The organism is Sulfitobacter dubius (assembly GCF_027214245.1).
GTDB classification, from domain to species: domain Bacteria; phylum Pseudomonadota; class Alphaproteobacteria; order Rhodobacterales; family Rhodobacteraceae; genus Sulfitobacter; species Sulfitobacter dubius_A.
The window spans coordinates 54592-112262 of sequence record NZ_JAPWHM010000004.1; the positions used below are offsets into that span (position 1 = coordinate 54592).

A 57671-nucleotide genomic window follows, 5' to 3' on the forward strand; every position below is an offset into this window, starting at 1 on the left:
CACCCCAAAGACCCGGCGCAAAGCCTCGTGGCGACGGCGATAGCTGTCGGTGTCGGGGTAAAGCCGGTCCACTTCCGCATAGGCCGCGCCGACCATGGGCAGTTTGGCAATCTCGGCTTCGGTGAACAGGCCTGCCCGCAGACCGTCGTGCAGGTCGTGGTTGTTATAGGCGATATCATCCGAAAGCGCGGCCACCTGCGCTTCGGCGCTGGCATGGGTGTGCAGTTCCAGATCATGGCGCGCATTATAGTCAGCCAGCGCATGGGGCACGTCGCCCGTGACCGGCCCATTGTGCTTGGCAATGCCTTCCAGCGTGTCCCACGTCAGGTTTAGCCCGTCGAATTCGGCATAGTGCCGCTCCAGCGTGGTAACGATCTTGATCGCCTGCGCGTTGTGGTCAAACCCTCCGTAGGGCGACATCAACTTGTGCAGCGCATCCTCGCCGGTGTGGCCAAAGGGCGTATGGCCCAGATCATGCGCCAGCGCCACGGCCTCGGTTAGCTCGCCGTTCAGGCGCAACGCCCCTGCGATGGTGCGCGCCACCTGTGCCACTTCAATCGAATGGGTCAGCCGCGTGCGGAAATAATCGCCCTCATGCTCCACAAAGACCTGAGTCTTATGTTTGAGCCGCCGGAAGGCGGAGGCGTGGATGATCCGGTCTCGGTCCCGCTGATAGCAGGAGCGAAACGTGCTTTCCTCTTCGGGCACAAGCCGTCCCTTGGCAGTGTCCGGGTCCGAGGCGAATTCTGCGCGCATTGCGGCTGGTCCTTCTTGCGGTCCTTGTGACCTGTCCTTGTGGTTTCTATATGTTAAGGGAACGCGAAAGAAAACCGATGCATCGGAGCCCGCAGATGAACCTGCCCCCCAAAGTCACCCCCCGCGCCTTTGAACGCCTCGCCGAGATCGGGGCCGCCGACGAAGGCAAAGCCCTGCGCATCGCTGTCGAAGGCGGCGGCTGTTCGGGGTTTCAGTATGACATCGCACTGGACGAACCTGCCGAGGATGACCTCGTTCTGGAAGGCAGTGGTCAGAAGGTGGTGGTCGATAGCGTGTCCCTGCCGTTTTTGGCCGATGCGGTGATCGACTTCACCGAAGAGCTGATCGGCGCGCGGTTCACGATTGAAAACCCCAATGCCACTGCGGCCTGCGGCTGCGGCACGTCCTTTTCGATGTGAGCACATCCGGGCGCGTTCAGGCGCGCGCTCGTGCGAACCCCTCGAAAAACTGTTCGAAATGCGGGCCAGAGCGTTCGGCTGCGAGCAAGATCGCATGGCTGTCAGGTCCGAGATAAGACAGAACATGGGGGCGCATATACCCCCAATCCGCGCGGCGCCGCGCCCCCATATCATTCAGGCAAGCCGCCAGCGGACGCAGCGCACCCTGCCCGCTGCGGGCCGCGTGAAAGCGCAGCGCGCCTTGCGGCATGGTTTGGGCCTGCGACGGACGGTCTGCGATTTTCATGGCCCAGCCGGTGACAATAAATTCGTGATAATCGTCATGCATGGGCGCATCGGGCTCGGCTTGAACGCGCAGGGCGCGGTGGTAGGCCGCGATGGCATCTTCCCACAGTGGGCTTGGGTAATTGCCGCTGAAACGCAGCGCGGCGCAGACCTCGGCCAGCAGATCCATGTCCTGATCCAGAAAGGCCAGCAGCCCGGTGAAATGCAGGCTCTTTAGTGTCCCGTCTGGCAGTTCGGGAATCTGGCGGCCATAATCCGACAAGTAGAAAATGATATGTGTCAGCTCATAAGCCGCCTTTCGATTGGGCATGGCAAAGGTGACACTGCGCGAGACGAAGTCGCGCAGCCGCTGGCCAAGCGCCCCGTCACCGACCTGCGGCCCGACACCCCGACGGCGCAGCAGACGGCGGGCCTCGGCGCGTTGCAGGTCTGACAGTTCTGCGCCTTCCAGATCCGCCCGCGCAACCCTGCCGCAGAGCGCCGCGCCGTGTTGCTTTGGCAGGCCGATGGCTTCGAGGTCGAGGCAGATCGACAGGATAAAACGGTAGTATTGTGGGAAATCGCGCAGCAGATCGCGGCACCCTGCGTGGAAGGCGGCGAGCGGCTCTAGCGCCTCGGCGTCCAGCGCGGCCCCCGTGCTTGCCAGCACCCCCAGCAGTTCGGCGTTTTCCTTGAGCCAAAAAACATCCCCCTGAGCGCGACGCTCCTTCGCAAAGCTGCGGATCAAGCGGGCGGTTTGAGTGGCCAGGTCACAGCAGTCGGCAGGTCTCAGCAGAACAACATTAGTCATGATAGCGCCTCCAGATGGGAAACAGCGGGCGACGGGGCCGCCCGCTTGAACCAGTTTCAGGCATCAAAGCGCAGCACCTGCGCCTCGGTCGGTGCAAGGCCGGTTGTGAAAAGACCGACCCCTGCCCCCTGCGCGATGCTGCCGCTGTCGTGGTGCAAACCGGTGGTGAACATCGCGGTCCCCTCGCCCATCAGCATGTCACCGCCTCTGCGGTTAAGACCGGTGGTGAAAAGGCCAACCCCCGCGCCGAGCATCATCGGCTTGTCCTGTGTTTCTGGCGCTGCTACGGGGGTAAAGCTACGTGCGGAAATAGCGGTCATCGTGGTGTCCTTTCAAAGGGCTTTGCAATTTAGAGATGTAGTCCAGTTACTGATGCACTTTAAAAGTGTTTCGCCAAGGATTTTCCGCCTAAGTTATTGTACTGGTTAAGTTATCCACATTAGCGTCGCGCCACAGTTTCGACCAATTGTTCGACTTTCCGTCCTTCGCATGGTGCGAACTAAAAACTTTCCACAGGGCTGTTGCAGAACAATGGAACGCGGGAGATCTCCGCGGCTCCACCTATACTAGAACTTGCCGCCTAAGAATCACCCTAAGCGCGCAGCCCTCCCCCTTGCTCCGCCACCGCATTTGCGCGATAGCAGACCCACGTCGAAAGAGGGCCGGATATGAAAATCGCGAGTTTTAACATCAACGGTATCAAAGCCCGCGCCGCGGCCTTGCCCGAGTGGCTCGACGAGGCGCAGCCGGACGTGGTTGTGCTGCAAGAGATCAAGTCGGTCGACGAGGCCTTCCCTCGCGACATGCTCGAAGAGCGCGGTTATAACGTCGAGACCCACGGGCAAAAATCCTTCAACGGTGTGGCGATCCTGTCGAAACGCCCGCTTGAGGATGTGAGCCGCGGCCTGCCCGGCGATGACGAAGACGATCAGGCCCGCTGGATCGAGGCCACGGTCGTCGGTGACGATATGGCGCTGCGGGTCTGCGGGCTTTACCTGCCCAATGGCAACCCGGTGCCGGGGCCAAAGTATGACTATAAACTCGCTTGGATGGCGCGGCTACAAGCCCGTGCCGAGACGCTACTGGCCGAAGAAACACCCTTCCTCATGGCGGGCGATTACAACATCATCCCGCAGGCCGAAGACGCCGCCAAACCCGACAGTTGGCGCGAAGATGCCCTGTTCCGCCCCGAGTCCCGCGCCGCATGGCGTCGGCTTGTGAACCTCGGGCTTACGGATGCTTTTCGGGCGCGCACCCAAGGGCCGGGGCATTATTCGTTCTGGGATTATCAGGCCGGGGCCTGGAATCGCAACAACGGCATCCGCATTGACCACTTCCTATTATCCCCCACCGTGGCGGACCGGCTGCGCGATTGCCAGATTGACCGCGATGTGCGCGGGCGTGACAAACCGTCGGACCATGTGCCGATCTGGGTCGAACTGGATATCTAAGCCTCAGGCCTGAAGCTCGGCATCCCAATAGAGAAAATCCATCCAGCTTTCATGCAGATGGCCGGGCGGGAATTTGCGCCCCATGTTGCGCAGCTCTTCGGCGGCGGGTTGGCGCGGCGGTTTGCGCAAAGCCAGCCCCGTGCGGTGCAAGGGCCGCGAGCCTTTGCGCAGGTTGCAGGGGCTACAGGCCGCTACAACATTTTGCCAACTCGTCACCCCACCGGCCGCGCGGGGCACCACATGGTCAAAGGTCAGATCCCCCTTCGCGCCGCAATATTGGCAGCGGAATTCATCCCTCAGAAATAAATTAAAGCGCGTGAAGGCCACGCGCTTTTGAGGTTTGACATAGTCTTTGAGGACGACAACGGAAGGGATCCTGATCACCGTAGAGGGGCTGCGCACCACCTCGTCATATTCGGCGACGATCTCGACCCGGTCGAGCCATTTGGCCTTTACCGCTTCTTGCCATGGCCACAGCGACAGCGGATAATAAGACAATGGCCGATAATCCGCGTTGAGCACCAGCGCGGGGTGGTGTTTGAGCGCCGCCGGGTGGCGGGTAAATTCGGTCCTGAAATCGCCGTCCATCTGGTCGCGTCCTCTGCCCGTTTTAGTCACTATATCTCGCGGTTTCTCTCTGGCAAGACAAAGGTGAACCACTAGATGTCGCCGGTTTTGCCCAAAGATTACGACAGAGGCGTGACAGATGGGCAGAGTTTGTTAACCTTGTGGCATGATGAAAAGCCCCCTGCCCGATGCGCCCGCCCCGCAGTCCCTGCTCGAAGCCGCCGTTTACGTCGGTGATTTGGATGCAGCGCGGAAGTTTTACCGCGACATTCTGGGGCTGAAACTGTTTCAAGAGGTGCCGGGGCGGCATATGTTCTTTGCGCTCGGCCCCTCGGTCTTGCTGGTCTTCAACCCCACGGCAACAAGCCAGCCGCCCGGCAATCCGAAGATGCCGGTGCCACCCCATGGGGCGCGGGGGCCGGGGCATGTCTGCTTTGCAATGGAACGGGATGAGATCGCCGCGATGGAGACGCGGCTGCAGGCCGCCGGGATCGAGAAAGACACCAGCTTTGACTGGCCCAACGGGGCGCGCTCACTGTATGTGCGCGACCCGGCTGGCAATTCGGTCGAATTCGCAGAGCCGTCGCTCTGGGATGAGACGAAGGGTTAAAGCCCCAGTTTGTCGCGCATAAAGGCCAGCGCCACGCTCAGGCCATCTGGCGCGATGCCGTGGCCGGTGCCCTTCATCACATGGGCGTAAACGTCCTGCCACCCCGCCTCTTGCAGCGCTTCGGCGGCCTGCGGCAGGGATTGCGGCGGCACCACATCGTCGGCATCCCCATGCACCAACAGCACCGGCGGCTTGACGCGCGCCTCTTCGGCCAGCGCCTCGGGGTTCAGCAGGCGGCCCGAAAAGGCCACGATGCCCGCCACCGCATCCTCGCGGCGCGGGGCCACATGCAGCGACATCATCGTACCTTGGGAGAAGCCGAACAGCACGACCTGCTCAGGCAGCACGTCTTCGTCCACCATCAGCGCGTCGAGGAAGGCGTCGAGGTCTTCGACCGCACTCATCATGCCGCGCATCGATTCCTCTTCGGACGATCCGTCGATCCACGGAATCGGGAACCACTGGAACCCCATCGGCGCACCGGCGCAGGCTTCGGGTGCATCTGGAGCAACGAAGAGCGTATCGGGCAGATGCTCGCTCAGCGGATCGGCGAGGCCCAGCAGGTCAGCCCCATTGGCCCCATAACCATGCAGGAACACCACAACCGACCGTGTGGTGCCAGAGACCGGCTCGCAGCGCTCCGCGTTCAAAACCCGTGTCATGATAATCCTTCCTTTTGTTTCAACACCCGGTAGTAGGCAAAGAGCAAGCGCGCCGCAACCGACCGCCAAGGTGACCAAGTGGCGGCCATGGCGGAGAGGTCTCTTGGCGTCGGGCGTGCGGGCAGATCAAACAGCCCCCGCACGGCTTCTTGCAGCGCAAGATCGCCACTGGGAAAGATGTCGCGACGGCCCATGCAGAACATCACATAGACCTGCGCGGTCCACGGCCCGATGCCCGGCATGGCGACCAACGTGGCAATGGCGTCGTCATCGGACAGGCAGTGAAGTGCGTCAAAGTCGAAATCACGTTCCGCCAAGGCCAACACATAGCGCGCTTTGGGGTGGCTCAGCCCTGCAGCGCGCAGACCTTCGTCGCCCGCGTGCAGGACGTTTTCAGGGCGGTCCAACCCCGCCTCCACCAGCCGCGCATAAATCGCCCGGGCAGATGCCACGCTCACCTGCTGCCCCACGATGATGTCGAGAAGGCCCGCGAAACCCGGTGGGCGCAGACGTAGTGGCAGCGGACCGGTGCGTGAAAGCGCCATGGCAAAACGCGGCTCGGCCTCGGCCAGCCAAGCGGCTCCCTCGGCCACATCGGCGTCACAGGTGATCGGGGGCGCAAGGCTCACAGCTGCGCCACCCAGTCCATCATCGCGTCAAGGTCGTTCAGGCAGCGCGCCCCCTCTGGCAGGCGCGGCTTTTCAATGAGGATCACCGGCAGGCCAAGGGCAAGTGCGGCGTCGACCTTGGGACGGCTGGCCTGCCCGCCGAGGTTGCGGCAGATCAACAGGTCGACGCCAAGGTCACGGAACAATGCCGTTTCGCTCTCCACGGTGAATGGCGGATCACCAAAGATCAGGTCGACAAAGTCATAGGGTGCGGGCCGGTCATGGCGGCTGGTCTGGCGCAGCATGAGGCGCGCACCCTCAAAGGGCAGGAACGCGGGCAGGCTCGCCCAGCCGGTCGCGGCAAAGACGCGGGCTCCGGGCGGCACCGCACGGGCGGCTGTCGTCACATCGGGTACCGATTGCAGCAGCGGGTTGTCCAAAGGCCAGACAGGCCGGGAAAAGCTGACGAAGGGTTTGCCCATGGCCGTGGCGGCGGCAAAACCTGAGTGGCTTAGCCCCGCATCGAACCCATGGCTGAGATCGAGCACCGCATCAAAGCCCGCCATATCGCGCCGCAGGGCCGCTGCATCCGTGGCATCGCGCATCTCAAACGCCATCGGCATCGGATTGCTCCCGCGCGGCGGTTCCGTCAGCCACGCGGTGACCCTGTTCCCGGCCTCAGCCAAGGCGACGCCAAGCTGCCGCGCCTCGGCAGTGCCAGCGAGCAGAAGAAGGTTCAGCGAAGGACGGTTTGGGGCGGTCATCGGCGCAATCATCGGCGAGCTTGCCGCCGGGCGCAAGCGGGATCGGAGGCGCAAAAACCGATGCCGGGCTTGCCCTTACGCATCGGCAGGGCTACGCCTTGGCGGGAAGTGAGGAATTCAGACATGATCGACGACAGACGCGCCCGGCGCAACGTAGCGGTGCTGGTGGCGGCACAGGCCTTTCTCGGCGCGCAGATGCCGATGATTTTCCTCGTTGGAGGCCTTGCCGGTCAGTCACTGGCGACCAATGTCTGTCTTGCGACACTGCCGATTTCGATGATCGTTTTGGGCTCCATGCTCTCGGCGACGCCGGTGTCGGCCATCATGCAACGCTATGGCCGCCGGGCGGGGTTCTTTCTGGGCGCAGCGGGGGGCGCTCTGGGCGGCGCGGTCGCGGCCTACGGGCTCTATCTGGCGTCTTTCCCAGTCTTTCTGGTCGGCTCCTTACTCACCGGCGTCTACATGTCTGCCCAAGGGTTTTACCGTTTCGCCGCCGCCGATACCGCGTCGGATGACTTCCGCCCCAAGGCGATCTCTTACGTCATGGCCGGGGGGCTGGTCTCTGCGATCATCGGGCCGCAGCTGGCCACGGCGACCTCGGGCAGCCTCGTGGTTCCCTTTCTTGGCACCTATCTGGCGGTGGTGGCGGTAAACCTTATCGGCGCGCTGCTGTTTCTTTTCATCGACATCCCCAAGCCGCCAGTCCCCGCCCATGACGCGCCCAAGGGCCGTAGCCGTTGGGAACTTTTGACCACGCCGCGCATCGCCGTCGCGGTGATCTGCGCCATGGTGTCCTATGCGCTGATGAACCTCGTGATGACCTCAACCCCGCTTGCCGTCATCGGCTGCGGCTATAGCCAAGACAACGCGGGCTATGTGGTCACCGGCCATGTGTTGGCGATGTTCGCGCCGTCGTTCTTTACCGGTCATCTGATCAACCGTTTCGGGGTCGAGCGGATCATGGGCCTTGGCATTGCGATCCTTGCCGCCGCTGGCCTGGTGGCGCTTCAGGGGGTGGAGTTAGGCAACTTCTTTGTCGCGCTGATCCTTTTGGGGCTGGGCTGGAACTTTGGCTTCATCGGGGCCACCACCATGCTCGCGGGCGCGCATGAGCCGCATGAGCGCGGACGGATGCAGGGCCTGAACGATCTGCTGGTGTTCGGCGGCGTGACCGTCGCCTCGCTCGCCTCGGGCGGTTTGATGAACTGTTCGGGTGGCACGGCGCAAGAAGGCTGGGCAGCGGTGAACCTCGCCATGGTGCCCTTCTTGGTGCTGGCCGGTGGCTCGCTGATCTGGTTGGTGCTGCGCAGCCGCAAGGAAACGCAGCTGAGCTAAGCGCCTACCAGCGCGACACCATGGCCCGCAGCGCGAAATGGCGGCGCGGGTCAGGCAAGCCTACTTCGGAGACCCTTTGCGGGTCTGCCACAGCCGCGTGCAAAACAGGTCCGGCATGGGCGGCAGGCAACAATGCGGCCCGCGCCGCCTTTGGGATCTGCCCCCGTTTGGCCCGCGCCGATTTCAGGCGGTCCAGTGCTCCCTTGGCAAGAGCCGAAACCCCTTCCGCCGTGCCATCGAGCAGCGGCACACGGCCCGCCTCCTCCAAACTCGGAATCGCACAGAACCATGCGGCGATGCCAGTGGCATAGGCCGCATCCCGCACCACCGCTTCCTCCGTCGCGCCAAGGCGGCGCGCGGCGACCCACATCAGATGGCCTGCGGTCTGGTCGATGTAGCGCTCGAAGTGGCCAGCATCCTCAAAGGGGTCTTTGTAGATATCCCACCGCCGCGCGGCGACGAGTTCATCGAGTAGTTCCGCATCTTCACGCGCGATGGCGCGGGCCAGCGGCGTGGTGACTTCGTGACGCCTGACGGGACCGCCCTTGGCAATCTCCTCCAGCGCGTCGCGCCACCATTGCAGGCGCATCTCGGCGATCATCGCCTCTTGGGTGACCCAAGGCGCACGGGCAACCTCGACGTTGAAGGCATAGAGCGGGAAGAGCAGCTTGCGCGCCTGAAGGGGCGCCGCCATGGCCGCGCGAAAGCGCCATGGGTCAGCGCGCTCTACCATGGCGGCGCAGGCGTTCAGGTCGGCGTCGAAGGTCATGCGGGGCGTGCCACCGTCAACAGATAGCCAAATTCGTCCCGGTGCGCGCGCCAGCAGGCGATTTCCGCCTCTGTTGCATCAAGCACCTTTGCCAATGCGTCATCCGCGCCGGGGCGCAGCTTTTCGATGCGGGCCTCCAGCGGGGTATAGTAATTCTCCCACGCCTCCTCCGATAGAACGCGGGTTGCCACGACCTCATAGCCCGCCGCGCGCACCCGGTCGGCAATGCCATCGGCGTCGCTCATCGCTGGATAGTCGGCCCATTGCCCGCGGGCCTCCTCTGAAGGGGTATCGGTCAGCCAGCAGGGTTCGGAGAATGCCACCACACCACCCGCGCGCAGGGATTTGCGCCAGCGGCTCAGCGCCTCTGTCACGCCAAGGAAGTAGACCGCACCGGCGCACCAGATCAGGTCGTATTCATTGGCGATGGCAGCCATATCCGCGCGCAGCAGGGTGACATTGCTATCCGCAACAAAACGCCCTCGGGCGGTGTCGACGAAATGCGCGGTTTTATCGAGTGCGGTGACATGCCCCTGCGGGATCGCTGCGCGCAGGGCGCCGATGTCGCTGCCGGGGCCGCAGGCCACATCCGCGATCTCGGCCCTTGCGGGCAGGTCGACCTGCTCCACGGCCCAGCTCACATCCGCAGGCTCCCCCGGCCCTTCGCGCGGCAGATCACGGTGCAGGGTGAAAAAGGCGGTCATATCGTCTGTCATTGGGCGCGGTCCCGGATCAATTTCCAACGTATCGCATCTAGCAGGGCCTCGAAGGAGGCGTCGAGTATGTTGGCGCTGACGCCCACCGTGGACCAGCGCCGCCCCTGCCCGTCTTCGCTGTCGATGATGACGCGGGTGGTGGCTTCGGTGCCGCCTTGGGTGATCCGGACTTTGAAGTCAACCAGACGCATGTCATCCAGAAGGCTGCTGTATTTCCCTAAGTCTTTTACCAGCGCCTTGGACAGCGCGTTGACCGGGCCACGGTCCGCGCCGTCCTCGTCCAGCGATTCCGAGACTGAGAGCCGTTTTTCTCCGTCGACATCGACCACCACGACCGCTTCGGAAAGGCTAACCATCCGGCCTTCGGCATTGCGGCGGCGTTCGACCGTAACGCGGTAGCGCTCCACCTCGAACAGATGCGGCAACTGGTCCATCACGTCGCGGGCAAGAAGCTCGAAGCTCGCCTGAGCGGTGTCATAGGCATAGCCCTGCGCCTCACGGTCCTTGACCACCTCCAAAATCCGGCCAAGCGCCGGATCGCCCTTGGCCACGGCCAGCCCGGCATCGCTCAGCCGTTTGCGCAGATTGGATTGCCCGGCTTGGTTCGACATTGGAATGACGCGGGTATTACCGACCAGAGCGGGGTCGATATGTTCATAGGTGCTGGGGTCTTTGGCAATGGCGCTGGCATGGAGCCCGGCCTTATGCGCGAAAGCCGACGACCCCACAAAGCCCGCCTGTTTCATCGGCACGCGGTTGAGGATCTCGTCGAGCATTCGACTGGTCCGCGTCAGCCCTTTTAGCGCGGCGCCGGTCACGCCAATCTCGAACTGGCTGGCGTATGGGTCTTTCAGCAGCAGGATCGGGATCAGCGCAGTCAGATTGGCGTTGCCGCACCGCTCACCCAGCCCGTTCAGCGTACCTTGGATTTGGCGCGCGCCCGCGTCGACGGCGGCCAGCGTGCAGGCCACGGCGTTTTCGGTGTCGTCATGGGTGTGAATGCCCAGCCGGTCACCGGGGATGCCTGCGGCGATCACATCGCGGGTGATGCGGCCGATCTCTTCCGGCAGCGTGCCGCCATTGGTGTCGCAAAGCACGATCCAGCGCGCACCCGCGTCATAAGCCGCGCGGATCGCCTCAAGCGCGTAGTCGGGGTTGGCCTTATAGCCGTCAAAGAAATGTTCGGCATCAAACAGCGCCTCGCGCCCTTGGGCGACCAGATGGGCGACGGATTTGGCGATGTTGTCGGTGTTTTCCGCCAGCGTGATGCCAAGGGCGGTTTTGACGTGGAAGTCATGGGTCTTGCCGACGATACAGACCGACTGCGTTCCGGCGTTCAATACGGCGGCCAAAACGTCGTCATTTTCTGCCGACATGCCCGCGCGTTTAGTCATGCCAAAAGCGGTGAGCCGTGCCGAGGTGGGCGGTGCCGCGTCGAAGAAGGCGCTGTCGGTCGGGTTCGCACCGGGCCAACCGCCTTCGATGTAATCTACGCCGAGGGCGTCGAGTGCTTCGGCGATCTGGCGTTTCTCGTCAGTGGAGAATTGAACGCCTTGAGTCTGCTGCCCGTCGCGCAGCGTGGTGTCATAAAGCCAGAGACGTTCGCGCGTCACAACAGCCCCTCCAGCTGCGCCCGATCAAAGCCGGGCGGTGGGGTCAGTTTCACGCCGTCCTTGCTCATCTGGACTTCGATCCCGACAGAGGTGAGCGCGGTTTTGATCCGATCGACCTGCGCAAAATCTTTGGTCTCCATCGCGGTAGCACGGGCATCACTCAGAAAGGCTTCGATGTCGCTGAGGTCCAGCGCCTTCACCGCCGCCCAATCGGGGATCAACTCATCCATCAGCCCCAAAAGCGAGAGCGCGCCGCGCAGACCCGCCGTATCGCCCGCATTCGACAGACGGTGGCATTCGGTCAACGCACCGTGGGTGTTGAGGTCATCCGCCAAGAGCGTGACGAGGTCCGAAGAAGGCGCTGCGGCCTCAGCCTCCGCCGCCTGAAGATACCATTTGCGAAGGGTCTTCTCAGCCTCCTCGCGCTTCTTCTCGGTCCAGTCCATCGGCTTGCGGTAATGGGTCGAGAGCATGACGAAGCGGATCACCTCGCCCTGCACGCCTTGGTCCAGCAGATCGCGGACGGTAAAGAAATTGCCCAAGGACTTGGACATCTTCTTGCCCTCGACCTGCAACATCTCATTGTGCAGCCAGTAGTTGGCAAAGCCGTGGCCCGCGCATTTGGATTGGGCGATCTCATTCTCGTGGTGCGGGAACTGCAGGTCGATGCCACCGCCGTGGATGTCGAACCGCTCCCCCAGCAGGTCATGCGCCATGGCGGAGCATTCGATATGCCAGCCCGGACGGCCCTGCCCCCAAGGCGACTCCCAACCGGGCGTGGCCTCATCCGAAGGTTTCCAGAGTACGAAATCCATCGGGTCTTCTTTGTAAGGCGCGACTTCAACCCGCGCGCCTGCGATCATATCGTCGACCGACCGTCCCGAAAGCGCGCCATATTCGGCATATTTGCGCACCCGGAACAGCACATGGCCTTCGGCCTCATAGGCGTAGCCCTCATCGATCAAGCTGCGGATCATCGCGACCATCTGGGGGATATACTGTGTCGCGCGAGGCATGTGGTCGGGCTCCAAGGCGCCCACCGCGGCCATGTCGTCGAGATACCACTGGGTCGTCTCGGCTGTGATCTCGCCAATGCTGCGCCCGCTGTCGGCGGCGCGTGCGTTGATCTTGTCATCGACATCGGTGAAGTTGCGCACGTAAGTAACGTGTTCGGGGCCATAGACGTGCCGCAGCAGCCGGAAGAGCACATCAAACACGATCACGGGCCGCGCGTTGCCCAGATGCGCCCGGTCATAGACCGTGGGGCCGCAGACATACATCCGCACATTCCGCGCATCAATCGGCGTGAAATCCTCTTTCTTCCGGGTGGCGGTGTTGTGCAGCTTGATCGTCAGGTCACGGGTCATGGGCAGGCGTCCTTGCGCGGGTGTGACGCGGGCTTGGCATAGTTTTGTCAGAATGGGAATGACGTGAACAGCGGCCCGCGAGGATGTCTCAGCGGGTAATGCAGCAAATAATGAGCGTTGCGGTGTTCATGACAAGCTTGTAGCAAGCCCGCCGCCCTGCGCCAAGCCCCTTGTCCGGTTAAGTTTTATGCGCGCAGGGCGTGGCCATGACATTCAAATGACAGCCTGCTTGAGGCGGCACTGCCCCTCTTTGCCAGATGACATGCCCGCCACGCGGCCTGTCCGCACAAAAAAGGCCGGCCTCCTTTCGGAAGCCGACCCCTATCCAAGCGAGTTACCCCGCCAAGACAGATTAGAAGCGCATGGAACCACGCAGGGAGATGGTTGTCGCGTCCAGATCGTCGCCTGTGCCGCCTACGTCATCGAATTTGTGCTGCAGCACTTCGCCGCCGACGGTGTAACGGTCTGTGACTTTATATGTGACGCCCAGACCGGCGAAGGGGCCAGTTTCATCACCAACGTCGGTGTCGGCGCGGGCTGCACCAGCTGTTGCATAAACCAGCGTGTTGCCGAAGTCGTAACCGGCTTTCAGTTTGGCGCGTGCAACGGAATCCGCGGCGACGCCTGTGTTGCCCAGGTCGATGTCGGTTTTGTCATAGTCGAGTTCACCACCCAGTACGAACTTGCCGAAGTCATAGTCGTAACCGGCGTGGAAACCGTAGGACGTGTCGTCACCGTCAAGGGTGCCGCTGTCGCTGTCGATGTCGGTTTGACCAACCTGAAGACCGGTGTAGAAGCCTGTCCAGTCGCCATCAACGGCCACGGGTGTCGGCGCAGGTGTGAAAACCGGTGCTTCAACTGTGGTGTCTTCCAGCGAACCGGCTGCTGCTGCACCCGCGAAGGCGCTGGATGCGATCAGGGCGATGCTGGCGATTGTTGTCGTGCGTTTCATGTTCTGCTCCTTAAATACAGGTGACCTGCGATCCTCGCCGCAGGGTCACTCACGCAACGCCTCATCTAGTATTGGGTTTCAGGTTTTTCACATCACAGATTTGCGATGCGCTGATTGTCGCACATTTGCAACATACCCTCGGCCAACCGCCGCTTAAGTTATGTATCAAGTTTGTTTCTGGCTTGGGGCTTAGCGCTAATTATATAGCTACATCAGATACTTGCTGCCGCAATACGGATAATTAAGCCCCAGCCACGGTCTCCTAAACGCAAAAAGCCTGCGTGGATCGGCCCTGCACCGACGGTAGGATTGCAAGCAGGATCCGTCTTTCACAGCCACCACCTCAAAAACCACACTGAAATCATTCCTCGACGCCTGACACCGACCAAGGCTTGCTGTCAAAGGTGAACGGGTTATTTGCCTCTATTGTCAGCAAGAAGGAGCAGACCCCACCCCATGTCTTGGATCACCACCCATCTAGAGATCGTCATCATCGTGATCCTGACGCTGCTGGCGGCAATCGTGATTTTGCAACAGCGCCGCACGCCGCAATCGACGGCGGCTTGGCTTTTGTTCATCATCGCACTGCCATGGGTGGCGGTGCCGCTGTTTCTGGGGCTGGGCTTTCGCAAACAATCTTCGCGCTACGCCCCGGTGCATTTCCTCAAAGGGGAAACCGGAGGGCCGCCGCCCCGTCCGGTGCATACGCTGGACGCGACGATGCAGTATTTCGGCCTGCCCGCCGCCGCCCATGGGCAAGACCTGCGGCTCTTGGGGGATCCGACGGCGGCGCATGAAACCGTGATGGCTCTGATCCAAGGGGCCGAGAAACGGATCGACGCGCTTTTCTACATCGTTGCCAATGATGACACCGGGCACATCTTTGTCGACGCGCTGACCGAACGCGCCAAGGCCGGTGTCAAAGTTCGGTTGCTGATGGACCGCTTGGGCACCCTGCGCGGCCCCGCTGCCGCGCTGCGTCGTTTACGTGCGGCGGGGGGTGACGTGCGCTTTTATTCACCGCTGTTGCAGGTGCCGGGCTCTGGCCATCTGAACCTGCGCAACCACCGCAAAATGATCATCGCGGATGATGCGCGGGTCTTTTCGGGCGGCATGAATATCGGCGCGCACTACCTCGGCCCCAAAGCGCGTGAGGACGGCTGGACCGATCTTGCCTTCTTGCTTGAGGGGCGCGCGGTGCAGAGTTTCGGCGATGTTTTCCGTTCGGATTGGGGCGTGGCCAGCGGGGAGGCTTTGGACCCTGCCCCATCGGTCGCGGCGCATACGGGCGGGACCGCCACGGTGCAATTGGTTCCTTCCGGCCCCGATATCACCGAGGACCCGCTGCACGACGGTCTGATCCGCGCGCTCCATTTGGCTGAGGCGCGGATTTGGCTCGTGACCCCCTATTTCGTGCCGACCGAAGCGCTTGGTGCGGCTTTGACCACCGCAGCCCGCCGCGGTGTGGATGTGCGGGTGCTGGTGCCTGAACGCTCCAACCAACGGCTGGCGGATTTTGCCCGCGGTGCCTACCTGCGCGACCTGCACGAAGCTGGCGGCCATGTGCTGTATTACCAACCCGGGATGATCCACGCCAAAGCCGGGATCATCGACGATATGGGGCTTGTGGGCACCGCTAATTTCGACGTGCGCAGTATGTTGCTAAACTTTGAGGTGACACTTTTTGTCTATGATGCGGGGTCGGTCGCAAAGCTGTATGACTGGTATGAACATCTCTCTGAACACTGCGCCATGGAGAAGCCTCCGACGGGGATGATCCGCAAGGTGGCCGAGGGGCTGTTTCGTTTGGGAGCGCCTGTTCTATGATCCCCGCCGTCGCCCCCCAATCGCTGCGCATCGTCAGCTATAACATCCGCAAGGCCCTGGGCACAGATAGACGCCGCGATCCGGAGCGGATCATGCGGATCATCCGCAGCCTGCATGCAGATGTGGTGGTGCTGCAAGAAGCCGACCGCCGCCGCGCCCCGCGCCCCTCTGCCCTGCCGCTGGATCGGGTCGAAGAGGTCACGGGCATGCGCCCCGTGCCGACGCCAAGCGATGTCAGCATCGGTTGGCACGGCAATGCCGTTTTGGTGCGCCCCTCTGCCAAGATTGATCAGGTGGCGCATCTGACCCTGCCGGGGGTCGAGCCGCGCGGTGCCATGGTGGCCGACCTGCACATCGGCGCGCGTCAATTGCGGGTCATCGCCTCGCATCTTGGCCTGCTGCGCCCCTCCCGCAAGGAACAGTTAAGCGCCATGATCGCTCACCTTGATGCCTGCGCCGCCTGCCCCACGTTGATCGCGGGCGATCTGAACGAATGGTCGCAAAAGGTCGGACTGGGGCGATTGGCGAAACGTTTTACGATCCATGCACCGGGCAAAAGCTATCACGCCCGGATGCCCGTGGCTTTTCTTGATCGCATGGCGTTGGATCAGCATCTGACAGTGCGCCAAGGTGGCGTGGTCGAGACCTCGCAGACCCGCCGCGCGTCAGACCATTTGCCGATCTGGCTCGACGTGGCGCACCGCTAGAGCGGGTCACCCCGTAGCCCAAGCCAGTTCGCCCACCATCATGTTGCAAGCCTGCTGTGGGTTGGAAAAGGCGACCTGCATATCAAAGGCCATGCGCACATCCGTTCGCGCCTTAGCAATCGCCGCATCCGTCGCCCCAAGCCGCCTTGCCGTGGCGATATTCTGGTTCGCGTCGTGCCGCAATTTGCGCACGCTCTCATAGCCGCCCGCAAAGCCTGCACATTGTTTGGCGGTCAATTCCGCCGCCGCCGCCCGCCGCGCCGCGGCTTCCATGGGTGAGGCCGGAGGTTCGACACAGGCCGCCAGCGATCCGGTGAGAAATCCCAATATAACAAGACGTTTCATCAAATTCTCCCTTTCACATCCTTGATAGGGAGGGACTGGTTTAATTTTGGTTAACGGCTGTTTTGCCTTACGGCCAAGGCCTGGCGGTGGGGCCCATCAGACCGCGCTTGACCCCGGATGTCGTCTTGGCGCGCCGACGCAAGCGACAGCGCCAAGCGCGCCCGGCCTCCAGCAGCCGCAGTCATCCGACCCAGCCGCCTTTCAATACATAGTTAACCCTGCGCGGTTAAGAAATCTCTCCAAGGCCTAGCAGACCTAGCCCAAAGCATATGCCCGAGACCCACCTGCTCAGATTGACGCAAAAGTTGCCTGATGAAAGCCTAGTGCAGGACAAATTGAGAGTAAGTCATGATATTCTTTAGATTATTCTGCGCGAGCGCCAAGGCCGTTCTGGGGGCATTCTTTTGGCTTTGTTTTTCGACCATGGTGCTTTCGCACGGCGCATGGCTGGGCGGCGGCGGCGTTTCGCTGACCGATGCAAGCCGTCAGCAGATCGCGGACCGGGTCGCGGCGGGGCTGCCGCCAATTTCAGCCGGTGATAACATCGCCATCATTGCCAACTTTCCCGTCATAGCCGAAGGCACGCTTGATGGTCCGGGCGGCTATGCCACGTTGTATGTGCCCGCCGGGACCGAAGTCGCATCCGCCTATATAACTGATGCTACAGGCGCGGCCCGCGACGCCCGCCCGGCGCGTGCCTCGACGGGGTCTGGCGTGTCTAAGGGTTGGGGTCCGAAGGGCCAGCAAGCGTTTGATATCTCTCCCAACGGCTGGGCTCCCTCTGACACGGCGCAGTGCCAAGCAGCGGGGTTTTCCATCGCCAATTGCAATGCCGGGCTGGCCTATATCTATGGCGATACTGGTATTTTCTACTCAACCCGTCCGGATACTGCATTGTTCGCAAACGGGTCGGATATTGCCACTTTAGAAAACGGGTACCTCGTCAATCCTACGAATGGCAGTCCTTGGAGCAGCGTTGGCGGGACCGGCACCGCCCGCGTTCACAACAAATGGGACGCGGTTCAGATCAACGCCTTCGGTTCTGGGGGGACAATCGACCCAAACGGTTTCTCAACACAAGAAGAAACCACGATCACGGGCGGTCGGGGGGCGACACCCTTTCGCGCGGGCAGCCCCGTGGCAGGCCCGGATTCAGGATCCGATTGGGATCGCTACGGCACCACCGGCCCTTGGAACCGGATCAGCTATCCCGGTTCCTGCGAAGCGGATGATCCGCTGCTCGCGGGGCCAGACGGGCCAGCCACTGGCGCCGGTTCCGTTTTTCCCGAAACGCTGGACCCGGGCGTTAATTCTTTCGAAGTCTGCACCGAAACGACCGCGGGGTTTAACCTGAATAGCAGCGCCGCGTCGGTTTTGCCGAGCGGCACAAACGCAGTGCGCTACGCCTTCGGCGGGATCGCGCAGGGAGAGACTTTTTACGCCGTCATGGAAGTAAAAGTCAGCGACCCGGCTAACATTGGATATTTCAATGCCGAAGGTCATGGCGGAGACTCCGCCGAAGGTGCCTCTGCCGGGAACGACAACCCGTGGCGCTACTGGGTCGCCGGAACCTCAGCCGTCTCACCTGCGGGGCCTGAAGACCTTTTCGTGTCGATCTCCATTACAGCGGTGAACGGCACCCCGTATTCGGGGGGCGACGTTCCGCAGGGCGCCACGCTGACCTACCGCGTCAGCTATGTGAATACGTCGCTTAGCCCTATGACCAATGTGCAAACCTCGGTGACCCTGCCGCCGGAAATTTCGGGTACGACGAACTTTCAGGTCATCTCGGGCGAAGACATCCGCCCTGCGACCACCCCGACAAACGGCACTTTCCCGCTCCTTCCGATGACCAGCTTGAACGGCCTTGGAAGCGGCGCCATCGAGTTTGATGCCTATGTCTCTACCGCGGCGGGAGGCAGCATCACTGCCGATGCGGCGAATTCCAGCAATGAAGGCGGTGCCGATACCGACAGCGTCAGCGTTAACGTCACCGCCGTGCCAGCCGATACGCTTCCAACCTGTTCTGGAACCCGTTTTTCAATCGTTGATTGGACATCAGACAGCCCTGCAGCCCTCGGCGCGACATCTACTTTCACCCGCTACGGTGTCGGCGGTTCACTCACTGCAACTGCAAACGCTGATGCCAGAATTGGCCGCGCAGCCGCGATCGGAAACGCAAATGAACTCTACTCTGCCGGGTATGGCGGCAATCCCGTGTTCACACAGCAATATGCCACCTTGAATATCAATTTTGACACCCCCATGGACTCCGTCCTTTTCTACATCACGAGTTTGGAATTTGACGAATCCGTAGCGATCTATGGCGAACGCAATGGCGTGCGCGTGCAACCTGCCATCGCTGACGGCCCGCTTTCGGCCTCCATGTTTCGCCGAGCCAATGCGGATGGTTCTGTCTTGGCAGAGCGCGACAGCACATTCTCGACAGCGGCCCTACCCGAGAATTTCGCCGTGGAAGTCGGTTTTGGCGCCCCGGTTGATCGGATCGTGATCGATCATGGCACCCGCAAAAACAACAACGCAAATTTCGCCGGATCTCTGCAACTGACCGACATCCAAGCCTGTGCCGACTTTACCGACGCCCCGTCGATTTATGGGGATGCACTCCATACGATGGGGTCAGAGCCCAAGGTCTATCTGGGCGATGCTTTGACAAGCGATGCAGGGCCAGGGAACGCCGATGATGCGGGGTCGGACGATGACGATGGCATAACGATTCCCCCGCTCATCCAAGGATTTATCGCAACGCTTGAAGCACGTGTCCAAGGCGACGGTGGTTTTTTGACCGCTTGGATCGACTATGACGGCAACGATGTCATGGCCCTTGCAACCGCCGAAGAAATCGCGCGCGATTTGCAGGATGATGGCACCGGCGGGGATCAGGTCGCGGGCGATGGCCTGATCCAATTTGACGTGATTGTCCCGGGTGACGCAGTACTAGACCAGACCTTTGCCCGCTTTCGGTGGTCTACAACTCCGGTCGTCGGCGTGGCCGATGTCTCATTGGATGGGGAGGTCGAAGACTACCCGATCAATATCGCCGCGGCCCCTCTGGTCGATCGCGGTGATGCTCCGGCAAGCTATGGCGACCCTTTGCACATCATCGCTGAAACCGGGATCGCGGGAACCTACTTAGGAGCCCTCCCTCCTGACCCCGAGGCTGCCTCTCAAGCAAGTGCCGATGCTTTGGGCGACGACCTTGACGGTAATGACGACGAAGACGGAGTCACTCTCCCCCAGCTTTTTGCTGGCGGCACGACTGAAATAACCGTTTTCGTAAACGAGGTGACCGGCGGGGTCGGCGGTTTGACAGGCGGCGTGGCCTATCTTCAGGCGTGGATCGACTTTAACGGCAACGGGCTTTTCGACGCCACTGAGCAGATCGCCTCTGATCTGCAAGACGGCAGCGCTTCGGATAAAGATGGCACGCTGAATGGCGAGATCCGATTTGATGTGAACGTGCCCGGAAGCTCCGTGCTCACGCCGACATTCGCGCGGTTCAGATGGTCAACCACCGAAGGCGTTGTGCCCCTCGCACTTGACGGAGAGGTTGAGGACTACAGGCTGACAGTTTCCGGCGATGTTCCTCCGGTCTCCTGCGACAGTGGCCTATACCTGCTGTCTGACGATCCAACACAGTTACGCAAGCTGCGCTTTACCGACACCGGGTCGGGCTACTCCATGTCATCGCAACCCCTCGGGACAGCGCCGCGCCGGATAGAAGCCGGCTGGGGATACAACGAACTTGATGGCTATATCTATGGCGTCCGCCCCGGCAAAGATGAGCTGTGGCGCGTGGACGGCACCGGGAACTTTATCGAAATGCCTTCATTCCCAAACAGCGCCGAACGGGCCGAAGATGCGGGTGATATCTTGCCCAACGGTACACTGGTCTACGAAGCAGACAACGTCACCTGGCAGTTGTTGGATTTGACCGACCCCAACACCCCCATTGATGCCGGGCAATTGACCCTTTCCCAAGCCGTCATGGTGTCCGATTTCGCCGTAAATCCATTGGACGGATTCATCTACGGCATCAACGAAGACACCGGCAGCCTGTTTCGCGTGTTCGCGAACAATGGTCTCGCCGGTTTCACCACGGTGGTGGAATTTGGGCCCAGTGTCTACACGGGCATCTGGTCTGCGGTTTTCTTTGACGAGAACGGTCAGATGTATGCCTACGAGGAGGTATCGAACTCAATCTACCTAATCGATACGTCGACCGGCAATCGATTAAGACTGGCAACGGGCACGGATGAGGGCGGTTTCAGCGATGGCACTTCGTGCCGCGGCGGGACACCTTTCGTACTGTCCGGTCTGGGTGGCAATATCTATATCGATCAAGACGGTTCCGACATAAAAGACGGCGCGGAAGAGAACTTGGCGGGCGGTATCCGAGTGGATTTATACTCCGATAACGCAACGCCGAATGATCTGGACGATGACAGCTTCATCCGGACCGTCGATACTGAGCCTGACGGAACATATGCCTTTGTCGGCTTGCCTGCGGGCACCACCTACCGGGTAGAGGTCGATGTGAATGACGCAGACCTCCCCCCCGGCGCGCAGATCGGAACCTCAAACCCCCTCGTTGGTGTAAAGGCCGATTCCGGTGCCTTTACAGTGGCCTACGACTTTGGTTTCGATCCGCAGTTTTCTGACCTCTCAATCACCAAAGAGGCCTATCAAGCGGGCACCACCTCTCCCGTCACAACCGCTGTCGAAGGCGACATCATCGACTGGGTGATCAGCGTGACAAACGACGGCCCCGGCTCGCCTTCGGGAGTCAAGGTGATTGAAAGCATCCCCGCAGGTTTCGCCTATATCAGCGACACGGCCCCTCCGACTAGGGATTACTTCGACCCAAGTACAGGGCTTTGGTTTGTCGATGAAATCCTGCCGGGTGCGACTGAGACTCTTACCATACGTGTCCGGGTCACGGCGGGTGGCAACTATACAAACGTCGTCGAGATCGTGAGCAGTTCCCTACCCGACCTCGACAGTGATCCAGCTGTTGGTCTCGCCCAAGATGACTTGCAGGACGGGATTGCCGACGACGACGAAGCCAGCGTCACGATCGCTCTTGCAACCTCGGGCGGTGAAATTTCAGGCCAGCTGATCCGGGATGATGGGCGCGGCGGGGTCGCGCATGATGGCTCTGCCACGGGCGATGAGGTGGGCACGAATGCAGGCACCATTCAGCTGCTGGACGATGCCGGTGCGCTTCTGGCAAGCCCGCAGGTCGGCGCCGATGGACGATGGTCCTATCGGCTCGCGCCGAACTACACCGGCAGCCTGACCGTCTCCACGGTGCCCGCCGAAGGGTGGAGAGCGATTTCTGAGCGACCGGGCTCATTGCCGGGCTTGGTAAACAGCGATCCACATGATGGCTCGTTCAGCTTCACCCCTTCGCCAGAGACCGATTACAGCGGACTTACCTTAGGCATTATTCCACTTCCCACTTTGAGTGAGGACCGTGACGCGCACATCGGAGCGGGCCAAATCGCCCTTTTGCCGCATCTCTATCGAGCCAATTCATCTGGCATCACCACTTTTACCGTAGAGAACATTTCCGAGCCTGCGGTCGGTGCATTCTCGGTTGCACTCTTTATCGACAACGATTGCGATGGCGCGCCCGACACCCCGCTGACCGTGCCAATTTCCGTTCAAGCGGGGGATGAACTCTGCCTGATTTCGAGGGTCTCGGCGGGTGGCGGCCTGCCTCCGGGCAGCGCTTTGACTTACGAGGTGCAAGCCGCCACGGACTTTTCCGGAACCACTGCTTCGCACATTACAACCGATACGGATCGCGTCACGGTTGAAGTCGGTGGCAGTCAGCTCGTTTTGGTGAAAACCGTCCAGAATGAAACGCAAGGCACGGGCGAAGGCTATTCAAATCAAGCCTCGCCCGGGGATGTACTGGTTTACCGCATCACTGTGGTGAACCCGAGCCAGCGCATTGCATCCGCCATCGTCATTTACGACCGAACGCCGCCCTATACACAATTGGCAGAGGCTGTAGCCACGCCGCAAACCGTGAGCCCCTCGCTGATCTGCGATTTGGCAAACCCAAGCGACAACCTGCCGGGATATGAAGGCCCCCTGCGGTGGGATTGCAGCGGGACGCATGCCGCAGGCGCCGAAGGGAGCGTGTTTTTCAAGGTTCGCGTGACACCTTGATCGGAACTGCTGTTCAGACAGTTGGCGCAGACAGTGGGATTTTGATCTTTACGATCAACCCCTTGTCTTGCGGCACCAGTTCGGCTTGGCCGCCGTGCCGGCGCAGGACATCTTTAACAATCGCAAGACCGAGACCACTGCCCGGCCCTTCGCTTAGTTGGCCAAACCTCTCGAACGCGGCCTCGGCACTGCCTTCGGGAATGCCGGTGCCGTCATCTTCTACAGCCAAAACTGCAAATCGCCCCTCTACCATGGTGCTGACGCGGATCGCGGTGAGGCTGCCGCCGCCATGGGTCAGCGCGTTTTCAAGCAAATTGGTGATCGCTTCGGCGAGCAGCACAGTGTCGCCCGCAACGTGGACCGGCGTGGTGCAAGGTTCAAAGCCAAAGCCGATGTCCCGCGACAGGACGGTGGGAGCAAAGTCACTGCACACTTCGGCAACGACAGCGTTGAGCTCAAGCCGGTCGAATGCAGGGGCATCGTCGTAGCGCAACCGTTCAAGAGACAGCAACTGGTTGGCCAGCCGCGCCGATTTGCGGGCCGCAGCAATCAATTCGCGTTCTCTCAATCGACGCTCTTGCGGGTCGCTGACATCTGGCAAAACCTCGGCCAATGACAACAGTGCAGAGGTGGGGTTGCGCAGTTGATGCGCGGCGTTGGAGATAAATACCTGATGGTCCTCGATGCTCTGGCGTACCTGCCCGAAAAGCCGGTTCAAGGTGGCGACGATACCAAATACCTCAGCCGGGACCGGGCGGCGGATGTCGCGCAGGTCATCGGGGGATCGGTGTTGGATCGCATCTTGCAAATCGTTCAAGGGGCGCAGGCCGATCTTCACCCCGAACCAGACCACCAAAGCAAGGGCCGCCATCAGACTGGCGATCAAGGCCGCCGCGCGGCGCGCCAATGCGGCGGCGAAGGCATTGCGATCACTGTCTCTCTGCCAGACGGTGACGATCGTATCGCCCGTCAGGTTGCCGATGGTCGTACTCTCTCGCATCCGCAAAACCCGCACCGGCTCGCCCCGATATTCAGCCATCGTGTAGTTCAGCCGATCCTCGCCCGCCCGACCGCCAGAGACGGGGGGATAGGCATAGCCGGTGATGTAGATGCCACCTGGGCCCGTGACATGGTAAAAAAGCTCACCGCCCCCGGCGTCCGAGACGAAATCCCGCGTGCTGGGGGAAAGCGCATCCCCGCCAGAAATAGCCACATCGCGGGAGATCGCCAAAGCTGCGGCCAACAGGCTGCGGTCGAACAGGGTTTCAGAAGTGCGCTGCGCCACTTCGAAGCGCCAAAACCCAAGAACGATCGAAAGCAACAGCAGCGGCGGCAGGATCAGCATGAACAGCCGCGAGCGCAGCGACATCGAGGTCATGCGCTATCGACCTCCAGCATGTAGCCCAGGCCGCGTGCCGCTTTAATGCGGATCCCGAAGGGCTCTAACCGTTTGCGAAGACGGGAGACATGCGGCTCGATGGCGCTGTCTTCCTGCGCGGCCCCGGTGCCATAGACATGGGTGATCAGTTGGGATTTCGAGACGATCCGCCCGCGCCTTTCGAGAAGGCATTCAAGCGTCGCCAGTTCTTTACGAGGAAAAGCCAAGGGCTGTTCCTCCTTCAACAACTGGCGGTTGGTTCGGTCAAAGACCAAGGGGCCAATCGCGTCGCGGGCGGCGAACTCAAGGTTCTTGCGCCGCGCCATAGCCCGCAGTCGCGCCTCTAGCTCATCCATCTCGAAGGGCTTGGTCAGGTAATCATCGGCACCGGCATCCAGCCCTGCTACTCGCTCTGAAGTCTCCGCCCGCGCGGTCAGCAGGATCACCGGCGTGCCATCGCCACGGCGGCGCAGGCGGCTCAGAACCTCCAGCCCATCACAGCCGGGCAAGTTGCAATCAAGTACGATCAGGTCGGCCCCTTCGTGCCTCAGAAAGGCATCCGCGTCTTCCCCATCGTGCAGCAGATCCACCGCATGGCCGCGATCGCGCAGGCGATGGGCAATTCCTTGGGCAAGGGCCTCATTGTCTTCGATGACTGCTATGCGCATGATTAAAACTTAATCCTAATGCGCAAGTTTCGCGCAAGGTTGGAAAGGCAGAGTGCCCGTGTTGGAGGAGGGATTCGTTCCCTAAAACAAATCCGAACGACGGCAGACGTGAAAGTCTGACCGCTACAGAATGTCTACGGGAGGACACCTATGACTATCAAGTATTTCGCGGCAACCGCTGCATCCGCCGCCTGCCTCGCCGCCCCGGCGCTGGCCGAGGTCGATTTTGCAGGCAAGACAATCGAGTGGGTCATCCCCTTCTCGGAAACCGGCGGCTCGGCCAAATGGGCCAACTTCTTTGCGCCGCTTTTGTCCGAAGAACTGCCCGGCAACCCCACCGTTGTCGTCAAGTTCATGCCGGGTGCGGGTTCAACCAAAGGCGCCAACTGGTTCCAAGAGCAAGAGCATGACGAGGGCACGGTCCTTTTCGGCACCTCCGGCTCGACCCAGTTCCCCTATCTGCTGGACGATCCGCGCGTGCGGTATGAGTACAGCGACTGGAACCCAGTCATGGCGTCGGGCACCGGCGGGGTCGCCTATCTGAACCCCACAGACGGTGAGAAATTCGACGGCACCGCCAATAACCTCAAAGACGTCAACTTCATCTACGGCTCGCAGGGGGCCACGCGCCTTGACCTCGTGCCGCTGCTGGCATGGGAAATGCTGGGGATGAATGTCGAGCCAGTTTTCGGCATCAAGGGACGCGGCGATGGCCGTCTGATGTTTGAGCGCGGCGAGGCCACGATCGACTACCAAACCTCGTCGAGCTACCTCGGGGCCTCTGCGGATCTCGTCGAAAAAGGTCAGGCCGTGCCAATGATGACATGGGGCGCACTTGACGAAGACGGCGACATCGTTCGCGACCCCACTTTCCCCGACATCCCGACTTTCAAGGAAGTTTGCGAAGCCACCGAAGGCTGCGCCACCGAAGGTGAGGCTTGGGACGCATGGAAAGCCTTCTTTATCGCAGGTTTCCCTGTGCAAAAAATTGCCTTCCTGCCCGCAGGCACACCCGACGATGTGATCGCGACCTACACGGCGGCCTTTGACGCGGTGCGCAACCGCGACGACTTTGCCCAGATTGCCGAGAAGCGCGTCGGGGAATACCCCGTCTTCGTAGGTGAAGGCGCAGCCAAGGCAACACAGCGTGGCACGACCGTCTCTGCAGAGGCGAAAGCCTTCGTCACCAACTGGCTGCAAGAAGCCTATGGCGTTTCGCTGAAGTAAGCGGAACCCTCTCGGCCCCGGGTCAATCCCGGGGCCACCCCCCTTTATTCTAACATTTCGAGGTCGGTGCGATGGATCTGTTCGCAACCGCTCTGCCTGCGCTTGGCCAGGCATGGGCTCTCATTCTGCAACCTATGGTTCTGGGATATCTGGTGCTGGGCGTGGTCATGGGCCTCGCTGTCGGGGTCTTTCCCGGCCTCGGCGGGATCGCGGGGCTGTCGCTGCTTTTGCCTTTCATGTTCGGCATGGACCCTGTGCTGGGTCTGGCGCTGATGATCGGCATGGTCGCGGTGGTGCCAACCTCTGACACCTTTGCCTCGGTCTTGATGGGCATCCCCGGGTCTTCGGCCAGCCAAGCCACGGTGCTCGATGGCTTTCCGATGGCCAAAAAGGGACAAGCCGCGCGGGCGCTTTCGGCGGCATTCACCTCATCGCTCTTCGGCGGGCTGGTCGGCGCGGCTTTCCTGACGTTGTTCATCGTTGTTGCGCGGCCCATCGTCCTGTCGTTCGGCCTGCCCGAGATGCTGATGATCTCGATCCTCGGCCTGTCGATGGTGGCGGTGCTGGCGGGGCGCGTAGCGCTTAAAGGTCTGGCGGCCGCGGGGCTTGGTCTGCTGATCGGCACCATCGGCGAGGCTGACGCGGGCGGCTCCCTGCGGATGGCAACCTATGACATCCCCTACCTAACGGACGGCTTGAAACTGGTGATCGTGGGCCTTGGCATTTTTGCCGTGCCCGAGATCGTATCGCTTTTGCGCCAAGACCGGGCGATTTCCAAAGAAGCCAAACTCGGCGCGGGCTGGGGCGAAGGCGTGCGGGACTGGGTTGATAACAAATGGCTCTCGGTGCGCTGCTCGCTGATCGGCGTGGTGGTTGGCGTTATTCCCGGACTTGGTGGCTCTGTCGTTGATTGGATCGCCTATGGGCACGCAGTTCAAACAACGAAGGACAAATCGAACTTCGGCAAAGGCGAAGTGCGCGGTGTGATCGGGCCGGAGAGCTCGAATAACGCGAAAGAGGGCGGCGGCTTGGTCCCTACCCTGCTCTTCGGCATTCCGGGCTCTGGCTCCATGGCGATCTTCATTGGTGCCATCGCGCTGTTGGGATCTGGCGAGATCGAAGTCGGCCCATCGATGCTGCGCGACAACCTCGACATCACCTATTCGATCGTCTGGTTGCTGGCGCTGGCCAATGTCGTCGGCACGCTTCTGTGCATCGCGGCTTCGGGCGGCATCGCGAAGCTAACCACAATCCGCTTCACCTACCTCGCACCGTTCCTCTTCATGCTGATCTCCTTCGCGGCATTTCAGTCCGGGCAGAACTTCGAAGACATCCTCGCGCTCTTCCTGATCGGGCTGATCGGCATCTTCCTGCGCCGTTTTGACTGGTCGCGCCCGGCTTTCCTCATCGGTTTCGTGCTGTCCAACCCGGTCGAGAAATTCTCGAACCAAGCGTTTCAGATCGCATCGTTTCGGTTCCGCAAATCCTTTGAGGAAGGCATGGACTATATCTTCTCTCCAATCGTCATCGTGCTGCTGATCGTCACCGTGGTCTCTGTCGTGCTGGGCCTGCGTCAGGCCAAGTCGATCATGGCCGAAGGCGACGTTCAGTCAGGATCCAAACGCGCACCGTTGGTCTTTTTGCTGATCATCATGGGCTACGTCGTGGCCGCGCTGATCAATGCCTCGCTGATCCCTGACTACAACATGACCGATAAGATCGTGCCGCTGGTTGTGGGGGGCATCGCCTTGGCCGCGCTGCTGATCCTGCTGGTGCAGATGATCCTGCGCCGCGAAAGCGATGCGATCTTTGCCGACAAGGAAGTCTCGGGCGAGGACGCGGATGCGCCCTACGGGTTGTGGGGCACGCTGGCTTGGTTCGTGGGGCTGATCATCGCCACCTACTTCGTCGGCTTCATCCTCGCACTCTTGGGCTTTTTGGTCAGCTTCCTGCGGGTCCGGGCACAAGCACGTTGGCCGAAAACCCTGATCCTGACCGCCTGCGGCATCGCGCTGATGTGCGTCATGGCCGGTGCGCTTAACCGTGATTTCCCACCCGGTCTGCTGCAAGGCGCAGTCGATCTGCCGTGGCCGCTGAACTGAGGAGCTTAGAGATGACACAAACTGCTATCCCCTATCTCTTCATGCGCGGCGGCACCTCGCGGGGGCCATACTTCAACCGCGCGGATCTGCCGGAAGACCGCGAAACGCTGGCCGAAGTGCTACTCGCCGTGGTGGGCTCTGGCCATCCGCTCAACATCGACGGCATCGGCGGCGGCGCGGCGGTCACCACCAAGGTCGCGATGCTTTCGCCTTCGGACGACGCTTGGGCCGATGTGGACTATTTCTTTGCCCAAGTCTCGGTCGAGGATCGGCTGGTCGATTTCAAACCGACCTGCGGAAACATCCTGTCGGGTGTCGGTCCTGCGGCGGTGGAATTGGGCCTCGTCCAACCCACCGGCGATGTGACCGATGTCAAAATCTACGCCGTCAACACCGGGGCCAAGGTGCTCTCCAAAGTGCTGACCCCCGGCGGTGTGCTCACTTATGACGGCGACACCGAGATCGCGGGCGTGCCCGGAGCCGGTGCCGCCGTGGCGCTAAACTTCATGGGTGTCGTCGGCTCTTCGACCGGGGCGTTTTTGCCCACGGGCAACATCCGCGATACCTTCGACGGAATCGAAGTGACCTGCATGGATGTCGCCATGCCGATGGTCATTGCCCGCGCGGCGGACTTTGGTCTGACGGGGTATGAAAGCGTCGCCGAACTCGACGCGAACAAAGATTTCTTCGCGCGGATGGAGGCCATTCGCCTTCAGGCCGGGGCCGCTATGGGCATGGGGGATGTGGCAAAATCCGTTACGCCCAAGTTCGGCTTGCTGGCCCCCGCCCGCGAAGGCGGTACCATCGCGACGCGCTATTTCATGCCGTGGAACACGCACCCCTCCATGGCGGTGACCGGGGCGCAATGCCTAGCGTCCTGCGCGCTCACGCCCGGCAGTGTGGCCGATGGCCTGTTGGAACGCCCCATTCAAAGCCCCGCCGACGTTGTGCTCGAACATGCCTCTGGCACGATTGACGTGCTGGTGGATTACGACACGTCCGACGGCTTCGCGCTGAACTCTGCTGGTCTGCTGCGGACGGCGCGCAAGCTGGCGGATGGCTGTGTCTTTGTCCCCTCGCGCATTTGGGAGGGTCGCTGACATGCCCGTGATGAACCTTCTTGTCGCCTTCAACGGCTCCGACGCCTCCGTCGCCGCGCTGCGCTATGCCGCTTCTCTCGCCAAACAGCGCGGCGCACATGTGACGGCGATCCTTGCGCATACCGCGCATGAGGTGATCGACCGTCGTTCCCGTTGGATCCCTGAAGAGGCCCGTGCCCTGTTGGAGGCAGCCAATAGCGAAATCTTGGCCGAGGTCATCCGCCGGTTCGAAGAACTCCGCCCCGCCCTCGGTCTGGGCGACGCGCTGGATTTCCGCGAGGAGACCGGCCGCGTCGACATACTGCTTTCCGAAGGCGCGCGGTACTACGACATGCTGATCGTCGGTGCCCGTACCGAGAGTGATGACGCCCATGTGACCCACCACCCGGACCGCATCGCCTTGCAATCTGGGCGTCCTGTGATCGTGGTGCCCGCGGGCTATGACGCAGGCGCGCAGCACAGCCACGCGGCGCTGGCATGGGACGGCGGGCGCGCCGCCGCGCGGGCGCTGTCGGACAGCTTGCGCTTGCTTGAGGCCGATGGCCGGGTCAGCGTGTTGACGGTGGGCAAACGCACCGCTTGGCCGATCGCCGATCTGATGACCCATCTCGACCGCCACGGCGTCGAAGCGGTGCATGAGAACTTTCCCACCACCCATCCGGTGGCGCAGACTCTGCTGTCCTATTGCGAGCGCCATGATCCCTCGCTGCTGGTGCTGGGTGCCTATGAGCACTCCAAATTTCGCGAAGATTTCCTTGGTGGCGTGACCGCCGAGGTGCTGGAAAAGATCAAAATCCCCGTACTGTTGTCCCATTGAGAAGCGAATGATGACCAATTACGAGAAAATCCACACCGCCCGCCGTGATCTGGAAAAACTGCGCGCCGAGTTGATTGCCAGCATCGGCACGCAGAAGGACCGCGACCCCGATCTGCTGATCCTACATGAGCGGGTGAGCAAAGCGATCAACGCGCTGTCCGCATAGGTGTAGGGATGAAGGTTCATATCCTCGACGACTGGTTCGACACCCTGCGCGGGTTGCCTTGCTTTGACCTGCTGGCGGGGCATGATGTCACCGTCTGGACGGACCATCAGCCTGACGAGGCGATCTTGGCCGACCGCTTACAGGATGCTGATTGCGTGGTGCTCTTTCGCGAGCGGACCAAGGTGACGCGGGGGTTGCTGGAGCGCTTGCCGAACCTGCGCCTGATCTCGCAACGCGGCGCCTATCCGCATGTGGATGTCGCGGCCTGCACCGATCAGGGCGTGCTGCTGTGTTCCAACAAAGGTGCGGATGGGGCCAACCATGCGGCAGCTGAACTCACCTTTGCGCTGATCCTTGCGGCCCTGCGGCAGTTGCCGCAGCAGATGGCGAGCGTAAAGGCAGGCAACTGGCAGACGGGCGTAGGGCGCAGTCTGCGCGGGCGGCGGCTGGGGCTTTATGGCTATGGGCGTATCGGACGTGTGGTGGCGGACTATGCCCGCGCCTTCGGGATGGAGGTCATCTGGTGGAGTTCCGAAGCCGGGCGCGCGCGGGCGAAAGCGGATGGTGAGACCGTCGCCGAAAGCCGCGCGACGTTTTTCGGGTCCTGCGACGTGGTGTCTCTGCATCTGCGGCTGACACCTGAGACTCGCGGCAGTGTCACCGCGGAAGACCTCAGTGCCATGTCGCCCCGCGCGGTACTGGTGAACACCTCCCGCGCCGGGCTGATTGCCGAAGGCGCGCTGCTGCAAGCGCTCAGAGCCGGGCATCTCGGCGCGGCGGCGGTGGATGTCTTTGATACCGAGCCGTTAACGGATCCCAACGACCCGCTGCTGTCACACCCCAAGCTGATCGCCACCCCGCATATCGGCTTTGTCACCGAGGATGAATTCGACAAGCAATTCGCGGATATCTTCGAACAGGTTAACGCCTATGCGGCAGGTGCACCGATCCATATGATCAACCCTTCCGTCTACGCGCCATAAGCCCCGCGACCAGCGGGGCGCCGACGATCACCAGCACGATGCGGGTCAGGTGGTGCGTGATGACAAAGCCCAAATCCGCACCGGTGACGATGGCCAGCACCGTCATCTCGGCCTGCCCGCCCGGCGCGAAGGCAAGGAACGCCTCGACCGGGTTGCCCAACCCAGCCCAAGTGACGAGCCCGGTGAAACCTGCGGCCAAGACGGCGAGCACCAGCACATAGGCGATGCCCGCCAGCACCACCCGCGTCAGCTCGCCCCATGTCACGCCCAGAAAATGCACGCCGATCCCGCAGCCGATGAAGAACTGCGCGGCAAGGATGGCCTCGGCTGGCGGGCGGCTGTGGATCAGGCCGGAAAGTGACAGGAGGGCGGTCACGATCATCGGGCCAAGGATGGACGCGCCAAAGAGACCGATTCGCTCTCCCCCCTTCCAGCCGATCAGGGCTGCGGCGGCCATCAAGGCCATCTCGCTCACCGGCAGTTCCGTTACCGGCGCGCCGATAGGATTGGTCAGCCCGGCCCCGTAAGCCAGCGTCAGGAAAGCGGGCGCGAGGGTGACGATAATCAGCACCCGCGTGGCATGGATCAACGACAGCGCCCGTGGATCGCCGCCCGCTTCGGTGCCAAAGATCACCATGTCCTGCAGGCCGCCCGGCATCGCGGCGTAATAGGCCGTCGGCGCATCAAACCCCCAAACATGCCGAAAGAACGGGACGCCGATAATCCCGATCAGCGCGATAAAGACCGGGACCAGCGCCACCGACATCGCCATTTGTGGCAGTTGGTGAAAAAGATCAGGCGTGATCGAAGCCCCAACCGCCACCCCAAGGATCGTGCGCGCCGCGACCGAGACTTGGCCGAAGCCTTTGATCGGCACGTTCGACAAAGCCGCGATAAGGCAGGCGGCCATGGGCCCGAACAGGAATGGCAGCGGCAGATCGAGCCACCAAAAGAACGCGGTACCAGCCGCGGCGAGGATCAATGTCAGCGCACGACGGCGGGTCGGTTGGGAGAGGCGCATAGGGGTCAACTCACTTTTTCTTCCGGGCTTGACCCTTTCTGGATACGAATGTATCCATCTGTATGCAATACCTATCGGAGGGGGTTTTTATGAGCGAAGAAGACCGCACACCGCAGGGCAACTCTGCCTACAATCAGCTGATGGATGAACTTCGCGCCGGACGGCTCAACCCCGGCGACCGCCTGCGTGAAACGGAGTTGGCCGAGCGCTTGGGCGTCTCCCGCACCCCCGTGCGCGAGGCGATCCGCCAGTTGGAAGCCGATGGCGTCGTGGCGCATATCCCCCGGCAAGGGGCGAGCATCCGCACTCTGGACTATGCCGAGGTGATGGAACTTTACGAGATGCGCGCCGTGCTGGAGGGCACCGCCGCACGGCTCGCTGCCCGCGCCGCCTCGGACATCGAGATCGAAGAGTTGCAGGACATGAACCAATCGCTCGCCACCCTGGGCAATGTACCCGAGGCCTTCACCCTCAACCGCCAGTTTCACGCAGCCCTTCTGGACGCCGCGAAGAACCGTTTTCTCACCCGGTCGATCCATACGCTGCAAAAGACGCTGATGATCCTCGGCCCGACGACGCTGACCGATCCTGACCGTGCCGAGAAAGCGGTGGAGGAACATTTTGGCGTTCTGGATGCGATCAGGGCCCGTGATGCCGCCCTCGCCGAAGCGGCGATGCGCGCGCATATCGAAGCGGCCCAACGGGTCCGGGTTCGCGCCCTGCGCGCGCAGCCCACGCGCGATGAAACCTATGACGGAGACCTGCTGTGACCGAGACCTACGATATCGTCGTAATCGGCGGCGGCAATGCAGCCCTTTGTGCCGCGATCACCGCCGCTGAAACGGGCGCCCGTGTGCTGATCCTTGAGACCGCGCCAAAACCCTACCGGGGCGGCAATTCGCGCCACACCCGCAACTTCCGCTGCATGCACCATGGCCCTTTGGGCCCATTGGTCGAAAGCTACACCGAAGAGGAATACCTCGCCGACCTGATGAAGGTGACGGGTGGGAAAACGGATGAACATCTCGCGCGTCTCGCCATCCGCACCTCTGAGGAATGCCTGCCATGGATGGAAGAACATGGCGTGCGGTTTCAGCCGTCGCTTTCTGGCACCCTGTCCTTAGCACGCACCAACGCCTTTTTTCGCGGCGGTGGCAAAAGCCTAGTAAACGCCTATTACCGCACCGCCGAAGGATTGGGGGTGGATGTGCTCTATGAAGCTGCCGTCACCCATCTGGAGCTGGAAGGAGACCGGGTAACGCGGGTGGATTACACCCATGAGGGGGCCGCCAAGAGCCTCTCGCCCAAATCCGTCGTCGTTGCCTCTGGCGGCTTTCAGGGGGACACCGACTGGTTGGCCCGCGCATGGGGGCCAGCGGCAAAGAACTTCCTGATCCGCGGCACGCCCTATAACCGCGGCGTGGTATTGGCGGACCTCTTGGATCAAGGCATCGCACAGGTCGGCGACCCGACCCAGTGTCATGCCGTCGCCATCGACGGACGCGCGCCGAAATTCGATGGCGGGATCGTCACACGGCTTGATTGCGTTCCCTTCTCCATCGTCGTCAACAAAGACGCGCAGCGGTTCTATGATGAGGGCGAGGATGTCTGGCCCAAACGCTACGCCATCTGGGGCCGCTTGGTTGCCGCCCAGCCCGATCAGGTCGGCTATGTCATCATCGACGCGAAGTCATTGAACCTGTTCATGCCTTCCGTCTTCCCCCCGATCAAAGCCGATACGCTAGCGGAACTGGCGGATAAGATGGGCCTGCCCGGTGAGGCGCTGGAGCAGACCGTGGCCGAATTCAACGAAGCCTGCGGCGATCAAAGTGCCTTCCACCCCACCGAGCTTGATGGCGTGGCGACCACGGGTCTCACCCCACCCAAAACCAACTGGGCGCGACCGATCACCGAGCCGCCGTTCTACGGCTATTCGCTGCGCACTGGCGTCACCTTTACCTATCTCGGGCTGAAGGTAGATGAAAACGCGCAATGCTCCATCGACGACCGCCCTGTCAGCAACCTCTGGGCAGCGGGCGAGACCATGGCCGGGTCGATCTTGGGTCAAGGCTACCTCGCCGGTTTCGGCATGACCATCGGCACCGTTTTCGGACGTATCGCAGGCAAGGAGGCCGCAGCCCATGCAAATTGATCTACTCCAAGAGGCCCGCCGTCAGGCCGAAATCTGCAACGCTTGCCGCTATTGCGAGGGCTACTGTTCGGTCTTTCCCGCGCTGCAGGCCGAACGCGCCTTCTCGGACGGAGACCTGACGCAACTGGCGAATCTCTGTCACAATTGCCGGGGCTGCTACTACGCCTGCCAATACACCGCCCCGCATGAGTTTGAACTGAACCTGCCGCAAGCCTTGGCCGATGTGCGCCAAGACAGTTGGGAAGAGTTTGCCTTTCCACGTGCCGCCGGGAAAGCCTTTCAGAAAAACGGCCTCGCCGTCGTACTCGCCACTGCTTTGGGCTTTGCATTGCTGTTTTGGGCCGCCCGTGCGCTGGCCGCTGCGGGGGGCGAAGGTTTCTATGCGGTGTTGTCTCACAATGCGATGGTGGGGATCTTTTTGCCCGCCTTTCTATTTCCGCTGCTCAGCATCGCCATCGGGCTGCGGCGTTATTGGCAAACGGTGGGCGGTGCTCCGGTCCGCCTTTCGCATCTGCGCGGGGCCGTCGCCTCAATCGCGAACATGCGCAACCTTAAGGGCGGGCATGGCGACGGCTGCAACTTTGAAGACGAAGACCGCTTCACGCACGCCCGGCGCTATGCGCATCAGGCGATCATGTATGGCTTTCTGCTCTGTTTCGCTTCGACCAGCGTGGCGACGCTGATGCACTACCTCCTCGATATGCCCGCTCCTTATGGGTTGTTCTCCGCCCCCAAAATCCTTGGACTGTCGGGCGGTGTTCTGTTGGTGTTGGGCTGTGCCAAAATGGTCTGGCTCAAACTGCGGTCGGACAAATCGCTCGGTGCGACCAATGCCTTTGGCGGAGAGATCGCCTTTACCGGGTTGCTGGGGTTTGTCGGGCTGAGCGGGCTGTTGCTCTATGCGGCAAGCGGCTCTGGCTGGATGCCGGGACTGTTGGTTATTCACCTCGGCGCGGTGCTCGCGTTCTTTTTGCTGACACCCTTCACCAAGATGGCCCATGGGTTTTACCGAATGGCGGCTTTGGTACGGGATGCGCAGCGACGTGAGGGGGTTTGAGCGAAATGGTACAGCGCGGGCCGGCCCGCAACGGCGCTGGTTCATGACAAAACCGATGTTGGGAATGTTCATTCTCTGAGCCGATCAGGCCAGCATTGGGTTTTACCCAGCGTCCAATTGCGGTAAATAGCGCCTGTCCGCTGGAGCTTAGGCTTTGGCGGCTTACAGGGTCGGGCGTTGCATGGAGCCGGAACATTGAGTTTTACAGTGCCTGATCCAGACCAATTGCCCCGCACATTGAACGATTATTACAGCCGTGCACGCGCAGGGATGAGCCCGCGCAACCGCGCATATTTCTTGGCCGGTGCCGGGGATGGGCAGACCGCTACAGCCAATGAAACCGCTTTTCAGCAGGCGCAGGTCACACCACGGGTGCTGCGCGATCTGCGGGGCGGGTCGACAGAGGCGTCGCTGCTGGAACAAAAGCTCGCTGCGCCCTTTCTGATTGCGCCCTTTGCCTATCACCGACTGCTCCATGACGCAGGCGAGAGCGCGACCGCCCGCGCGGCCGAGGCTCAGTCGATCAAGATGGTTCTGAGCGCGCAGAGCAGCGAACCGCTCGACAGGGTGCGCAGCAGCGGCCCCGGCAGTGACTGGTTTCAGCTGCATTGGATGGGGAGCAGAGAGGCCACGCAAGCGCTTGCGCAGATGGCACTGGACGCGGGTTTCACCAGATTGATCCTGACCATTGATGCGCCCGTCCAAGGGGTGCGGGACCGCGAAATCGAGGCGCAGTTTCAGCTGCCGCCCGATGTCAGCGCGGTCAATCTCGTGCGGTTCACGCCGCCCACCTTCACGCCACGTGAAGACGCGCAGTCGATCATCTTTGACCACATCGCCGAGACCCTGCCCACATGGGCTGACGTTGCTTGGCTGATCGAGACGGTAAAGGCTCCGCTGCTGCTGAAAGGCATCCTGCATCCAGAGGATGCAGCGCAGGCGCAGAGGATCGGCGCGGCAGGCGTCATCGTGTCAAACCATGGTGGCCGGGTGCTGGACCGAGCGCCCTCAACGCTAAGCGCCCTGCCCGCCATAGTTGCCACGGTCGGACCGGATTACCCTGTGTTGATGGACGGAGGCATCCGGCGCGGGGTCGATATCCTGATCGCGCTGGCCCTCGGGGCAAAGGCCGTTTTGATCGGGCGGCCCATCGCCTGCGGCTTGGCGGTGGCTGGCGATTTGGGCGTCAGCCATGTGTTGCGCTTGCTGCGCGACGAGTTGGAAATCGCTATGTTGCTAAGCGGCTGCGCGGCGGTGCAAGACATAGAACGCGATATAGTTCACCTGAAACTATAACGCAGCGGGATGATCAGCGTGAATTCGTCGCCTTTCAGATAGCTGGGCGGCGTGGGCATCTTTTCCAGCGTCTTGACCGTCTGCACGGCCGCCATGTCGAGGATTTCTGAACCCGAGGATTGCGCCACCTCAGCCGCGATCAGCGCCCCGTAACGGTCCAGCGTGAAGCGCACCTGCACCTCGCCTTCGATCCGGTCGCTGCGCGCCTTGGCCGGATAGGTTTTGGCACCGCTGATCAACAACACGATGCTTTTCTGCCAGTCGCGGATCTCTTCCGTCTGTTCGGCGGTCAGCCCTTCACTTTCGGCCTTGGCGGTTTCCGCTTCGGTGTCAGCCTCAACCCCGGCGACAGATTGCTCAGAGGCCTGCCGCGCTTCGGCGCCGATCTGGCTTTCCGCGTCGATTTGCTCGGGGTCCTGCTCGGCGGCGATCTCTTCGGCCACCTCCTCCGTCTCGGCTTCGGGCTCGGGGGCGGCCACGCCGAATTTCAGGCTCTCGTCCTCAACGTCATAGGGTATCTGACTTAAAATTGGCTGTTCGGCGGCCTTGGCGGCCTCCAAGACTTCAGGACTTTCGGTTACCGTCGGCGCATCCTGAGCCTCGATCTGCGCCACGCTGTCTTCTTGCAGGGCCGAGGGGGCCGCGATGATATCCGACAGATCGAACATCACCGCGCCGGTGATCCCCTCTGTCTTGGGCTCGTCGGGTTCTGCGGCGGGGGGCTGATTTAGCAACAAGACCGGAAGCCCTGCATGCAGCGCACCGCTCAGGGCGATTGCAAGGCCCCAGAAAACGGGTCTGACGCTGCGCGAGGCGTAGGTCAGGCTCACTGCGCCGCCTCCGGCTCTGGCATGGCTGCCTCTTCTACATTTTCATCCAGTCCGACCAACCCGACTTTCAGAAACCCGTCTGCGCGTAGGATGTTCATCACCCGCATGAATTCACCATAGGGCACGGATTTATCCGCGCGGATGAAGATCCGCGTGTCGCGTTTTTGCAGGGTGGCGATGCCGACGTCGATGTAAAGTCTGTCGTGCGTCGTGGCCGTCTCGCCCACCGAAAGGGCGAGGTCTTCGGTAATGGTGATGAAAACCGGCTCGGCAGGGCGCTCCGGGGCTTCGGCCACCGCCACGGGCAATTCCACCGGGATGTCGACCGTCGACAGTGGGGCCGCGATCATGAAGATGATCAGCAGAACCAACATGACATCGATAAAGGGGGTGACGTTGATCTCGCTGTTTTCGCTGAGATCGCCATCGTCGTCACCGCGCAGCCGGGCACCCACGCCGCCTACTCCGCCGCCGGGGGTGAAACGGCCCCCAGATGGTAGGCCGGTCGTGCCCCTGCAATCTCATCATCGGCAAGGTCCAGATCGCGCGACAAGGTCCGCTCGACCAGCGCGCCCGCATCTGCCAGCATCACCTTATAGCCCCCCAGCCCCCGCGCGAGGATGTTGTAGAAAATTACCGCAGGGATCGCCGCGACAAGGCCGATGGCCGTTGCCAACAATGCCTCGGCAATGCCCGGCGCGACAATGGCCAGATTGGTGGTTTTGCTTTCCGAGATCGAGATGAAGCTGTTCATGATCCCCCAAACGGTGCCGAAGAGCCCAACAAAAGGGGCAACCGAGCCGACATTGGCCAAGACCCCTGCCCCCAGCCCCATGCGCCGGGCGGCCCCGGCCTCAATCCGCGCGATTTCCGACCCCGCGCGTTCCTTGATCCCGGCCTTCATCCCCGTCTTCATCCCGGCACTCATCCCCGAGGCTGCGCGCTCACGTTCGGCTGCACGCACCATCTGCCCCATGACGCCTTTGCGTTTGGCGAAACGCGCACGCGCCGCAACCAGCGAGCCTGCCTTGTCCAGATCGCGATACCGGCGGCGCAGCACGCCGCGTTCCCATCGCAGGATCATCACCCGTGCGACAAAAATCACCCAGACCAGTGCCGAGGCAAAGAGCAGCGACAACATGACGCCTTTGACAACCCAATCGGCCGCCATGAACATGCCAAGGGGCGACATCTCGTCATGCTCGGCCTGCTCAAGGAGTGTGGTCACCGTCTCAAGATCGAAAGCGGCGGCGGGGGCTGCGGCGATACAAAGCGCAGCAGCGGGAAAAACCAAAGAAAGCTTCATCGTTTAAGTCTCGGCCCATGTGCGAACAAGGTTGTGATAGATGCCGGTCAGTCGCACCGTTTCGGGATCGTTGGCCCCCATGCTTTCGCTGAGCGCCTGAATGGTTTGATCCAGATCGAACAGGATGCGGCGGTTCGCGTCAGAGCGGATCATGCTTTGCAGCCAGAAAAACGACGACACACGCACCCCTCGGGTCACGGGGGTGACCTCATGCAGGCTGGTGGCCGGATAGAGGATCATATCCCCCGCAGGCAGTTTCACGGTCTGGCGGCCATAGTGATCCTCGATCACCAATTCGCCGCCGTCGTAGTCTTCTGGCTCGCTGAGAAATAGCGTCATCGACAGGTCGGTGCGCAGCCGTTCCTGTGTCAGCGGGTTGACCCGAATGGCATTGTCGATATGCGCCCCAAAGGTTTCGGCCTGTGCGTATTTGTTGAACATCGGCGGCAGGATTTTTGCGGGCAGCGCGGCAGACAGAAACAGCGGATCACTGGTCAGCTTTTGCAAGATGAACTTGCCCAATGTTTGCGCCGTGTCCGAGGTTGGCGGCAATTGTTGATTGCGTTTGACCTCCCGTGATTGCGCGCCTGCGGTCTTGGCCCCGTCCTCCCAATCAGCTGCATCAAGATGCGCGCGGACCTGTTTGACGTCGTCTTTGCTCAGGATCGAAGGGATCGTGATCAGCATATCATACCTCTTGCTGTCAGCGGGCAACCCCAGAAGGGCTGCCCGCCTTGATGGCTGCGGTTTAGAACTTCATTTCCAGCGAGAAGGAAACTTCACGGCCCGGCGCGACATAGGTGAATGGCGTGCCCGAACGGTAGGCAGCGTCATAGACCGTTTCATCCGCGACATTGGTGACGGCCATCTTCAACATGGTGTTGTCGGCGACTTCGTATTCACCTAGCAAATCAAAGGTAAAGGCGTCGGGAATGGACCGGCCATTGGCGGCCACGCTGCCCAGATCAATCGCACCTTGATAGTTCACCCGCCCGCCGAGCATCAAACGGTCCGTCACCTGATAGGTGGCCAACAAGTTCAACTGCTCATGTGCGACATTTGCCACCGACAGACCGATGTTGTCGCTGTCGGCACTGCGCAAGACTTCGCTGTCCATGAAGTTGGCGCCGCCGAAAAGGCTCAGCCGTTCGGTCACCTTGCCCGCAATGCCGAGTTCAAGACCCCGCATGCGGTACTTCAGCGAGTCGGAGGTGACGGTCGCACCGCGTGGCCCGATATCCTCACGCGCTTGGTCTTTAGTGGTTTGATAGAGCGCCGCGGTGAACAGAAGGTTCGGCGTGAAGCTGTATTTCGCACCGATTTCAAGCGAGGTATTCTCTTCGGGTGCAAGCCCTGACCCGTTATCATCTAGCCCGCCGTAAAAACCGCCGCCCGCTTCCAGTTCCTGCCCCGCAGGGTTGGTCGAAGTGGCCGCCGCTGCATAGATGTTCAGACGGTCAGTAAAGGCATAGGTCGCCCCCAAGTTCCAGTTCAGCATGACATCATCACGCGACAGCTCATAGGCATCCTCTCCGGTGCCGCCACTGCGGGCGATGTCATACATGTCCACCCGCAGCCCGCCGTTGACCTTCAGGCGGTTCGACAGGGTCACGGTATCCAGCGCATAGAGGGAGGTGGTCTTGACCGTCGTTTCCGTAAGGTCCGTTCCCAATACGGGTTCTTCGCCGCTCCAGCAGCCTTCCCCGATGGGATCGGGATTGACGGCGCTGACGGTGCAGCCGCGTTGGCCAGCCGGTGGCTCGTAATCCTCGCTGGAGAGGTTCGAGTAGCTCAACTTCTCAATCTCTTCGCGCGAGGTGGCAAGACCGAGCACATAAGAATGCGACGCGCCGGCGAATTGGGCGGCCCCGCTCAGTTCCAGAACATTGGCAAGCACATCGGTTTGCTGGTTCCAGCTTTTGAAGCTGAGCCCGACTTCCCAATCCTCGGGATTGGTGGAATCATTGTCGATCAGGCTGCTTGGTGCTGTCAAAACATAGTCGTTGGTCGACCGTGCCGCACGGAATGTGTTGGTCAGCGTCATGCCGTTGTCAAAGGCATAGGTTGCCTTGGCCGTGGCCACCGTCTCTTCGACAGTCTGGAAATCGCGGCCCGGCACCCCATAGAAAGTATCCCGGTCGATGCCGTATTCCGTGACCGGCCCGACCAAGCCCAGGTCTTCGTTATTGACGTAGGGCACCCCCCAATCGGGCGTCTGCTCGATCTTGGTGTAGCTCAGGTTGCCTTCCAAGGTCAGCGCATCGGTCGCCGCGAATTTCAGCGCCAATGCAGCACCTCGGCGGTCATCGGTGATCTCATCGCGTCCGGCCACTTCGCCATCTTGCAGCATTCCGTTGAAACGCAGTTGCAGGCGGTCGTTGATGACCTTGTTGGTGTCGATGGTCTGACGCAGGGTGGTCGCGTCGGTGACAGTGGTCACCGTTTTGGTGAAATTAACATCCTGCGGGCTTTTGGAGATCACATCGATCGCGCCGCCCGTGGTCCCGCGCCCGCCGACTGTGCCCGCCGGGCCTTTGGTGACTTCGACCTGTTCGGTGTTGAACGTCTCGGCGACACCGGTGCCGGGGCTGCGAATGCCATCGGTATAGGTGTCGTTATTGGCTTTGAACCCGCGGATATAGATGTTGTCTCCAAAGGAGTTCCCGCCCTCGCCGAAGCCAAGCGAAATGCCCGGTGTCGACCGCGCCAACTCACGCACGCTGGTTGTGCCGGTGGTTTCCAAGACCTCTTGGGTGATCGCTGTCACCGTGCGCGGATTGTCTTTCAGCGGGCCGGGCATCCGACTGTTGGCAAGCGTATTGGCTTTGAATGGGGCGTCTGAATCTACGTAAGAACTGCCACCTGCCGCCGCTTTTGCGGCCGCGCGGGCCTGCGCATCGGCCAGTTCCTGCGCTTGACGCTCTGCGGCCTCTTCGGCGGCGCAGACGGGGGTGCCCGCCAATGCAGCTGTGCAGACCGTGGGTTCCGCGGCATGCGGCTGGGCCGCTCGGCGTGGCGCTGGCTGGGTGGCGCGCGGCGCAGGCTTTACCGCCGGCTGAGGGGTCGGTTCTTCGGTCGTCTCGACCTCGACTGTCGGCAGGATGATCAGATCACTGTCCTGCGCGGCGCCGGGTGTGGCCATGCAGGCCATGGCCAAGGAGGCTCCGAAGCCCCCGACCACCAGCGTGGAATGTCTGTGAATTTTGTCTGTGCAGTTTTGGGTGTCGTTGGTACGGCGCATAAGTCCCTCGCGGAGAAGATTTTTTTCTTGCTGACCGCGCTTCCAACGGCTGGCTACTTGAATGGGCCACCGCTTAACCTGACTATTTTAGTAAGTAAAGATATGAATCCTATAAAAATAGTCAAGTATAGTGCCATGTGATGAAGCTACACCACTCGCGGAGCGGCGTTTGCGCCCGGGCGCGGGCAGTGAAGGTTTTCATGACTGAGGCTGGCTGCGCGGTAAAAGCGGCGGTGCGGGCTGGGCGCTTGTGTGGCGGCAGCCTGCCTTTTCGCTATTCGGGCGGGTGCGCATCGAACCAATGCCCCCAAACGTGATTTCGTTTCTCCGACATCGAAAAACGCAAATCGCCTGAACCAGAGGGTACAGACGTAGCTCCCCGACATAAATAAAGCTCCAGACCCAATGGACCTGAAGCTTTGACTTTTTGAATTGCGAGCACTTAAGCGACCTCAGGCCTTAAGACCCTCGCAAATGGCCGCCACAATCCCGTTTAGCTACAGCCGCTCGTGCCGCCGCAGGTGTTGCACTTCATGCAGGTGCCATTGCGAACCAGCGTGTAGTTGCCGCATTCGCCGCAGGCTTCGCCTTCGTAGCCCTGCATCTTGGCCTTGGCGCGCGCATCGAGGCTCACCGCGCCGGAACTGACGGCAGTGGAGGATTTTACCGCCAAGGCCATGTCACCGCTGCCGCTAATCTGTGGCGCGAGGCCCTGCAGGCCCGCATCTGCGTCCGCGCTCTGCCCGCCTTGCAGCACCACAAGATCTTGCGGCAGGCGGTTGCGCAGATACCCGGACGAGCTGATTTGCTTGAGCACCTCAAGCGATTTATTCGCCGCCTTCTCACTCAGCTCGCTTACATTGCCAAGGTTCTCTTCCTCACCCCGGCCCAGATCGTCAAAGGTCGCGCCTTCAGGCTTCACGTGCGCCAGATCGGTCCGGTCGAGGTAGGACACGGCGAGTTCGCGGAACACATAGTCAAGGATCGAGGTCGCCTGTTTGATGCTGTCGTTGCCCTGCACCATGCCCGCGGGCTCGAATTTGGTGAAGGTGAAGGCATCGACGAACTCCTCCAGCGGCACGCCGTATTGCAGGCCCACGGAAACCGCGATGGCGAAGTTGTTCATCATCGCCCGGAAACCCGCGCCTTCCTTGTGCATGTCGATGAAGATTTCACCCAGCTTACCGTCTTCGTATTCGCCGGTGCGCAGATAGACCTTATGCCCGCCGACATTCGCCTTCTGGGTATAGCCTTTCCGGCGCTGCGGCATCTTCTCGCGGTGCGATTTAATGATCTCTTTGACGATTACCTTCTCGACGATCTTCTCGGCCAACACGGCGGCTTTCTCATGCGCGTTGCCGCTTTCCAGCGTTTCGGCGGCGTCATCGTCGTCTTCGACCAGCGCGGCCGCCAGCGGCTGGCTCAGCTTTGAACCGTCGCGGTAAAGCGCATTGGCTTTGATGCCCAAGGACCAGCTTAGCTCATAGGCCTTTTGGCAGTCCTCAATGGTGGCGTCATTCGGCATGTTGATCGTTTTGGAGATCGCCCCCGAGATGAAGCTCTGCGCCGCCGCCATCATATGGATGTGACTGTTGACCGACAGATAGCGTTTGCCCTTCTTGCCGCAGGGGTTGGCACAATCGAAGATGCCGTAATGCTCTGCTTTAAGGTGCGGCGCGCCTTCCAGCGTCATGGTGCCGCAGACGTGGTCATTGGCCGCTTCGATATCTGCTTTGCTGAAACCGAGGGAGCGGAGCAGATCGAAGGTCGGGTCGTTCAGCTTTTCGGTCGGGATGCCCAGCACCTGCGTGCAGAACGCCTCGCCCAGCGTCCATTGGTTGAACACGAAACGGATATCAAACGCCTGTTTCAGCGCGGCATCCACCTTGGCCAACTCATTCGCGCCAAAGCCGTGGCCCGCCAGCGTGGTATGGTTGATCGCAGGCGCGTTGCCGATGGTGCCGTGGCCCACGGCGTAGCTGACGATCTCTTCGATCTGGGCCGACCCGTAGCCGAGTTTTTCAAGCGCTGCGGGCACGGATTGGTTGATGATCTTGAAGTATCCGCCCCCGGCGAGTTTCTTGAACTTCACCAGCGCGAAGTCAGGCTCAATCCCCGTGGTGTCGCAGTCCATCACCAGCCCGATGGTGCCGGTGGGTGCGATGACAGAGGTCTGGGCGTTGCGGTAGCCGTGGGCTTCGCCCAGTTTCAGCGCTTCGTCCCAGCAGGATTTGGCGATGTCGACCAGCCCGTCCTGTGGGCAATTTCCATGATCCAGCGGGACTGGCTTGACCGAAAGCTGCTCATAGCCATCCGCCTTGCCATAGGCTGCGGTGCGGTGGTTGCGGATGACGCGCAGCATATGCTCAGCATTCTTAGCATAGCCCGGAAAGGCCCCCAATTCGCCCGCCATTTCTGCCGACGTTGCATAGGCCACGCCGGTCATGATCGCGGTCAAGGCACCGCCAAGCGCGCGGCCCTCGTCGCTGTCATAGGAATAGCCCATGTTCATCAGCAGGCCACCGATGTTCGCATAGCCCAGACCAAGCGTGCGGAAGTCATAAGACCGCTGCGCGATTTCCTTGGAGGGGAACTGCGCCATCATCACACTGATTTCCAGTGTCACGGTCCACAGACGCGCGGCATGCATGTAATCCTCGACCTGAAAAACGCCGCCCTTGAGGAAGGTCAGCAGGTTCATCGACGCCAAGTTGCAGGCCGTATCGTCAAGGAACATGTATTCCGAACAGGGGTTCGAACCAAGGATCGCACCGTCTTCGGGGCAAGTGTGCCAGTCATTCACCGTGTCGTGGTACTGAATGCCCGGATCGGCGCAGGCCCATGCGGCATGGCCGACCTGATCCCAAAGATCGCGGGCCCGGATGGTTTTCACCACACGGTTCTCGGTGCGGCTGATCAACTCCCAATCGGCGTCCTTTTCCACTGCCTTGAGGAAGGCGTTGGTGACCCGGATCGAGTTGTTGGAGTTCTGGCCCGAGACCGAGTTGTATGCCTCAGAGTCCCAGTCGGTGTCATAGGTCGGGAACTCGATACCGGTGTGGCCCTGTTTGGCATAGTCCAGCACGCGCTTGACGTAAGTCTCGGGGATCGCGACCTTCTTGGCCTCGCGGATCGCCTGTTTCAGCGCCTCGTTCTTGGCCGGGTCATAGGCATCCGCCTCGGCACCGTCCCATGCCTTGATCGCGTCGAACAACAGGTTCAGCTTCTGCTCATGCATCTTGGAGCCAGCGACGATGCTCGCCACTTTTTGCTCTTCGAGCACCTTCCAGTTGATGAAATCCTCGATATCGGGGTGGTCGGCGTCGACGATCACCATCTTGGCGGCCCGGCGGGTGGTGCCGCCGGATTTGATGGCGCCAGCGGCGCGGTCCCCGATCTTGAGGAACCCCATCAAACCCGACGACTTGCCGCCGCCCGACAGCTTCTCGCCCTCTCCGCGGAGCGATGAAAAGTTGGTGCCCGTGCCTGAGCCGTATTTAAAAAGCCGCGCCTCACGGACCCAGAGATCCATGATACCGCCGTCGCCCACCAGATCGTCGGCAACCGACTGGATAAAGCAGGCATGGGGCTGCGGGTGCTCATAGGAAGACTTCGAACGGGTCAGTTTCCCGGTTTTGTAGTCGACGTAGTAATGCCCCTGCGCCGGGCCATCGATGCCGTAGGCCCAGTGCAACCCGGTGTTGAACCATTGCGGGCTATTGGGGGCCGCGCGCTGGCTGGCCAACATGTGGCGCATTTCGTCGTAATAGGCGCGGGCGTCTTCTTCGGTCGAGAAATAGCCGCCCTTCCAACCCCAATAGGCCCAAGCGCCCGCCAAACGGTCAAAGACCTGCTTGGAGGAGGTTTCCCCCCCCATCTCGGCGTCCTCGGCGGGGACCGAGCGCCAGAGAAACTCCGGCACGCCCTTTTCTTTGACGCGGCGCGTGGCGCTTGGCACGCCCGCTTTGCGGAAATACTTCTGCGCGATCACGTCGCTTGCGACCTGGCTCCAGGATTTCGGGACTTCGACGTTGTCGAGCTTGAACACCACCGAACCGTCAGGGTTGCGGATCTCTGACACCGTGGTGACAAAGTCCAAATCCGCATAGGCGTCCTGCCCGGCTTTGGTGAAATTCCGTTCAATCTTCATCGTCGCTGCCCTTTTCTAAACTTTTAAAATCCTAAGCCGACCCGCTCTAAGCAGACCGTCTCCCCCCGTTTGTTGGCAGTTTGGACAGAGCTTCGCCGTGCCACCTGCTGACGCGAGCGGCTGGATTCCCATTGAAACACTGGTTCTTGTATTCTGTCCCCACTGCCAAAGCGCCTGCTGCGTTTCACACAACATCTTGTGGCGCTTTACTTGACCCCCACAAACTGACGTAGATAGACCTAATCGGTCAACGGTTTTTTTACGTTTTATTTCCGGGAGGACAGTTGACCGATGCGCCCCGACTTGGCCCATCCGCGCGCGAAGTGATTCAGCCTCAGGATATCCCCAAAGATACCCGCAAGCCCGATGCAGCGCTGAATTCCAAATAATCCATTGCCCCGGCAGAGTTAGGGGCGGTGCTTGAGGGATTGGGCGAATTCATCCACAGCCCGCGACGCCCGAGAGGGCGACAGCCCCGCCGAAGCTGGCCACACATCGCTGCGGAAGAGGTCCAGTGCCCCTGCCCGTCCGCTCAATGCAAAACCGCGACAGAATCATCACGGTCTTCGCGGGCATTGGCGCAAATCTGCCAAAGCACAGGCGGCAGACACTATATCTTGTGCAGAATGGAAATATTCCAGCCGATACAGCCCCTAGATCGCTAAGGACTGAGATAATCTCAAGGCTAGAAGAAAGTGGTCGGAGCGAGAGGATTCGAACCTCCGACCCCCTGTACCCAAAACAGGTGCGCTACCAGGCTGCGCCACGCTCCGACTGGGGCTTCTTTAGCCATAACCCCGCCGATTGAAAAGCCCCGATTGACCTTAAACTAAGAAAAACGACGAAGTCTTTAGCACGGCCAAGCCGGGGTGTTCCCAGCAAAGGCCGGATGACGGATTTCGCTGCCTTCAGTGATGCCCAGACGTTTCGCCAGACCGCCGTTAATCTCCAAAACCGACAGCAGATTATCCCCGCCCGGAATCGGTGTCTCGTCCAGTGGTATGGCGGAGTGGTGAATTTTCTGCACCACGCCTCTCTCGTCGATGAACAGCAGGTCGAGCGTGATCAGCGTGTTGCGCATCCAAAAGCTCAGCGGTTGCGGCGTTTCATAGATAAAGAGCATCCCCGCACTCAGCGGCAAAGAGCGTCGGTGCATCAGTCCCTTGGCCCGCTCCGCCGTGTCATCCGCCACTTCTACGGAGAACCGCGCCTTGCCCCAGTCGCCCCGCAGGCTCACGCTATCGGCGCGACAGACCTCGGCCAGCGCCGCACCGGTCAGCAGCAGGCTGGCAAGCGCCGCCCCTGCAATATGCCCTGTCAGATGGTGTACCTTCAGCCGTCTATCACCGCGTCCCATGAACTTACCTCCGCCGCCAGATGGCCCCGATCGCCAACAATCACCCGCATGGCAAGCGCTTCGCCCGGTTGCAAATCACAAAGTCCGGATTGGCGCAGCACATCGATATGCAGAAACACATCTTCCGCGCAGCCAAAGACATTTGCAAACCCAAAACCCTTGGCCTTGTCGAACCATTTCACACGGGCGGGCTCGAACACGGCGGTGGCAAGTTGGTCGGGGTCAAATCCTGCGAATTCGACCACGGCGGCGGGCGGCTCACTGGGGGGCGTGACGGCGAGCACCTCGACCGCCTGCGCGCCGCGATCGGTTTGCTGCACCCGCACCGTCACCCGCGCCCCATCAGCGACAGAGCTTTGGCCGAAATTGCGCAGGACATTGACGTGCAATAATATGTCGGCCCCGCCCGCCTCGGCCACGACAAAGCCGAAGCCTTTGAGCGGATCGAACCATTTGACCACGCCCTCAAGGGGATCGTTTAGCCCCGGCGTTTCTGCCGGTTGGGTATCAGACACATCTTTCATCGCTAATCCGTGCCGCCCTATCAAGGATTGAGCCGCGTGACGGCCCAAGGCGCTGCGGCATCCGCGCGGCGCCATTGAAAACGGTCATGCAGGCGGAATTCGCCATCTGCCCAGAATTCAATTTCCAGAGGGGTGATCCGGTAGCCGCCCCAGAACGGCGGACGTTTGGGGTTCACCCCCTGCTGTGCGGTCACCTTGGCGACTTCGGCCATCAACGCCCCGCGCCCCGACAGAGGCTGCGATTGGCGCGAGGCCCAAGCCCCCAAACGGCTCTTGAGCGAGCGCGATGCGTAGTAGTCATCGGCCTTTGGCCCGTCTTCTCGGCTGATCAACCCGCGCACCCGCACCTGACGGCGCAATGATTTCCAATGCATGACAAAAGCCGCCTTGCCCGCGCCATCCAGTTCCTGGGCCTTTTGGCTTTCGTAATTAGTGTAAAAGACAAAGGCGTCCGGTTCGATCTCTTTCAACAGCACCATGCGGGCGTTTGGGAGCCCTTGCGAATCTACCGTGCTCAGCGCGATGGCGTTGGGGTCATTCGGCTCAGTCGCCTCTGCTTCGGAAAGCCAACGCTGCGCAATCGCAAAGGGATCATCCCCCGCAAATATACCAGTCCGCGTTTCCATTCAGCATCCCCTTTTAGAGTGTTCGAGCCCGTCACCGGTTCTTCGCCGGTGTCTGAGTTAATCGCTAAGGCAATAGTTAACAATGGGCAACTCAAAGGACAACCTTACCCGATTTCCGTCAGTTAGCCGCCGATCTTATGGCAAATCACGGGTGCTAACGCGCGCGTGCAGTCTTGATGGCCGCGCTGCAATCGCCTAGACCAAGACAACCTAAACGGAACATAGACAAGGCGGCGGAATGGGAAACGAATTGATGCGGGGCAAGCGCGGGCTCATCATGGGTCTGGCGAATGACAAATCCATCGCATGGGGCGTGGCCAAAGCGCTGGCCGATGCAGGGGCGGAACTTGCCTTTTCCTACCAAGGTGATGCGCTCAAGAAACGTGTGGGGCCTTTGGCCGAGCAGCTTGGCAGCGACATCGTTCTGCCCTGCGACGTGGGCGATGAAGCCTCAATCGACGCGATGTTTGATGGGCTGAAAGAACGCTGGGACGGGCTTGATTTCATCGTTCACGCCATCGGGTTTTCCGACAAGGGGGAACTGCGTGGCCGCTATGTCGATACCAGCCGTGGTAACTTCACCATGTCGATGGATATCTCGGTCTATTCCTTCACCGCTGTGATGCAGCGCGCGGAAAAGATGATGTCGCCCGGTGCCAGCGCCCTGACGCTGACCTACTACGGTGCCGAGAAGGTCATGCCGCATTATAATGTGATGGGTGTGGCCAAGGCAGCACTTGAAGCGTCGGTCAAATACTTGGCCGAAGACCTTGGTAAGGACGGCATCCGCGTCAACGCAATCTCTGCCGGGCCGATCAAAACGCTGGCCGCCTCCGGCATCGGTGATTTCCGCTACATCATGAAGTGGAACGAGTACAACTCGCCCCTGCGCCGCAATGTCACCACCGAAGATGTGGGCAAGGCCGCCCTCTTCCTGCTGTCGGATCTGGGCAGCGGCACCACGGGTGAAAACCTGCATGTCGACGCAGGCTATCACGTCGTCGGCATGAAGGCGGTTGACGCGCCCGACATGTCCAAGGAATAAGCCGCCCCACATCATTCCCGCGCGGGTGCCCGCGCCAGCTGCTGCAAAGGACCACCATGACCAAATCCAAGGACGCCTCGCGCCTGCCCCATGAAAAGGGCTTTCACATCTCCTGGGATCAGATCCACCGAGACAGCCGTGCGCTGGCGTGGCGGCTCGATGGTCTTGGGCCCGACGATGGCGCGTGGCGTGCCGTGGTGGCGATCACCCGCGGCGGCATGGCCCCCGCGATGATCGTCGCGCGGGAACTCGACATCCGCACCGTCGATACGATCTCGGTCATGTCCTACCACTCGGGCGGTGGCGCCGCCGACCAGCGCCGCGAGGCCAAGGTGCTGAAATCCCCTGACGCTGAGATGATGGGCGATGGCACCGGCATTCTAATCGTCGATGATCTGGTCGACAGTGGCAAGACCATCGAACTGGTGCGCGAGCTTTACCCCAACGCCCATTTCGCCACCGTCTATGCCAAGCCCGAAGGCGAGCCGCAGGTCGATACTTTCATCACCGGCGTCAGCCAGGACACGTGGATCTTCTTCCCATGGGACATGGCCCTGCAATATGTCGAACCCTACCGCGGCAAGGACTAAGGGGCCCTAGGCCACCCTCCCTGCCCCTTACCTGACCGGATACACCCATGACGCTTTCGCGCACCGCCACCACTTTCTTCCCTCCGGTGATGGAGGCGCGGCGCTGGCTGAATGGCGTGACATTCACCGATGACCGTCCGCTGATCAACGTGAGCCAAGCCGCCCCCGTCGATCCGCCCCCGGAGGGGCTGCGCCGGGCGATGGCCGAGGTCACGCTGAACAATGATGAGGCGCATCTCTATGGCCCCGTGCTGGGCCTGCCAGAACTGCGCGCCGAACTGGCGCGGCAAACGGCAGAGAAATACGCGGGCGTGGTGACCGATGAACAGGTCTGTATCACCTCGGGGTGCAACCAAGCCTTTGCCGCCGCCATTGCCACACTTTGCGGCGAAGGCGATGAGGTGATCATCCCGACGCCTTGGTACTTCAACCACAAAATGTGGCTCGACATGAGCGGTGTCACCGCCGTGCCGCTGCCTGTCGAAGCCGACATGCTGCCCGACCCCGAGAAGGCCGCGGCCGCCATCACCCCGCGCACCCGCGCCATCGCGCTGGTCACCCCCAACAACCCCGGCGGCGTGGAGTATCCCGCCGCCCTTGTGCAGGACTTCTTTGATCTGGCCCGCCGTCACGGCATCGCGCTGATCCTCGACGAGACCTACCGCGACTTTCACAGCCGCCCCGGCCCGCCCCACGCGCTGTTCAGCGACCCCGATTGGCACGACACGCTCATTCACCTCTATTCCTTTTCCAAAGCCTACCGCCTGACCGGCCACCGCGTCGGCGCGCTGATCGCCAGCACGGCGCGGCTGGCGGAGGTTGAGAAGTTTCTCGATACCGTGGCCATTTGCCCGGCGCAGATCGGCCAGCATGGCGCGCTCTGGGGGATGCAAAACCTTGGCCCGTGGCTGGCAGATGAACGCGAAGAAATCCTTGCCCGCCGCGCCGCGATTGCTGCGCTGATGCCCAAGATCGAGCCGCTGGGGTGGGAACTGCTCGGGCTGGGCGGCTATTTCGCCTATCTGCGACACCCCTTTAACCTCTCCTCTGCAGAACTGGCCCCGCAATTGGTGCGCGATGCAGGCGTGCTTTGCCTGCCCGGCACGATGTTCCAGCCCGAGGGAGACGCGCGTGGCGAAAGCCAGTTGCGCATCGCCTTTGCAAACCTCGACACCGCCGGCCTCGAAGTGCTTTTCGACAGGCTTGCAGCCCTGCCACGCAACGCATAGACAGGTCCGAAATTAACGAGGGACCGTGTCATGGCCAAAAAAGGCTTCAGCTTTTCGAAAACCGCCGTTTGGGCCTTGATGGGCCTTCTGATCTTGGGTCTTGGCGGCTTTGGTGCGATCAACCTCAGCGGCAATCTGCGCAGCATTGGCAGTGTCGGGGACAAGTCCATTTCGGTCGATCAATACGCCCGCCAGTTGCAGCAGGAAATCCGCGCGATTGAAGCACAAACCGGCGAGAGCCTGTCCTTTGCCCGCGCCCAAGAAATGGGTCTGGACCGCGCGGTGCTGCAACGCATCGTGCGCAACCGCGCGCTGGATCATGAAGCCGACGAAATGGGCATCTCCATCGGCGATGCCACCTTGCGCGACGAAATCGTGGCCATTTCGGCTTTCCAAGGCATCGACGGAAACTTCGACCGCGAAGGCTATCGTTTCGCCCTTCAGCAAAGCGGGATGAGCGAGGCCGAGTTCGAGCGTTCGATCCGCGAAGAGGCCGCGCGTGGCCTGCTGCAGCGCGCGATCTTGGGCGGCGTCTCAATGCCTGACACCTACGCCCGCACGCTCGTTGACTACGTCGCCGAACAGCGCAGCTTCACTTGGGCCCGGCTGAGCGCGGATGACCTCGACACGCCCGTCGCTGAGCCGACAGAAGAAGAGCTTCAGGCCTATTACGACGCCAACACCGATGACTTCATGCTGCCCGCCAGCAAAAGCATCACCTATGCATGGCTCCGCCCCGAAGACCTGCTGGACGAGGTTGAGGTGCCCGAAGAAGAGCTGCGCGCCGAATATGACGCCCGCAGCGATGAATACGACCAGCCCGAGCGTCGCTTGGTCGAGCGTCTGGTCTTTGCCAACGAAGAGGCCGCCACGCAGGCCGCAGCAGCGCTCGAAGTTGACGGCACCACCTTTGAGGCGCTGGTCGAAGAACGCGGCTTGGCACTGGCGGATGTGGACATGGGCGATGTGGCCAAATCCGATCTCGACGCCGCAGGTGACGCGGTGTTTGGGGCGCAAAGCGGCGACATCGTCGGCCCTCTGCCCACTTCGCTGGGGCCGGCTCTCTTCCGCGTAAACGCGGTTCTGCCTGCACAAAACGTGCCTTTCGAAGAGGCCCGTGAGGTGCTGGAAGAAACCCTCGCCATTTCCCGCGCGACCCGCGCCGTCGAAGCCCGCGCACAGGAAATCGACGACCGTCTCGCCGGGGGGGCCACGCTCGAAGATCTGGCCGAGGAAACCAAAATGAACCTCGGCACCATCGACTGGACCCAAGAGAGCAGCGAAGGCATCGCGGCCTATGGCGCGTTCCGGGAGGCCGCAGCAAGCCTGAGCGCCGATGCCTTCCCGCAGATCGACCAGTTGGAAGACGGCAGCGTTTTCGCCATGCGCCTTGATGAGACCAAGCCAGAGCGCCCCGAACCTTTTGAGCAGGCACGTGATGCGGTTGAGACCGCGTGGCGCAATGCCCAGATTGTGGAGGCTCTGACCGCCAAGGCCGAGAGCCTGACCGGCACATTGGCCGAAGCGGACGGTTTTGAAGCCTCCGGTCTCACGCCGCAGCTTGGCGAAGGCATGACCCGCAGCTCCTATGTCGACGGCACGCCCGACGACTTCATGGATCAGGTCTTTGACCTCGACGAGGGTGGCGTCGCGGTCCTGCCCGCAGGGGACAGCGTCGTGGTGCTGCGCCTTGATGCCGTGACCCCCGCGGGCGAAGACGACCAGACCCAAGCGCTGATGACCCGCCTGTCACAGCAGTTGGATCAAGCGCTGGCCCAAGGTCTTTTCGATATCTACAGCAATGCAGTGATGCGCGATGCCGATCCCCAGATCGACCAGCGCGCGGTCAGTGCCGTGCATGTGAACTTTCCCTGATAGGCAAATTTGATGGCCCTGACCCCGGATTTCGACACTTTCGCCCGCGCCTATGAAGCGGGCGAAAACCAGATCGTCTACACCCGCCTTGCCGCCGACCTGGACACGCCTGTGTCCTTGATGCTGAAACTCACCGGCGCGGCAGAGAACGCCTTTGTGCTGGAATCCGTCACCGGCGGTGACGTGCGCGGGCGCTATTCCATCATTGGCATGAAGCCCGACCTGATCTGGCGTTGCCGGGGTGAAACCGCCGCCCTCAATCGCGCCGCTCGCTATGATGCGGATGCCTTTGAGGACATGCCCGGCGATCCGCTGGACCGTTTGCGCGATGTCATCGCAGAATCGCGCATCACCCTGCCCGATGATCTGCCCCAAGCCGCCGCCGGTCTCTTTGGCTATCTCGGCTATGACATGATCCGGCTGGTCGAACATCTGCCCCATGTGAATCCTGACCCTCTGGGCCTGCCTGATGCGGTGATGATGCGCCCCTCGGTTGTGGCCGTGCTGGATGGGGTGAAGGGCGAAGTTACAATCGTGTCCCCAGCGTGGGTGTCCGAGGGCCAGACCGCGCGCGCCGCCTATGCCCAAGCCGCCGAGCGGGTGATGGACGCGGTGCGCGATCTGGAACGCGCCATGCCGCAGACCTCCCGCGATTTGGGAGAGGCCGAAGACGCGCCGGAGTCGGTGAGCAATTTCACCCACGACGGATACAAGGCCGCCGTCGAAAAGGCGCGCGATTACATCAAGGCGGGCGATATCTTTCAGGTGGTGCCAAGCCAGCGTTGGGCCCAAGGGTTCACACAGCCGCCCTTTGCGCTCTACCGCAGCCTGCGGCGGACCAACCCCTCGCCCTTCATGTTCTATTTCAACTTCGGCGGCTTCCATGTGGTCGGCGCAAGCCCCGAAATCCTCGTGCGGGTCTTTGGCAACGAAGTTACCATTCGCCCCATCGCTGGCACCCGCAAACGCGGCGCCACGCCGGAGGAAGACCGCGCGCTAGAGGCCGATCTGCTGAGCGATCCCAAAGAGCTGGCCGAACACCTGATGCTGCTCGATCTGGGCCGCAACGATGTGGGCCGGGTCGCCAAGATCGGCACCGTGCGCCCGACGGAAGAGTTCATCGTCGAACGCTACAGCCATGTCATGCACATCGTCTCCAACGTGGTCGGAGAGTTGAAGGAGGGCAAAGATGCGCTCGACGCTTTCTTTGCCGGAATGCCCGCAGGCACCGTCTCGGGCGCGCCCAAGGTCCGCGCGATGGAGATCATTGACGAGTTGGAACCCGAAAAGCGCGGCGTCTACGGCGGCGGCGTGGGCTACTTCAGCGCGGGCGGCGATATGGATATGTGCATCGCCCTGCGCACGGCTGTGGTGAAGGACGAAACGCTCTACATCCAAGCTGGCGGCGGCGTTGTCTATGACAGCGACCCAGAAGCCGAGTTCATGGAAACCGTGCATAAATCCGGTGCGATCCGCCGCGCCGCTGCCGATGCGTCGCGCTTTGGCGGTAAAGGGAACAACTAACCATGCCGAACCGTGCCCCCTTTCAGATTGCGGGGCATTCCGTTGCCCCCGGCAGCAGCCTTGCGGTCGACCTGCCTGTCTCGATCCTGCCGGATCACACGCCGGTGCATCTGTCGCTTGAGATCTATCACGGCAAGCGTCCGGGCCCGACAATGTTCGTCTCTGCCGCCGTGCATGGGGATGAGGTCATCGGCGTAGAGATCACCCGCCGTCTGCTGCGCGCGCCGCAACTCTCTGCCCTGCGTGGCACGCTGATCGTGGTGCCGGTGGTGAACTCGTTTGGCTTTCTGAACCGCTCACGCTACCTGCCCGATCGCCGCGACCTGAACCGCTGTTTCCCCGGCTCGCCCTCGGGCAGCCTTGGCGCGCGGCTGGCGCATATATTCCTGCAGGAGGTGGTGCTACGCTGCGACTTTGGTGTTGATCTACATTCGGCAGCGATTCACCGCACGAACCTACCGCAGGTGCGCGTCTCGCCCGCTGACAAGGTGACCCAAAAGATGGCGATGGATTTCGGCGCGCCGGTGGTGCTGACCTCACCCCTACGGGACGGTTCTTTGCGCGCGGTTGCGGCAAAACAGGGCACGCCGATCCTGCTTTATGAGGCGGGCGAAGGGCTGCGCTTTGACGAAATGGCTGTGCGTGCGGGGCTTGCGGGGATCCTGCGGGTCATGCGCGGCCAAGACATGTTGCCTGCAAAGGGCATCGCCCGCGCCCGCAGCGCGCCCTATATCTGCACCGCGTCCCATTGGCTCCGCGCCCCTGCGGGAGGGCTCCTGCGCACCTTCCGCGCCGAAGGTGAGACGGTGGCCGAGGACGATCTTCTTGCTATCGTGTCTGATCCCTTTGGCAAGGAAGAGGCCGAGTTGCTGGCCGATGCGCCGGGGATCCTCATCGGGCGGGCGATTTTGCCCATCGTCAACGAAGGCGACGCGGTCTTTCACCTTGCCAAACTCAGCCCCCGCGCGGCGGAGGCAACGGTGGATGATCTGGCCAGCCAGTTGGAAGAAGACCCGCTGTTTGACGAAGATGAGATCATCTAAGCCTGCGCGAGATCACTCCTCACGCAGCAATACTGTAGAGATCGGAACCAAGGCCACATCACTGGCCCGGTCCTGCAACCCCCAGAGCAACAGCGCCGAGACGGTATCGGGCCTCAGGCGGCCCAGCATGATCACCGCCCCCTCCTGCCCGGCCCTGAACGCCGCTTGATCAAGGAAGCGGCGGATCACCCGCGCGGTCTGATCCTTGCTGTCAAAGTCACGAAACACCGGATCCGCAGGCACACCCGCTTTCCGCGCCAGTTTGGGCATGGTGTTGAGCCCTTTGTCTTGCGTAACCAGACCGTGACCTGACTGCGCGAGGATATCTGTTACCTGATCGGTCAGCGCACGGCTGCCTTGAAAACCGCTTTCGGTCCCTTCTAGTACACCCACTACGGGGCCGATCCGGTCGAGCGTGGCGGCAAAGGTCGTCTCGGCGTCACTGGGTTGTGCGCCTTCCGGCAGATCGACCATTGCCAAGACTTCAAACCCGGCTTCGCGGTAAATCTTTACCCGCTCTGCCGCATTTGGCAGAGTGCTGTCGACGGCAAAGCTCAGCGGATAGGGAAAGCTGCGCAGCGCGGCCAAACCAGCACTGCCTGCGGTGACCGAGGTGCCATCGTCGATCAGCACCACGCTCATCAGCGGCTTGCCCTCGGGCAGCTCACCAGCGAGGCTATTGACCACCACGGGGCGCGGGTCTTTAACTACGATCTCGTCAGCCTCGCCGGGCTCTGCCACGGCTGTCGCGCCGGGGCGGTTGATCACAACGCCCGTGTTGCGATCAGTCAGCGTAGCTGCCGGTGTGCCGATGGCCGGGCGGCTATCGCCCTCGGCTTCGGCGGGTTCTGGCGTGACCTTTACGGCCTCCAGATCTTCTGGCACAGGGGTGTTTGCTGCGGCGGTTTCAGTGTCCGCCATGGGTTCGGGCGTGTCTGCTTCGGCCTCAGCAGCAGGTGTGGTATCGACCACATCCGTCGGCGGAGCGGGCTCCACAGCTTCCTCTTCAACCGACACCTCTTCCGCCGGCAAGGTGATTGGATCGGCCTCCTCCACCTCCGGCGCTTCCATGCCCTGTGGGGCGTCAAAGGCGCCTTCGATATCGGCTACATCCGGCGCAGGCGGCTGCGCAGGTTCGGTGCTGATCGAAAGCTCATCCACAGGCTGCGGCACGCCGGGCGCCATGGCTTGTGGGTTCGGCAGCACTGGCTCTTCCGCGCCGGGAGACCTCGGGGTCTGGCCCTCTGGCGCTGCGGGGGTGCTAAGCCCTTCGGCATCGCCCGTTTCCGGCAAGCTGGCTGATGTCTGGGTGTCAGGGTCGAGCGCGGCAAGGCTGTCTTGCTGCGGGACATCCGCACGCGGCGCGGGGGCGTTCAACACCGGCGCGGAATCGCGGCTGCGCCCCTGATCGCCTGCATCGGTCACATTCACCCGCGCCGGCGCGGGACCAGAGCCCGGCGCATCGCCCACCTGCGGCGGCAGCGGCAAGGGCATCATCAGCGACACCGCACCGGCGACGCCGATGCTGGCCACACCGCCCCAAATCAGCCCGCTTAGAATTCCGCGTGCCATCTGCGCTACTCCTGCTGTCTGCGCCACGGCCAGAAAGCCCGGCGATCC

The 57671-nt window shown here is 61.6% G+C and carries 49 protein-coding genes and 1 tRNA gene (1 of these 50 running past the window's edge); 23 read left to right on the forward strand and 27 right to left on the reverse strand.

Annotated elements, in window-relative coordinates; genetic code table 11:
• Positions 1-756: the 5' portion of a deoxyguanosinetriphosphate triphosphohydrolase gene (locus O4H31_RS10380; RefSeq protein WP_269345473.1), read on the reverse strand. Its footprint begins 402 nt before the window's first position; 756 of the gene's 1158 nt are visible here — the first part of the coding sequence; the start codon lies at positions 754-756; the stop codon falls past the left edge of the window.
• 95 nt (positions 757-851) lie between these two features.
• Between O4H31_RS10380 and O4H31_RS10385 the strand changes: the two genes are divergently transcribed.
• Positions 852-1175 carry a HesB/IscA family protein gene (locus O4H31_RS10385; protein WP_067265985.1) on the forward strand — a complete coding sequence of 108 codons (324 nt, stop codon included), beginning with the start codon at positions 852-854 and terminating at the stop codon, positions 1173-1175.
• Between the two features lie 16 nt (positions 1176-1191).
• Here O4H31_RS10385 and O4H31_RS10390 read toward each other — a convergent pair whose 3' ends face one another.
• Together O4H31_RS10390 and O4H31_RS10395 are read right to left on the reverse strand one after the other, a co-directional pair.
• Positions 1192-2250: a DUF6902 family protein gene (locus O4H31_RS10390; protein WP_269345475.1), complete on the reverse strand. Its 1059-nt coding sequence runs from the start codon at positions 2248-2250 to the stop codon at positions 1192-1194.
• A 56-nt stretch (positions 2251-2306) separates the two neighbouring features.
• Entirely contained in the window at positions 2307-2570 is a 264-nt protein-coding gene (locus O4H31_RS10395; RefSeq protein WP_269345476.1) for a DUF6749 family protein, read from the reverse strand.
• 348 nt (positions 2571-2918) lie between these two features.
• On the opposite strand from O4H31_RS10395, the gene xth reads away from it, so the two are divergent.
• Positions 2919-3701, forward strand: a complete 783-nt coding sequence (xth, locus tag O4H31_RS10400; protein WP_269345477.1) for an exodeoxyribonuclease III — start codon at positions 2919-2921, stop codon at positions 3699-3701.
• Between the two features lie 3 nt (positions 3702-3704).
• On the opposite strand, the gene O4H31_RS10405 is transcribed toward xth, so the two are convergent.
• Positions 3705-4289 (reverse strand): HNH endonuclease, encoded by a 585-nt coding sequence (locus O4H31_RS10405; RefSeq protein ID WP_067621954.1) that lies wholly within the window; start codon positions 4287-4289, stop codon positions 3705-3707.
• Positions 4290-4434: 145 nt separating this feature from the next.
• Between O4H31_RS10405 and O4H31_RS10410 the strand changes: the two genes are divergently transcribed.
• Positions 4435-4878: a VOC family protein gene (locus O4H31_RS10410; RefSeq protein WP_269345478.1), complete on the forward strand. Its 444-nt coding sequence runs from the start codon at positions 4435-4437 to the stop codon at positions 4876-4878.
• Here O4H31_RS10410 and O4H31_RS10415 read toward each other — a convergent pair.
• From O4H31_RS10415 to O4H31_RS10425, 3 genes are read right to left on the reverse strand one after another with little or no spacing between them, the layout of a single operon-like run.
• Complete coding sequence (locus tag O4H31_RS10415; RefSeq protein ID WP_269345479.1) at positions 4875-5540, reverse strand: alpha/beta hydrolase; 666 nt, start codon at positions 5538-5540, stop codon at positions 4875-4877. The two genes, O4H31_RS10410 and O4H31_RS10415, sit on opposite strands and share 4 nt — an antisense overlap.
• Positions 5537-6169, reverse strand: coding sequence for a DNA-3-methyladenine glycosylase family protein (locus tag O4H31_RS10420; RefSeq protein ID WP_269345480.1), 633 nt, complete (start codon positions 6167-6169; stop codon positions 5537-5539). Before O4H31_RS10420 ends, O4H31_RS10415 begins: the two co-directional genes overlap by 4 nt.
• Positions 6166-6912 (reverse strand): precorrin-6A/cobalt-precorrin-6A reductase, encoded by a 747-nt coding sequence (locus O4H31_RS10425; protein ID WP_269345481.1) that lies wholly within the window; start codon positions 6910-6912, stop codon positions 6166-6168. Before O4H31_RS10425 ends, O4H31_RS10420 begins: the two co-directional genes overlap by 4 nt.
• 123 nt (positions 6913-7035) lie before the next feature.
• Between O4H31_RS10425 and O4H31_RS10430 the strand changes: the two genes are divergently transcribed.
• Positions 7036-8247 carry an MFS transporter gene (locus tag O4H31_RS10430; protein WP_269345482.1) on the forward strand — a complete coding sequence of 404 codons (1212 nt, stop codon included), beginning with the start codon at positions 7036-7038 and terminating at the stop codon, positions 8245-8247.
• 4 nt (positions 8248-8251) lie between these two features.
• Here the strand turns inward: O4H31_RS10430 and O4H31_RS10435 are convergent, their stop codons facing one another.
• The 5 genes from O4H31_RS10435 to O4H31_RS10455 all read right to left on the reverse strand — a co-directional run bounded on the left by O4H31_RS10435 (position 8252) and on the right by O4H31_RS10455 (position 13664).
• Positions 8252-9016 (reverse strand): squalene/phytoene synthase family protein, encoded by a 765-nt coding sequence (locus tag O4H31_RS10435; RefSeq protein WP_269345483.1) that lies wholly within the window; start codon positions 9014-9016, stop codon positions 8252-8254.
• The gene (locus O4H31_RS10440) at positions 9013-9732 is read right to left on the reverse strand and encodes a class I SAM-dependent methyltransferase (protein ID WP_269345484.1); all 720 of its coding nucleotides are present in this window, start codon (positions 9730-9732) and stop codon (positions 9013-9015) included. Before O4H31_RS10440 ends, O4H31_RS10435 begins: the two co-directional genes overlap by 4 nt.
• Positions 9729-11345, reverse strand: a complete 1617-nt coding sequence (gene cimA / locus O4H31_RS10445) for a citramalate synthase (RefSeq protein WP_269345486.1) — start codon at positions 11343-11345, stop codon at positions 9729-9731. The genes O4H31_RS10440 and cimA overlap by 4 nt, the downstream gene beginning before the upstream one ends.
• Positions 11342-12712, reverse strand: a complete 1371-nt coding sequence (gene cysS / locus O4H31_RS10450; RefSeq protein WP_269345488.1) for a cysteine--tRNA ligase — start codon at positions 12710-12712, stop codon at positions 11342-11344. Before cysS ends, cimA begins: the two co-directional genes overlap by 4 nt.
• Positions 12713-13064: 352 nt before the next feature.
• Positions 13065-13664 (reverse strand): outer membrane protein, encoded by a 600-nt coding sequence (locus O4H31_RS10455; RefSeq protein ID WP_067621921.1) that lies wholly within the window; start codon positions 13662-13664, stop codon positions 13065-13067.
• Positions 13665-14120: 456 nt separating this feature from the next.
• On the opposite strand from O4H31_RS10455, the gene O4H31_RS10460 reads away from it, so the two are divergent.
• Both O4H31_RS10460 and O4H31_RS10465 read left to right on the forward strand, forming a co-directional pair.
• Positions 14121-15491, forward strand: coding sequence for a phospholipase D-like domain-containing protein (locus tag O4H31_RS10460; protein WP_269345492.1), 1371 nt, complete (start codon positions 14121-14123; stop codon positions 15489-15491).
• On the forward strand, positions 15488-16198 hold the full coding sequence (locus O4H31_RS10465) for an endonuclease/exonuclease/phosphatase family protein (RefSeq protein ID WP_269345493.1): 711 nt from the start codon (positions 15488-15490) through the stop codon (positions 16196-16198). Before O4H31_RS10460 ends, O4H31_RS10465 begins: the two co-directional genes overlap by 4 nt.
• Positions 16199-16204: 6 nt before the next feature.
• Here O4H31_RS10465 and O4H31_RS10470 read toward each other — a convergent pair whose 3' ends face one another.
• Entirely contained in the window at positions 16205-16543 is a 339-nt protein-coding gene (locus tag O4H31_RS10470; RefSeq protein ID WP_269345495.1) for a hypothetical protein, read from the reverse strand.
• 348 nt (positions 16544-16891) lie between these two features.
• Here O4H31_RS10470 and O4H31_RS10475 point away from each other — a divergent pair, with 348 nt between their 5' ends.
• Complete coding sequence (locus O4H31_RS10475) at positions 16892-22744, forward strand: DUF11 domain-containing protein (protein WP_269345497.1); 5853 nt, start codon at positions 16892-16894, stop codon at positions 22742-22744.
• 13 nt (positions 22745-22757) lie between these two features.
• On the opposite strand, the gene O4H31_RS10480 is transcribed toward O4H31_RS10475, so the two are convergent.
• Together O4H31_RS10480 and O4H31_RS10485 are read right to left on the reverse strand one after the other, a co-directional pair.
• Positions 22758-24122: a sensor histidine kinase gene (locus O4H31_RS10480; RefSeq protein WP_269345499.1), complete on the reverse strand. Its 1365-nt coding sequence runs from the start codon at positions 24120-24122 to the stop codon at positions 22758-22760.
• The gene (locus tag O4H31_RS10485) at positions 24119-24790 is read right to left on the reverse strand and encodes a response regulator transcription factor (RefSeq protein ID WP_269345501.1); all 672 of its coding nucleotides are present in this window, start codon (positions 24788-24790) and stop codon (positions 24119-24121) included. The genes O4H31_RS10480 and O4H31_RS10485 overlap by 4 nt, the downstream gene beginning before the upstream one ends.
• Positions 24791-24940: 150 nt before the next feature.
• On the opposite strand from O4H31_RS10485, the gene O4H31_RS10490 reads away from it, so the two are divergent.
• From O4H31_RS10490 to O4H31_RS10515, 6 genes are all read left to right on the forward strand, one after another.
• Positions 24941-26017, forward strand: coding sequence for a tricarboxylate transporter (locus tag O4H31_RS10490; protein WP_269345503.1), 1077 nt, complete (start codon positions 24941-24943; stop codon positions 26015-26017).
• 71 nt (positions 26018-26088) lie between these two features.
• Positions 26089-28119: a tripartite tricarboxylate transporter permease gene (locus O4H31_RS10495; RefSeq protein ID WP_269345504.1), complete on the forward strand. Its 2031-nt coding sequence runs from the start codon at positions 26089-26091 to the stop codon at positions 28117-28119.
• 11 nt (positions 28120-28130) lie between these two features.
• On the forward strand, positions 28131-29219 hold the full coding sequence (locus tag O4H31_RS10500) for a 4-oxalomesaconate tautomerase (protein ID WP_269345506.1): 1089 nt from the start codon (positions 28131-28133) through the stop codon (positions 29217-29219).
• Position 29220: 1 nt separating this feature from the next.
• Positions 29221-30036, forward strand: coding sequence for a universal stress protein (locus O4H31_RS10505; RefSeq protein WP_269345508.1), 816 nt, complete (start codon positions 29221-29223; stop codon positions 30034-30036).
• A 7-nt stretch (positions 30037-30043) separates the two neighbouring features.
• Complete coding sequence (locus tag O4H31_RS10510; RefSeq protein WP_269345510.1) at positions 30044-30202, forward strand: hypothetical protein; 159 nt, start codon at positions 30044-30046, stop codon at positions 30200-30202.
• A gap of 8 nt (positions 30203-30210) precedes the next feature.
• Positions 30211-31185, forward strand: coding sequence for a D-2-hydroxyacid dehydrogenase family protein (locus O4H31_RS10515; protein WP_269345512.1), 975 nt, complete (start codon positions 30211-30213; stop codon positions 31183-31185).
• On the opposite strand, the gene O4H31_RS10520 is transcribed toward O4H31_RS10515, so the two are convergent.
• The gene (locus tag O4H31_RS10520; protein ID WP_269345514.1) at positions 31160-32206 is read right to left on the reverse strand and encodes an AbrB family transcriptional regulator; all 1047 of its coding nucleotides are present in this window, start codon (positions 32204-32206) and stop codon (positions 31160-31162) included. The genes O4H31_RS10515 and O4H31_RS10520 overlap by 26 nt on opposite strands.
• An 89-nt stretch (positions 32207-32295) precedes the next feature.
• On the opposite strand from O4H31_RS10520, the gene O4H31_RS10525 reads away from it, so the two are divergent.
• The 4 genes from O4H31_RS10525 to O4H31_RS10540 all read left to right on the forward strand — a co-directional run bounded on the left by O4H31_RS10525 (position 32296) and on the right by O4H31_RS10540 (position 36711).
• On the forward strand, positions 32296-32976 hold the full coding sequence (locus O4H31_RS10525; RefSeq protein WP_269345515.1) for a GntR family transcriptional regulator: 681 nt from the start codon (positions 32296-32298) through the stop codon (positions 32974-32976).
• Complete coding sequence (tcuA, locus tag O4H31_RS10530) at positions 32973-34358, forward strand: FAD-dependent tricarballylate dehydrogenase TcuA (protein WP_269345518.1); 1386 nt, start codon at positions 32973-32975, stop codon at positions 34356-34358. Before O4H31_RS10525 ends, tcuA begins: the two co-directional genes overlap by 4 nt.
• Positions 34348-35415 carry a tricarballylate utilization 4Fe-4S protein TcuB gene (gene tcuB, locus O4H31_RS10535; RefSeq protein WP_269345520.1) on the forward strand — a complete coding sequence of 356 codons (1068 nt, stop codon included), beginning with the start codon at positions 34348-34350 and terminating at the stop codon, positions 35413-35415. Before tcuA ends, tcuB begins: the two co-directional genes overlap by 11 nt.
• Positions 35416-35622: 207 nt before the next feature.
• Positions 35623-36711, forward strand: coding sequence for an alpha-hydroxy acid oxidase (locus O4H31_RS10540; RefSeq protein WP_269345522.1), 1089 nt, complete (start codon positions 35623-35625; stop codon positions 36709-36711).
• Here O4H31_RS10540 and O4H31_RS10545 read toward each other — a convergent pair.
• From O4H31_RS10545 to pdxH, 10 genes are all read right to left on the reverse strand, one after another.
• On the reverse strand, positions 36696-37541 hold the full coding sequence (locus O4H31_RS10545; RefSeq protein ID WP_269345524.1) for an energy transducer TonB: 846 nt from the start codon (positions 37539-37541) through the stop codon (positions 36696-36698). The genes O4H31_RS10540 and O4H31_RS10545 overlap by 16 nt on opposite strands.
• Positions 37538-37996: a TonB system transport protein ExbD gene (gene exbD, locus O4H31_RS10550; RefSeq protein WP_120350966.1), complete on the reverse strand. Its 459-nt coding sequence runs from the start codon at positions 37994-37996 to the stop codon at positions 37538-37540. The genes O4H31_RS10545 and exbD overlap by 4 nt, the downstream gene beginning before the upstream one ends.
• A gap of 5 nt (positions 37997-38001) precedes the next feature.
• The gene (exbB, locus tag O4H31_RS10555) at positions 38002-38847 is read right to left on the reverse strand and encodes a tonB-system energizer ExbB (protein WP_269345527.1); all 846 of its coding nucleotides are present in this window, start codon (positions 38845-38847) and stop codon (positions 38002-38004) included.
• A 3-nt stretch (positions 38848-38850) separates the two neighbouring features.
• Positions 38851-39534: a Fe2+-dependent dioxygenase gene (locus O4H31_RS10560; RefSeq protein ID WP_269345529.1), complete on the reverse strand. Its 684-nt coding sequence runs from the start codon at positions 39532-39534 to the stop codon at positions 38851-38853.
• Between the two features lie 61 nt (positions 39535-39595).
• Entirely contained in the window at positions 39596-41989 is a 2394-nt protein-coding gene (locus tag O4H31_RS10565; protein WP_269345531.1) for a TonB-dependent receptor, read from the reverse strand.
• 592 nt (positions 41990-42581) lie between these two features.
• Positions 42582-46238 (reverse strand): vitamin B12-dependent ribonucleotide reductase, encoded by a 3657-nt coding sequence (locus O4H31_RS10570; protein ID WP_269345533.1) that lies wholly within the window; start codon positions 46236-46238, stop codon positions 42582-42584.
• A gap of 696 nt (positions 46239-46934) precedes the next feature.
• Positions 46935-47011, reverse strand: a tRNA-Pro gene (locus O4H31_RS10575).
• Positions 47012-47088: 77 nt separating this feature from the next.
• Positions 47089-47595 carry a DUF192 domain-containing protein gene (locus tag O4H31_RS10580; protein ID WP_269345535.1) on the reverse strand — a complete coding sequence of 169 codons (507 nt, stop codon included), beginning with the start codon at positions 47593-47595 and terminating at the stop codon, positions 47089-47091.
• Complete coding sequence (locus tag O4H31_RS10585) at positions 47571-48119, reverse strand: cold shock domain-containing protein (RefSeq protein WP_269345538.1); 549 nt, start codon at positions 48117-48119, stop codon at positions 47571-47573. Before O4H31_RS10585 ends, O4H31_RS10580 begins: the two co-directional genes overlap by 25 nt.
• 20 nt (positions 48120-48139) lie before the next feature.
• Positions 48140-48745 (reverse strand): pyridoxamine 5'-phosphate oxidase, encoded by a 606-nt coding sequence (gene pdxH / locus O4H31_RS10590; protein WP_269345540.1) that lies wholly within the window; start codon positions 48743-48745, stop codon positions 48140-48142.
• Between the two features lie 238 nt (positions 48746-48983).
• Here pdxH and fabI point away from each other — a divergent pair, with 238 nt between their 5' ends.
• The 6 genes from fabI to O4H31_RS10620 are packed head-to-tail and all read left to right on the forward strand — an operon-like array spanning position 48984 to position 56051.
• Positions 48984-49790: an enoyl-ACP reductase FabI gene (fabI, locus tag O4H31_RS10595; protein WP_067935589.1), complete on the forward strand. Its 807-nt coding sequence runs from the start codon at positions 48984-48986 to the stop codon at positions 49788-49790.
• A 56-nt stretch (positions 49791-49846) separates the two neighbouring features.
• Positions 49847-50380 carry a xanthine phosphoribosyltransferase gene (gene gpt / locus O4H31_RS10600; RefSeq protein WP_067629419.1) on the forward strand — a complete coding sequence of 178 codons (534 nt, stop codon included), beginning with the start codon at positions 49847-49849 and terminating at the stop codon, positions 50378-50380.
• Positions 50381-50427: 47 nt separating this feature from the next.
• A complete protein-coding gene (locus O4H31_RS10605; protein ID WP_269345544.1) occupies positions 50428-51609 on the forward strand; it encodes an aminotransferase in 1182 nt (393 codons plus the stop codon).
• 30 nt (positions 51610-51639) lie between these two features.
• Positions 51640-53484, forward strand: coding sequence for a peptidyl-prolyl cis-trans isomerase (locus O4H31_RS10610; RefSeq protein ID WP_269345545.1), 1845 nt, complete (start codon positions 51640-51642; stop codon positions 53482-53484).
• A gap of 12 nt (positions 53485-53496) precedes the next feature.
• Entirely contained in the window at positions 53497-55008 is a 1512-nt protein-coding gene (trpE, locus tag O4H31_RS10615) for an anthranilate synthase component I (protein ID WP_269345546.1), read from the forward strand.
• Positions 55009-55010: 2 nt separating this feature from the next.
• Positions 55011-56051, forward strand: a complete 1041-nt coding sequence (locus O4H31_RS10620) for a succinylglutamate desuccinylase/aspartoacylase family protein (protein ID WP_269345548.1) — start codon at positions 55011-55013, stop codon at positions 56049-56051.
• A 12-nt stretch (positions 56052-56063) separates the two neighbouring features.
• Here O4H31_RS10620 and O4H31_RS10625 read toward each other — a convergent pair whose 3' ends face one another.
• Positions 56064-57623 carry a divergent polysaccharide deacteylase family protein gene (locus O4H31_RS10625; RefSeq protein ID WP_269345550.1) on the reverse strand — a complete coding sequence of 520 codons (1560 nt, stop codon included), beginning with the start codon at positions 57621-57623 and terminating at the stop codon, positions 56064-56066.
• Positions 57624-57671 lie beyond the last annotated feature (48 nt).

What these genes read in the sequence shown, in the direction of transcription:
- O4H31_RS10610 (WP_269345545.1), top strand. Translation starts at nt 51,640, where the DNA reads ATGGCCAAAAAAGGCTTCAGCTTTTCGAAAACCGCCGTTTGGGCCTTG.
- O4H31_RS10475 (WP_269345497.1), top strand. Translation starts at nt 16,892, where the DNA reads ATGATATTCTTTAGATTATTCTGCGCGAGCGCCAAGGCCGTTCTGGGG.
- O4H31_RS10560 (WP_269345529.1), bottom strand. Translation starts at nt 39,534, where the DNA reads ATGCTGATCACGATCCCTTCGATCCTGAGCAAAGACGACGTCAAACAG.
- O4H31_RS10470 (WP_269345495.1), bottom strand. Translation starts at nt 16,543, where the DNA reads ATGAAACGTCTTGTTATATTGGGATTTCTCACCGGATCGCTGGCGGCC.
- exbB (WP_269345527.1), bottom strand. Translation starts at nt 38,847, where the DNA reads ATGAAGCTTTCTTTGGTTTTTCCCGCTGCTGCGCTTTGTATCGCCGCA.
- O4H31_RS10580 (WP_269345535.1), bottom strand. Translation starts at nt 47,595, where the DNA reads ATGGGACGCGGTGATAGACGGCTGAAGGTACACCATCTGACAGGGCAT.
- pdxH (WP_269345540.1), bottom strand. Translation starts at nt 48,745, where the DNA reads ATGGAAACGCGGACTGGTATATTTGCGGGGGATGATCCCTTTGCGATT.
- O4H31_RS10565 (WP_269345531.1), bottom strand. Translation starts at nt 41,989, where the DNA reads ATGGCCACACCCGGCGCCGCGCAGGACAGTGATCTGATCATCCTGCCG.
- O4H31_RS10585 (WP_269345538.1), bottom strand. Translation starts at nt 48,119, where the DNA reads ATGAAAGATGTGTCTGATACCCAACCGGCAGAAACGCCGGGGCTAAAC.
- O4H31_RS10455 (WP_067621921.1), bottom strand. Translation starts at nt 13,664, where the DNA reads ATGAAACGCACGACAACAATCGCCAGCATCGCCCTGATCGCATCCAGC.
- O4H31_RS10570 (WP_269345533.1), bottom strand. Translation starts at nt 46,238, where the DNA reads ATGAAGATTGAACGGAATTTCACCAAAGCCGGGCAGGACGCCTATGCG.
- O4H31_RS10510 (WP_269345510.1), top strand. Translation starts at nt 30,044, where the DNA reads ATGATGACCAATTACGAGAAAATCCACACCGCCCGCCGTGATCTGGAA.
- O4H31_RS10490 (WP_269345503.1), top strand. Translation starts at nt 24,941, where the DNA reads ATGACTATCAAGTATTTCGCGGCAACCGCTGCATCCGCCGCCTGCCTC.
- O4H31_RS10410 (WP_269345478.1), top strand. Translation starts at nt 4,435, where the DNA reads ATGATGAAAAGCCCCCTGCCCGATGCGCCCGCCCCGCAGTCCCTGCTC.
- O4H31_RS10415 (WP_269345479.1), bottom strand. Translation starts at nt 5,540, where the DNA reads ATGACACGGGTTTTGAACGCGGAGCGCTGCGAGCCGGTCTCTGGCACC.
- trpE (WP_269345546.1), top strand. Translation starts at nt 53,497, where the DNA reads ATGGCCCTGACCCCGGATTTCGACACTTTCGCCCGCGCCTATGAAGCG.
- O4H31_RS10435 (WP_269345483.1), bottom strand. Translation starts at nt 9,016, where the DNA reads ATGACCTTCGACGCCGACCTGAACGCCTGCGCCGCCATGGTAGAGCGC.
- O4H31_RS10605 (WP_269345544.1), top strand. Translation starts at nt 50,428, where the DNA reads ATGACGCTTTCGCGCACCGCCACCACTTTCTTCCCTCCGGTGATGGAG.
- O4H31_RS10620 (WP_269345548.1), top strand. Translation starts at nt 55,011, where the DNA reads ATGCCGAACCGTGCCCCCTTTCAGATTGCGGGGCATTCCGTTGCCCCC.
- O4H31_RS10425 (WP_269345481.1), bottom strand. Translation starts at nt 6,912, where the DNA reads ATGACCGCCCCAAACCGTCCTTCGCTGAACCTTCTTCTGCTCGCTGGC.
- O4H31_RS10385 (WP_067265985.1), top strand. Translation starts at nt 852, where the DNA reads ATGAACCTGCCCCCCAAAGTCACCCCCCGCGCCTTTGAACGCCTCGCC.
- O4H31_RS10500 (WP_269345506.1), top strand. Translation starts at nt 28,131, where the DNA reads ATGACACAAACTGCTATCCCCTATCTCTTCATGCGCGGCGGCACCTCG.
- xth (WP_269345477.1), top strand. Translation starts at nt 2,919, where the DNA reads ATGAAAATCGCGAGTTTTAACATCAACGGTATCAAAGCCCGCGCCGCG.
- gpt (WP_067629419.1), top strand. Translation starts at nt 49,847, where the DNA reads ATGACCAAATCCAAGGACGCCTCGCGCCTGCCCCATGAAAAGGGCTTT.
- fabI (WP_067935589.1), top strand. Translation starts at nt 48,984, where the DNA reads ATGGGAAACGAATTGATGCGGGGCAAGCGCGGGCTCATCATGGGTCTG.
- O4H31_RS10485 (WP_269345501.1), bottom strand. Translation starts at nt 24,790, where the DNA reads ATGCGCATAGCAGTCATCGAAGACAATGAGGCCCTTGCCCAAGGAATT.
- O4H31_RS10495 (WP_269345504.1), top strand. Translation starts at nt 26,089, where the DNA reads ATGGATCTGTTCGCAACCGCTCTGCCTGCGCTTGGCCAGGCATGGGCT.
- O4H31_RS10625 (WP_269345550.1), bottom strand. Translation starts at nt 57,623, where the DNA reads ATGGCACGCGGAATTCTAAGCGGGCTGATTTGGGGCGGTGTGGCCAGC.
- O4H31_RS10390 (WP_269345475.1), bottom strand. Translation starts at nt 2,250, where the DNA reads ATGACTAATGTTGTTCTGCTGAGACCTGCCGACTGCTGTGACCTGGCC.
- O4H31_RS10515 (WP_269345512.1), top strand. Translation starts at nt 30,211, where the DNA reads ATGAAGGTTCATATCCTCGACGACTGGTTCGACACCCTGCGCGGGTTG.
- cysS (WP_269345488.1), bottom strand. Translation starts at nt 12,712, where the DNA reads ATGACCCGTGACCTGACGATCAAGCTGCACAACACCGCCACCCGGAAG.
- O4H31_RS10480 (WP_269345499.1), bottom strand. Translation starts at nt 24,122, where the DNA reads ATGACCTCGATGTCGCTGCGCTCGCGGCTGTTCATGCTGATCCTGCCG.
- O4H31_RS10465 (WP_269345493.1), top strand. Translation starts at nt 15,488, where the DNA reads ATGATCCCCGCCGTCGCCCCCCAATCGCTGCGCATCGTCAGCTATAAC.
- O4H31_RS10525 (WP_269345515.1), top strand. Translation starts at nt 32,296, where the DNA reads ATGAGCGAAGAAGACCGCACACCGCAGGGCAACTCTGCCTACAATCAG.
- O4H31_RS10395 (WP_269345476.1), bottom strand. Translation starts at nt 2,570, where the DNA reads ATGACCGCTATTTCCGCACGTAGCTTTACCCCCGTAGCAGCGCCAGAA.
- O4H31_RS10405 (WP_067621954.1), bottom strand. Translation starts at nt 4,289, where the DNA reads ATGGACGGCGATTTCAGGACCGAATTTACCCGCCACCCGGCGGCGCTC.
- O4H31_RS10520 (WP_269345514.1), bottom strand. Translation starts at nt 32,206, where the DNA reads ATGCGCCTCTCCCAACCGACCCGCCGTCGTGCGCTGACATTGATCCTC.
- O4H31_RS10430 (WP_269345482.1), top strand. Translation starts at nt 7,036, where the DNA reads ATGATCGACGACAGACGCGCCCGGCGCAACGTAGCGGTGCTGGTGGCG.
- tcuB (WP_269345520.1), top strand. Translation starts at nt 34,348, where the DNA reads ATGCAAATTGATCTACTCCAAGAGGCCCGCCGTCAGGCCGAAATCTGC.
- O4H31_RS10440 (WP_269345484.1), bottom strand. Translation starts at nt 9,732, where the DNA reads ATGACAGACGATATGACCGCCTTTTTCACCCTGCACCGTGATCTGCCG.
- O4H31_RS10505 (WP_269345508.1), top strand. Translation starts at nt 29,221, where the DNA reads ATGCCCGTGATGAACCTTCTTGTCGCCTTCAACGGCTCCGACGCCTCC.
- O4H31_RS10460 (WP_269345492.1), top strand. Translation starts at nt 14,121, where the DNA reads ATGTCTTGGATCACCACCCATCTAGAGATCGTCATCATCGTGATCCTG.